The 56820-nt window shown below is 68.8% G+C and carries 48 protein-coding genes, 1 tRNA gene and 2 pseudogenes (1 of these 51 only partly in view); 29 read left to right on the top strand and 22 right to left on the bottom strand.

Translation table 11 applies throughout. The features are described from left to right. The 6 genes from D7Y15_RS02940 to D7Y15_RS02915 all read left to right on the top strand — a co-directional run. Positions 1–730: the end of an N-acetylmuramoyl-L-alanine amidase gene (locus D7Y15_RS02940; RefSeq protein ID WP_121751636.1), read on the top strand. It extends 2153 nt beyond the left edge of the window; the window shows 730 of its 2883 coding nt (coding positions 2154–2883); the start codon falls outside the window, past its left edge; the stop codon is at positions 728–730. Between the two features lie 96 nt (positions 731–826). Next, the gene (gene gap / locus D7Y15_RS02935; RefSeq protein ID WP_120577065.1) at positions 827–1840 is read left to right on the top strand and encodes a type I glyceraldehyde-3-phosphate dehydrogenase; all 1014 of its coding nucleotides are present in this window, start codon (positions 827–829) and stop codon (positions 1838–1840) included. Positions 1841–1896: 56 nt separating this feature from the next. Continuing rightward, positions 1897–3090 (top strand): phosphoglycerate kinase, encoded by a 1194-nt coding sequence (gene pgk, locus D7Y15_RS02930; RefSeq protein WP_120577066.1) that lies wholly within the window; start codon positions 1897–1899, stop codon positions 3088–3090. Between the two features lie 36 nt (positions 3091–3126). Next, positions 3127–3888 (top strand): triose-phosphate isomerase, encoded by a 762-nt coding sequence (gene tpiA / locus D7Y15_RS02925; RefSeq protein ID WP_120568041.1) that lies wholly within the window; start codon positions 3127–3129, stop codon positions 3886–3888. Between the two features lie 84 nt (positions 3889–3972). Beyond that, a complete protein-coding gene (secG, locus tag D7Y15_RS02920; protein ID WP_120577068.1) occupies positions 3973–4371 on the top strand; it encodes a preprotein translocase subunit SecG in 399 nt (132 codons plus the stop codon). An 85-nt stretch (positions 4372–4456) separates the two neighbouring features. Beyond that, positions 4457–4538: transfer RNA gene (locus D7Y15_RS02915), tRNA-Leu, on the top strand. A 55-nt stretch (positions 4539–4593) separates the two neighbouring features. Here D7Y15_RS02915 and D7Y15_RS45155 read toward each other — a convergent pair. Next, a pseudogene (locus D7Y15_RS45155) lies at positions 4594–4787 on the bottom strand (tyrosine-type recombinase/integrase); the annotation flags it as partial. Between the two features lie 134 nt (positions 4788–4921). Between D7Y15_RS45155 and D7Y15_RS02905 the strand changes: the two are divergent. The 15 genes from D7Y15_RS02905 to D7Y15_RS02835 all read left to right on the top strand — a co-directional run bounded on the left by D7Y15_RS02905 (position 4922) and on the right by D7Y15_RS02835 (position 23988). Next, complete coding sequence (locus tag D7Y15_RS02905) at positions 4922–5170, top strand: hypothetical protein (RefSeq protein WP_121751635.1); 249 nt, start codon at positions 4922–4924, stop codon at positions 5168–5170. Between the two features lie 142 nt (positions 5171–5312). Then, a complete protein-coding gene (locus D7Y15_RS02900; RefSeq protein ID WP_121751634.1) occupies positions 5313–6629 on the top strand; it encodes a hypothetical protein in 1317 nt (438 codons plus the stop codon). Then, the gene (locus D7Y15_RS02895) at positions 6626–7006 is read left to right on the top strand and encodes a hypothetical protein (protein ID WP_121751633.1); all 381 of its coding nucleotides are present in this window, start codon (positions 6626–6628) and stop codon (positions 7004–7006) included. The genes D7Y15_RS02900 and D7Y15_RS02895 overlap by 4 nt, the downstream gene beginning before the upstream one ends. A 17-nt stretch (positions 7007–7023) precedes the next feature. Further along, positions 7024–9090, top strand: coding sequence for an N-6 DNA methylase (locus D7Y15_RS02890; RefSeq protein ID WP_121751632.1), 2067 nt, complete (start codon positions 7024–7026; stop codon positions 9088–9090). Between the two features lie 2 nt (positions 9091–9092). Continuing rightward, positions 9093–10595, top strand: a complete 1503-nt coding sequence (locus tag D7Y15_RS02885) for a hypothetical protein (protein ID WP_121751631.1) — start codon at positions 9093–9095, stop codon at positions 10593–10595. Next, on the top strand, positions 10592–11773 hold the full coding sequence (locus D7Y15_RS02880; protein ID WP_121751630.1) for a hypothetical protein: 1182 nt from the start codon (positions 10592–10594) through the stop codon (positions 11771–11773). Before D7Y15_RS02885 ends, D7Y15_RS02880 begins: the two co-directional genes overlap by 4 nt. Further along, positions 11770–12810: a hypothetical protein gene (locus D7Y15_RS02875; protein ID WP_121751629.1), complete on the top strand. Its 1041-nt coding sequence runs from the start codon at positions 11770–11772 to the stop codon at positions 12808–12810. The genes D7Y15_RS02880 and D7Y15_RS02875 overlap by 4 nt, the downstream gene beginning before the upstream one ends. Beyond that, the gene (locus D7Y15_RS02870; protein ID WP_121751628.1) at positions 12807–17051 is read left to right on the top strand and encodes a hypothetical protein; all 4245 of its coding nucleotides are present in this window, start codon (positions 12807–12809) and stop codon (positions 17049–17051) included. Before D7Y15_RS02875 ends, D7Y15_RS02870 begins: the two co-directional genes overlap by 4 nt. Next, positions 17048–17866 (top strand): hypothetical protein, encoded by an 819-nt coding sequence (locus D7Y15_RS02865; RefSeq protein WP_121751627.1) that lies wholly within the window; start codon positions 17048–17050, stop codon positions 17864–17866. The genes D7Y15_RS02870 and D7Y15_RS02865 overlap by 4 nt, the downstream gene beginning before the upstream one ends. Continuing rightward, entirely contained in the window at positions 17863–19008 is a 1146-nt protein-coding gene (locus D7Y15_RS02860; protein ID WP_121751626.1) for a hypothetical protein, read from the top strand. The genes D7Y15_RS02865 and D7Y15_RS02860 overlap by 4 nt, the downstream gene beginning before the upstream one ends. 13 nt (positions 19009–19021) lie before the next feature. Continuing rightward, positions 19022–20707, top strand: a complete 1686-nt coding sequence (locus D7Y15_RS02855; protein ID WP_121751625.1) for an ATP-binding protein — start codon at positions 19022–19024, stop codon at positions 20705–20707. Then, positions 20700–21278 carry a hypothetical protein gene (locus D7Y15_RS02850; protein WP_199745873.1) on the top strand — a complete coding sequence of 193 codons (579 nt, stop codon included), beginning with the start codon at positions 20700–20702 and terminating at the stop codon, positions 21276–21278. The genes D7Y15_RS02855 and D7Y15_RS02850 overlap by 8 nt, the downstream gene beginning before the upstream one ends. After that, the gene (locus D7Y15_RS02845) at positions 21275–22735 is read left to right on the top strand and encodes a protein kinase (RefSeq protein ID WP_121751623.1); all 1461 of its coding nucleotides are present in this window, start codon (positions 21275–21277) and stop codon (positions 22733–22735) included. The genes D7Y15_RS02850 and D7Y15_RS02845 overlap by 4 nt, the downstream gene beginning before the upstream one ends. 185 nt (positions 22736–22920) lie before the next feature. Next, positions 22921–23262 carry a Tox-REase-5 domain-containing protein gene (locus D7Y15_RS45530; protein WP_233604810.1) on the top strand — a complete coding sequence of 114 codons (342 nt, stop codon included), beginning with the start codon at positions 22921–22923 and terminating at the stop codon, positions 23260–23262. A 12-nt stretch (positions 23263–23274) separates the two neighbouring features. After that, entirely contained in the window at positions 23275–23988 is a 714-nt protein-coding gene (locus D7Y15_RS02835) for an immunity 52 family protein (RefSeq protein ID WP_121751621.1), read from the top strand. 112 nt (positions 23989–24100) lie between these two features. Here D7Y15_RS02835 and D7Y15_RS02830 read toward each other — a convergent pair whose 3' ends face one another. After that, positions 24101–28027 carry a Dyp-type peroxidase gene (locus D7Y15_RS02830; RefSeq protein WP_121751620.1) on the bottom strand — a complete coding sequence of 1309 codons (3927 nt, stop codon included), beginning with the start codon at positions 28025–28027 and terminating at the stop codon, positions 24101–24103. Positions 28028–28598: 571 nt separating this feature from the next. Between D7Y15_RS02830 and D7Y15_RS02825 the strand changes: the two genes are divergently transcribed. Next, positions 28599–29141, top strand: coding sequence for a DUF2378 family protein (locus tag D7Y15_RS02825; RefSeq protein WP_121751619.1), 543 nt, complete (start codon positions 28599–28601; stop codon positions 29139–29141). Positions 29142–29270: 129 nt separating this feature from the next. On the opposite strand, the gene D7Y15_RS02820 is transcribed toward D7Y15_RS02825, so the two are convergent. Both D7Y15_RS02820 and D7Y15_RS02815 read right to left on the bottom strand, forming a co-directional pair. Next, positions 29271–29966, bottom strand: coding sequence for a pirin family protein (locus D7Y15_RS02820; RefSeq protein ID WP_120594603.1), 696 nt, complete (start codon positions 29964–29966; stop codon positions 29271–29273). Positions 29967–30074: 108 nt separating this feature from the next. Beyond that, the gene (locus D7Y15_RS02815; RefSeq protein WP_121751618.1) at positions 30075–30980 is read right to left on the bottom strand and encodes a LysR family transcriptional regulator; all 906 of its coding nucleotides are present in this window, start codon (positions 30978–30980) and stop codon (positions 30075–30077) included. A 151-nt stretch (positions 30981–31131) separates the two neighbouring features. Here D7Y15_RS02815 and D7Y15_RS02810 point away from each other — a divergent pair, with 151 nt between their 5' ends. Then, entirely contained in the window at positions 31132–31677 is a 546-nt protein-coding gene (locus D7Y15_RS02810) for a YceI family protein (protein WP_121751617.1), read from the top strand. Positions 31678–31689: 12 nt separating this feature from the next. On the opposite strand, the gene D7Y15_RS02805 is transcribed toward D7Y15_RS02810, so the two are convergent. The 6 genes from D7Y15_RS02805 to D7Y15_RS02780 form a co-directional block, all read right to left on the bottom strand. Further along, entirely contained in the window at positions 31690–32619 is a 930-nt protein-coding gene (locus D7Y15_RS02805) for a DUF4382 domain-containing protein (protein WP_121751616.1), read from the bottom strand. A 75-nt stretch (positions 32620–32694) separates the two neighbouring features. Next, complete coding sequence (locus tag D7Y15_RS02800; RefSeq protein WP_121751662.1) at positions 32695–33186, bottom strand: hypothetical protein; 492 nt, start codon at positions 33184–33186, stop codon at positions 32695–32697. Between the two features lie 198 nt (positions 33187–33384). Next, positions 33385–34053, bottom strand: a complete 669-nt coding sequence (locus D7Y15_RS02795; RefSeq protein WP_121751615.1) for a carboxypeptidase-like regulatory domain-containing protein — start codon at positions 34051–34053, stop codon at positions 33385–33387. Further along, a complete protein-coding gene (locus tag D7Y15_RS02790) occupies positions 34053–35699 on the bottom strand; it encodes a caspase family protein (protein ID WP_121751614.1) in 1647 nt (548 codons plus the stop codon). Before D7Y15_RS02790 ends, D7Y15_RS02795 begins: the two co-directional genes overlap by 1 nt. Continuing rightward, the gene (locus D7Y15_RS02785) at positions 35696–36481 is read right to left on the bottom strand and encodes a hypothetical protein (RefSeq protein WP_121751613.1); all 786 of its coding nucleotides are present in this window, start codon (positions 36479–36481) and stop codon (positions 35696–35698) included. The genes D7Y15_RS02790 and D7Y15_RS02785 overlap by 4 nt, the downstream gene beginning before the upstream one ends. 4 nt (positions 36482–36485) lie before the next feature. Beyond that, the gene (locus D7Y15_RS02780) at positions 36486–37061 is read right to left on the bottom strand and encodes an RNA polymerase sigma factor (protein WP_120577089.1); all 576 of its coding nucleotides are present in this window, start codon (positions 37059–37061) and stop codon (positions 36486–36488) included. A gap of 106 nt (positions 37062–37167) precedes the next feature. On the opposite strand from D7Y15_RS02780, the gene D7Y15_RS02775 reads away from it, so the two are divergent. Beyond that, the gene (locus tag D7Y15_RS02775; protein WP_121751661.1) at positions 37168–37413 is read left to right on the top strand and encodes a hypothetical protein; all 246 of its coding nucleotides are present in this window, start codon (positions 37168–37170) and stop codon (positions 37411–37413) included. A gap of 17 nt (positions 37414–37430) precedes the next feature. On the opposite strand, the gene D7Y15_RS02770 is transcribed toward D7Y15_RS02775, so the two are convergent. Both D7Y15_RS02770 and D7Y15_RS02765 read right to left on the bottom strand, forming a co-directional pair. After that, positions 37431–37856 (bottom strand): OsmC family peroxiredoxin, encoded by a 426-nt coding sequence (locus D7Y15_RS02770; protein WP_014397999.1) that lies wholly within the window; start codon positions 37854–37856, stop codon positions 37431–37433. A 180-nt stretch (positions 37857–38036) separates the two neighbouring features. Next, positions 38037–38720: a class I SAM-dependent methyltransferase gene (locus D7Y15_RS02765; protein ID WP_120577092.1), complete on the bottom strand. Its 684-nt coding sequence runs from the start codon at positions 38718–38720 to the stop codon at positions 38037–38039. 127 nt (positions 38721–38847) lie between these two features. Between D7Y15_RS02765 and D7Y15_RS02760 the strand changes: the two genes are divergently transcribed. Next, a complete protein-coding gene (locus tag D7Y15_RS02760; protein ID WP_126934810.1) occupies positions 38848–39183 on the top strand; it encodes a hypothetical protein in 336 nt (111 codons plus the stop codon). A 10-nt stretch (positions 39184–39193) separates the two neighbouring features. On the opposite strand, the gene D7Y15_RS02755 is transcribed toward D7Y15_RS02760, so the two are convergent. Continuing rightward, positions 39194–40495 (bottom strand): sorbosone dehydrogenase family protein, encoded by a 1302-nt coding sequence (locus D7Y15_RS02755; protein WP_121751612.1) that lies wholly within the window; start codon positions 40493–40495, stop codon positions 39194–39196. A 147-nt stretch (positions 40496–40642) separates the two neighbouring features. Between D7Y15_RS02755 and D7Y15_RS46705 the strand changes: the two are divergent. Then, a pseudogene (locus tag D7Y15_RS46705) lies at positions 40643–41364 on the top strand (IS5 family transposase); the annotation flags it as partial. Between the two features lie 97 nt (positions 41365–41461). Here the strand turns inward: D7Y15_RS46705 and D7Y15_RS02740 are convergent. The 9 genes from D7Y15_RS02740 to D7Y15_RS02705 form a co-directional block, all read right to left on the bottom strand. Beyond that, positions 41462–42250 carry an SRPBCC family protein gene (locus D7Y15_RS02740; RefSeq protein WP_120580057.1) on the bottom strand — a complete coding sequence of 263 codons (789 nt, stop codon included), beginning with the start codon at positions 42248–42250 and terminating at the stop codon, positions 41462–41464. 131 nt (positions 42251–42381) lie between these two features. Next, complete coding sequence (locus D7Y15_RS02735) at positions 42382–43620, bottom strand: FAD-dependent oxidoreductase (RefSeq protein ID WP_120580058.1); 1239 nt, start codon at positions 43618–43620, stop codon at positions 42382–42384. Between the two features lie 98 nt (positions 43621–43718). Continuing rightward, the gene (locus tag D7Y15_RS02730) at positions 43719–44474 is read right to left on the bottom strand and encodes a DUF5953 family protein (protein WP_121751609.1); all 756 of its coding nucleotides are present in this window, start codon (positions 44472–44474) and stop codon (positions 43719–43721) included. Next, positions 44471–45388, bottom strand: coding sequence for a DUF6310 domain-containing protein (locus D7Y15_RS02725; protein ID WP_121751660.1), 918 nt, complete (start codon positions 45386–45388; stop codon positions 44471–44473). The genes D7Y15_RS02730 and D7Y15_RS02725 overlap by 4 nt, the downstream gene beginning before the upstream one ends. Positions 45389–45396: 8 nt before the next feature. Next, positions 45397–46035, bottom strand: coding sequence for a hemolysin III family protein (locus tag D7Y15_RS02720; protein ID WP_120580060.1), 639 nt, complete (start codon positions 46033–46035; stop codon positions 45397–45399). A gap of 109 nt (positions 46036–46144) precedes the next feature. Continuing rightward, positions 46145–46303 (bottom strand): hypothetical protein, encoded by a 159-nt coding sequence (locus tag D7Y15_RS44600; protein ID WP_158624533.1) that lies wholly within the window; start codon positions 46301–46303, stop codon positions 46145–46147. Positions 46304–46312: 9 nt separating this feature from the next. Next, positions 46313–46531: a hypothetical protein gene (locus D7Y15_RS02715; RefSeq protein WP_120580061.1), complete on the bottom strand. Its 219-nt coding sequence runs from the start codon at positions 46529–46531 to the stop codon at positions 46313–46315. Between the two features lie 32 nt (positions 46532–46563). After that, positions 46564–48741, bottom strand: a complete 2178-nt coding sequence (locus D7Y15_RS02710) for a methyl-accepting chemotaxis protein (protein ID WP_121751608.1) — start codon at positions 48739–48741, stop codon at positions 46564–46566. A 347-nt stretch (positions 48742–49088) separates the two neighbouring features. Continuing rightward, entirely contained in the window at positions 49089–50636 is a 1548-nt protein-coding gene (locus D7Y15_RS02705; protein ID WP_121751607.1) for an FAD-dependent monooxygenase, read from the bottom strand. A 183-nt stretch (positions 50637–50819) separates the two neighbouring features. Between D7Y15_RS02705 and mprF the strand changes: the two genes are divergently transcribed. The 3 genes from mprF (at position 50820) to D7Y15_RS02690 (ending at position 56624) form a co-directional block, all read left to right on the top strand. Further along, positions 50820–53381: a bifunctional lysylphosphatidylglycerol flippase/synthetase MprF gene (gene mprF / locus D7Y15_RS02700; protein ID WP_233604809.1), complete on the top strand. Its 2562-nt coding sequence runs from the start codon at positions 50820–50822 to the stop codon at positions 53379–53381. Further along, a complete protein-coding gene (locus D7Y15_RS02695; protein WP_121751606.1) occupies positions 53378–54922 on the top strand; it encodes a virulence factor family protein in 1545 nt (514 codons plus the stop codon). The genes mprF and D7Y15_RS02695 overlap by 4 nt, the downstream gene beginning before the upstream one ends. Before the next feature lie 136 nt (positions 54923–55058). Further along, positions 55059–56624, top strand: a complete 1566-nt coding sequence (locus D7Y15_RS02690; protein ID WP_120580064.1) for a carboxylesterase/lipase family protein — start codon at positions 55059–55061, stop codon at positions 56622–56624. Positions 56625–56820 lie beyond the last annotated feature (196 nt).

Below are 56820 nucleotides of genomic sequence, written 5' to 3'. Positions count from 1 at the left end.
CCTTCGCGCGTTCGTCACCGGCGGCGGGCACCTGCTGCTGTCGGGCAGCCGCACGGTGTTCGCGCTCTCGCAGGGCAGCGCGGACGACAAGCTGTTCCTCACGGACATCCTCCGGGCGTCCATCGCGGCGGGGGCGCCGGTGGCCCGGGTGCAGGGCTCGGCGGGCGGGCTCCTCGCGGACCTGGCGGCCACGCCGCTGGCGGATGGGACGCTCGGCGCCTATCCGGTGGGGGTGACGGACGTGCTGGCCCCTACGGGCGGCGGCGCGGACGTGCTGCGCTATACCGGCACGTCGCTGGGCGCGGGCGTGCTCTCCGCGGGCACGGCGCCCGCGGGCCAGGTGCTGGTGCTGGGCTTCCCGTTCGAGGGCCTTGCGTCCAATCGTGAGCGGTCGCGGCTGGTGGGCGCGTTCCTGGTGCGTTCAGGACTCGTCACCCAGGCTCCGGCCCTGCCTGACGCGGACGTGACGCCCGCGGTCAGCCCCCGGCCGCTGTCGTCCTGCGTGGCGGTGCGGGAGGTGGATCCGCATCCGCCGGTGGACCCGGGCCCGGGGGACCCGGACCCGCAACCCACGGTCGTTCCGGCGCTCCCCAATGACTATTCCCCCAAGGGGGACAGCGGCTGCGGATGCGGGGCCGGCGCGGGAACGGCCTCCGGGCTCTGGCTGTTGGTCGGGGTGATTGTTCAGCTCCGGCGTGCACGCGCGAAAGCGGCCCACGCGAAGCGTTGACTCGGCGGGGGCGCCTGCCTACGGTCGCCCGCCTTCTTTACGAGATTCATGACGGTGGGCCGCGAAGGCCCACTCCTGCAAGGAGACGGAAACACCATGGCCATCAAGCTCGCCATCAACGGCTTCGGTCGTATCGGTCGCTGCATCCTGCGCGCCGCGCTCAGCCGCAAGGAAGACCTCGAGATCGTCGCCATCAACGACCTCGACAAGCCGTCGGCGCTGGCCCACCTGTTCAAGTACGACTCCGTGCACCGCACGTGGCCGGGCGAGGTGTCCCACACGGACAAGGGCATCGTGGTGAACGGCAAGGAGATCGCCGTCACCGCGGAGAAGGACCCCTCCGCGCTGCCCTGGAAGAACATGAACGTGGACGTGGTGATGGAGTGCACCGGCCGCTTCACGGCCCGTGACGCCGCCGCCAAGCACCTGGCCGCGGGCGCCAAGAAGGTCATCATCTCCGCGCCGGCCAAGGGCCCGGACCTGACCATCGCGTACGGCATCAACCAGAACGAGTACGACCCGGCGAAGCACCACATCGTGTCCAACGCCTCGTGCACCACCAACTGCCTGGCGCCCATCGCCAAGGTGCTGGTGGACAACTTCGGCATCGAGAAGGGCCTGATGACGACGGTGCACAGCTACACCAACGACCAGCGCATCCTGGACCTCACCCACGAGGACATGCGCCGCGCCCGCGCCGCCGCGCTCTCCATGATCCCCACCAGCACCGGCGCCGCGAAGGCCATCGGTGAGGTCATCCCGTCCCTCAAGGGCAAGATGCACGGCATCTCCGTCCGCGTCCCCACCCCGAACGTGTCCCTGGTGGACCTGACGGTGAACACCACCAAGAAGGTCACCGCGGAAGAGGTCATCGCCGCGATGAAGGCCGCCGCCAACGGCGCGCTCAAGGGCGTGCTGGAGTTCAGCGACGCGCAGACGGTGTCGGTGGACTACAACGGCAACCCGCACTCGGCCATCTTCGACGCGACCAACTGCTTCGTGATGGGCGACAACATGGTCAAGGTCATGGCCTGGTACGACAACGAGTGGGGCTTCTCCAACCGCATGGTCGACACGGCGAAGTTCCTCGTGTCCAAGGGCGTGGCGTAAAGCCTCCCCGCACCGGCACCCCAGGCTGACCGAGACAGGCACAAGGGACACCCAAGATGATCCGCTACATCGATGACCTGCAGTTGACCGGCAAGCGCGTCTTCATCCGCGTGGACTTCAACGTCCCGCTGGAGGGGCGCCGCATCACCGACGACACCCGCATCCGTGAAGCGCTCCCCACCATCCGGCGCGCGCTGGAGATGGGCGGCAAGGTCATCCTGGCGTCCCACCTCGGTCGGCCCAAGGGCGCGGACCCCAAGCTGTCCACGGTGCTCGTCGCGGAGAAGCTGGCGGAGCTGCTGGGCGGCAAGCACGAGGTCATCCACGCGGACGACTGCGTGGGTGACAACGTGAAGAAGCAGGTGAATGACCTGAAGGCGGGGCAGGTGCTCCTGCTGGAGAACCTGCGCTTCCACAAGGAGGAGGAGGCGAACGACGAGGCCTTCTCGCGCGAGCTGGCGGCGCTGGCGGACGTCTACGTCAACGACGCGTTCGGCACGGCGCACCGCGCGCACGCGTCCACGGCCGGCATGGTGCCCTTCGTGAAGGAGAAGGCCGCCGGCCTCCTGATGCGCAAGGAGATCGAGTACCTGGGCGACAAGGTCCTGCGCAATCCGCAGAAGCCCTTCGTGGCCATCCTGGGCGGCTCCAAGGTGAGCGACAAGATCAAGGTCATCGAGAGCCTGCTGCCCAAGGTGGATGCGCTGCTCGTGGGTGGCGCCATGGCGTACACCTTCCTGAAGGCGCAGGGCATCGAGGTGGGCAAGAGCCGGGTGGAGGAGGGCGACAAGCTGGCGCTGGCGGCGAAGCTGCTGGACACGGCCAAGCGCCTGAAGACGCCGCTGGTGCTGCCCATCGACCACATCGTCTGCGCGGACATCGACGGCAAGGGCCCGGTGAAGGAGACGCCGGATCAGGTGGTGCCGGCGGACATGATCGGCCTGGACATCGGTCCCAAGACGCGCGCGATGTACACGCAGCGCATCCGCGACGCGAAGACGGTGATCTGGAACGGGCCCATGGGCCGCTTCGAGGTCGACAAGTTCGCGGAGGGCACGCGCTCGGTGGCCGCGGCGATGTCCATCAACAAGGACGCCGTCACGGTGATTGGCGGCGGCGACAGCGCGGCGGCGGTGGAGCAGATGGGCTACGCGGACAAGATGAGCCACGTGTCCACGGGTGGTGGCGCGTCGCTGGAGTTCCTGGAGGGCCAGCCGCTGCCTGGCATCAAGGCGCTGGAGACGAAGTAGGGCACCCACGCGGTACGCACCGGGGGAGACACCTCGATGGCTCGTCGGAAGATCGTCGCTGGCAACTGGAAGATGAACAAGACGGTGCCGGAAGCGCTCGCGCTGGTGCGGGAGCTTCGCGGCGCGGTGGCGGCAATGGGCGACAAGGTAGAGGTGGCCATCGCGCCCCCGTTCGTCGCGTTGCAGCCCCTGCACGTCGCGCTGGAGGGGGCACCCCTGCAGCTGGCGGCGCAGAACTGCCACTGGGAGTCCTCGGGCGCCTTCACGGGCGAAATCAGCGCGCCGATGCTGGCGGAGCTGGGGTGCGCCTACGTCATCGTGGGGCACTCGGAGCGCCGGCAGTTCTTCGGTGAGACGGACGCCACGGTGAACAAGCGGGCGAAGGCGGTGAAGGCCGCCGGGATGACGCCCATCGTCTGCGTGGGAGAGACGCTGGCCGAGCGCGAGTCGAACCAGACGCTCACGGTGGTGGAGCGCCAGGTGCGGGGCGCGCTGGAGGGCTTCTCCGGGGCGGACGTGGCGACGTTCGTGATGGCGTACGAGCCGGTGTGGGCGATTGGGACGGGCCGGACGGCGACGACGGCGCAGGCGCAGGAGGTCCACGCGGCCATCCGGGGCCTGCTGACCCGGATGTACGACGAGGGGACGGCCGAGCGGGTCCGCATCCAGTACGGCGGCAGCGTGAAGCCGGACAACGCGGCGGAATTGCTGGGTCAGCCGGACGTGGACGGGGCGCTCGTGGGGGGAGCGAGCCTCAAGGCGGCGGACTTCGTGGCCATCGTGAAGGCGGCTGGCTGAAGCCGTTATCCCCGTTAGAAGTTGTCACCCGTTGACCACTTTGTGTAGGTTGCGCCCTCTTTTCACGGAGCGTTTGGAACACCCATGCTGACCTTCTTCACGATCGTGCACGTCCTGCTCTGCGTGTTCATGATCTTCGTCATCTTGTTGCAGCCGGGGAAGGACGCCGGCATGGGTTCCGCCCTCGGTGGCGGCGCCGCGACGAGCGCCTTCGGTGGGCGCGGCGCGGTGACCTTCTTGAGCAAGCTGACGGGCGTCTGCGCCGGCTTGTTCTTCCTGACCTCGCTGGGCCTGTCCTTCGTGGGCCTGCGCGGTTCGGTGGCCGCGGGTTCGGTGGCGACGCCGCCGGCGAAGACGGCCCCGGCGACCCCGGGAGCCACGACGCCGGCTCCTGCTGCTCCGGGAGCGGTGGAGCAGGAGCGTTCCGCGACGCCGCCGGCGGAGGGCCAGCAGGCTCCCGCGCCGACGACGCCCGCGCCGTAGTCGTCAGGAAGCATCGGATTCACGCGACCGTTGAATTGGTTGTTGCGTGAATCCACGGGGTCCGGTAGATGGACCCCGCCGAAACGCCCAGGTGGTGGAACTGGTAGACACACCATCTTGAGGGGGTGGCGCCGAAAGGTGTGCGGGTTCGAATCCCGCCCTGGGCACTCCGAACAAGAGCCTCCGAGTCGAAAGACTCGGGGGCTTTTGTCGTTTCAGGCACTAGCCTCTTGTTGATGCGCTCCCAATGCGCTCTTCGAGCGCGAGCGCATGTAGATAGCCAGCCCAAACCGCGTCAGCCTTCACGTTCGGGCTTAGGTGGGCGTATAGCGCATCGTCATCTTGATGGTGGCGTGCCCCATCAGCTGCTGCACAGCCTTAAGTGGCACTCCGTGCATGATGAGGTGGCTGGCGAAGATTGTGGCGCAGCGTGTGCCTCCGATGGGCCGGATGCCGCCCGCGTGGCGTTGCGGAGGATGGCCTCCGCGCAGGTGTGCTGTGGGTTGCGGATGAATCCCTCGTCCCTCTGCGGGAACACCCACGCGAGTCGATGCGCCGCGGGTACTCCGTACAAGGGGCCATTGACCAGGGCCTCATCGCCGACCGCGCCGCCGTCGCTCGCGAGCTCGGGCTTACGCGCGCCCGGGTGACGCAGCTACTCGATCTTCTTCTGCCCGCGCCCGACCTGCATACGCAGCTGATCGAGCTCAAGGCCGTCGATAACGCCGAGCAGTTGGCCGAGCGAACCCCCCGGGCCGCAGCCCACGCGAGGACGTGGGCCGAGCAGCGAGCAGTGTGAGCGAGACATGAAGCGTACGTGCGGACTCACATTTGCGTTGTAAGTATCGAAAAAGGTGGCTATTCTTTTGGTTGTGAGGTCGCACGTATCAGCCAATTTCATTGCGCCGTCCCTTCTGGGAGCCGCTCCCGGCTGGCTGCCGTTGTACTTCGTCGGCGCGACCGCGATCGCGCTGCGAGCGGGAGTCGCCTGCCAGACGATCGATGCGTTGGGGGGACAAGTCCTCGATGGCTGGCGGGTGAGCGAGACGCCGACGACGCTCGACTACGATCCCCGGGGGGCCTCCACCCCGGTCTATCGCCAAGCCAACATAAAGCCGCTGCGGCTACAGCTCGGCGCCCAGCACTGGGCCTCGCCCCAGATCGAAGGGCGCTGGTGCGTGCGGCCCGGCGATGTGGTGCTGAACAAGCTCGCGCCGGTGCGCGCAGCCTTCGTCTCGCCGGCAGCCAAGCGCCACCCAGTCGACGGCAACGCGCTCATCGTCCGCTACCTATCGCGCGCGGAGGCAGCGTGGGTTGCGCTGTGTCTCAACAATGCGGGCTACGAGCGGCTTCTGTTCCTCGACTCGGGGGTGCTCGATCGCGTGGGGCTCAAGGCGCTCGCCGCGCTGCGCGTGCCGCCGGTCCCGCCGGAGATGGACGGCCTCTCGGCCCGCTTGCGCGACGCGCTGGACGAGCAGACGCTGACGAGCGAGGCGATGCACCATGTCCGCACCGAGGCCAACGAGCTGACGAGCGCTGCCCCGACGACGACGCGCCCGCTGCGCAGCGGCGCGTTCTTCGCGCGCGACGCCGTGACCCACGAGAGTTGGCTGCCCTCGGCCACCGCGCTGCGCGCCGAGCAGACCAGCCTCGCCGAGGAGCTGGGGTGGGTCGCGATCGCTGAGCTGGCATCCTGGGACGACCGCGCCCGCCTCACGCACGCTCCCGAGGGCGCGCGAACGCTGCGTCTCCGCGACGTCGGCGAGGACCTCTTCGTCGCCCCGACCGACGACGCGAGGGAGAGTTTTGTCCCCAGCCGCACGCTGGCGAGACCCCTCGTCCCCGGCGAGGTGCTGCTCTCGACGCTCGGTAGCAGCTTCCGCACCGCATACGTCGACGACGACGTCCCGCAGAACACTTTCCCGACCGACGGCTGGGTGCGCGTACGCTTCCGCGAGACGCCGGCCGCGTGGGCGCTCTTGCTCTCGACCGACGCGCTCCGCTCGCAGGCCGCGCGGCTCGTGGTGGGATCGGTGCAGCAGTTCGTGCCGCCCGAGGCGCTCCGCTCGCTGCGGGTGCCGGCGCCGCCGCGCGAGGTGCGTGACCGCTGGCAGCGCGCCGTCGAGCGCCATCACGCACAGCGCCGCGCGCAGGACCGCCAGTGGACCGCGCTCGTGAGCGAGATGACCGCCCTGTTCGAGGCCGCTCACCGGCCTTTCGCCCAGACGCACCCGCGTGCGAAGGAGTCGGTCCAATGACGCCGCGCCAGGCAGAAGAGCTGCTCTCTCACTTGAAGCTGAAGGCGCTCGGCCTCGACGAACTGCACGAGCGCGTGCGCCTCTCGGGCAGTGCGTGGACGCGCGACCAGATCGAGCTCTTCCTGCTCTGCGCGCGCGGCGTCACGCGCGACGACACGGGCGGGTTCCACTCCATTGCTGCCAGCGCAGAGGACGACCTCGGAGCTGCCATCGTCGAGGCCGTGCGCTCGTTCGCTGGCAGGCCCATGCCGGCCGCGCAGGTGCGCGCGCGCCTGCCTCAACACTTCGTGACGACCGACGAGCAGGTGCTCGCCGTCGCCCGACGCACCGCTGGGCTTGAGGTGTTCGGCCCGAAGCTCATCCGCATCGCCCGGTAAGCGATCAGGAGACACGCATGGCCGCCAAGAAGAAGCGAGAGAACGCAGAGCACGCGACGACGGTCGCCTCCGAGGAGAGCAACCTCCTCAAGTCGGTGGTCCGCCGGCTCTCGGGCGCGGGCTTTGATCAGTCGCTCGACCTTAAGGCCAGCGAGCTCGGCATGTCGGCCGCCGTCGTCTGGGGCCGCCATGAGGGCGTCGAGACGCCGCGCATCCTGGTGCTCGTGCTGCCCGCTGGTGCGTGGGGCCGCGCCAACGCCGACGAGGTGCAGGTGCTCTCCTACTCGCTGCCGCCGCCCGAGACGCAGGCAGACCAGTACCCGCAGTTCGCGGTCGTGAAGGACGCCGAGGGCAAGCTCGAGGCCTTCTTCGACCTCGCGTACCCGCCGCACCAGATCGACAAGCTGCCGAGCCTCTCGGAGATCAACGACTACAAGCGGATCAAGGCCGACCCGACCTACCGCTGGTCGATGCGCATGTACGACCGGCTGATGAAGGGCTTCAACGCCCTGCACGAGCGCATCTACCAGACCCACAAGGACCGGGTGAACGGCAAGAACGACATCATCGAGGAGGTGGCGAAGCTCCTCTTCCTCGAGTCGTTCCGCCTGCACCACGACCACGGAGGGGGTGCGCTCACCTTCGAGCATGAGGGCAAGAAGCTGAGCCTGAAGGACGTCTTCACCGCCGCCCACGTGAAGGCGAACGGCGCCAAGGCGGTCGCCGAGATCCAGTCGGCGTTCGAGCACTTCAAGCTGCACCCTGACTACGTCGTCACCGACGACGCTGGCGAGAAGCACGCCATCTTCGACAAGAACGCCCACCTGCGACTGGCGCAGTCGGGCAACTACGAGGCGGTGCTCTCGCTCATCCAGGACCTCGGCCCGGTCACCGACAACCAGGGCAACGTGGTGAAGAAGCAGGGCTCGCTCGCCGACATCGCCGCCGACGTGCTCGGCCGCGCCTTCGACGTCTTCCTGCGCGCGAACTTCGAGTCGAAGGGCGGCCTCGGCATCTACCTCACGCCCGCCCCCGTGAAGCAGGCGATGCTGGCGCTCGCCTTCCACGACATCAAGGAGAGCACCGAGGACGCCGCGCGCCTCGTGGCTCGCGACGGAAAGGGGCGCCCCGCCTTCCGCTTCTGCGACCCGGCGTGTGGCAGCGGCGGCTTCCTCTCGGTGGCGCTGAGCCACCTCCGGCGGACGCTCGACGAACTCGGCGGCAAGGCCACTGCGACCGACGAGGCGAAGAAGAAGCTCTTCGCCGAGATGTGTGAGCACAGCTTCGTGGGCGCGGATTCCTCGCCCCAGATGGTGATGCTCGCCCGCGTGAACATGGCGCTGCTCGGCGCGCCCAAGGCCCGTATCTTCTACACGCAGAACTCGCTCATCAGCCCGCAGCTCGAGCCCGGCACCTTCGACCTCATCTGCACCAACCCGCCTTTCGGCACGCCGAAATTCAACAAAGGACAGGAAGAGGCGAAGAAGGCGCACGAGGAGGCGATGCAGAAGATCCTCGCGACCTTTCGCTCGGACTTTGCGGAGCGGACCGGGCGCGGCGGTGGCTTCGACTACTCGCCCACGGTCACCGGCCTGGCGATGGGCGGCACGCCGAACAGCAAGGGCGTCTGGAAGGAGGCGTCCACCAACACCGATCCGGCAGTGCTCTTCATCGACCGCTGCCTGCAACTGCTCAAGCCCGGCGGGCGCCTGCTGATCGTCTTGCCAGACGGCGTGCTCTGCAACTCCGGCGACCGATACGTGCGCGAGTACATCATGGGCACGAAGGACGAGGCGACCGGCGAGTTCCACGGCGGCAAGGCCATCGTGAAGGGCGTCATCAGCCTGCCCGCCGACGCCTTCAAGCTCTCGGGCACGGGCGCCAAGACCAGTGTGCTCTATGTGCAGAAGCGTCACGAGCGCAAGGACGACCCCGAGAAGTTCCAGGACGAGCCGCAGACCGACGTGTTCATGGCCGTCGCCGAGACCCTCGGTTACGTCGTAAAGAATAACGTCGAGGACTACAGCGCGGGCGTCCCCAACGACTTGGCCGCCATCGTCGGCGCGTACGTGCGGGGGGAGTGAGCGTGACCTCGTCCCAAGTCATGATCACCAGGGTTCCGCACAGCATCCTGCGCTCCCGCATCGACTCCGGGTTCTACGCGCCCGAGCATCTCGAACGGGAGCGACGTCTGCGACAACTCGGCGTTGTACGTCCCGCCATCGGCGAGACGGCCTCGCTGGTTACGGATGGCACCCATAAGACGCCGAACTACGTCGAGAATGGCGTGCCGTTTCTCAGCGCGACGAACATCTCGGACAGTGCACTCACGTTCGCTGACCACAGGTTCGTTTCCCGTGCGGAGTTTCTCCAACTTCGCGCGTGGAACTGTGCGCCCCTGCCGAATGATGTCGTGGTCGCGAAAAGCGGGTCTATCGGCAACGCCGCAGTCGTTCCGTCGCATGCGCCCGAGTTCGCGGTGTTTGAAAGCGTGGCGATCGTTCGGTGCGATCGATTCGACCCGTATTACCTCGCGACGTTCCTCAACAGCCGCATCGGCCAACAAGAGATCAAGCGCCAGACCAAGGGCGCAGTCATCCGGCACTTGCACCTCGAAGACCTGCGCGAAGTTGAAGTTCCCGAGTTTTCCAAGGAGGCGCAGTGCTACATTGGCGACAAGGTCCGGCAGGCCGAGCGGCTGAGCGAGCGCGCGCGCCGGCTCGAAGCCGAGTTCCGCAGCGCCGCGACTGTCGCCATCCCGTCGTCATCTTTGATGGCAGGCAAGACGAGCCGCGTGGTTACCGGCGAACTGGGACGCAACCTGAATCCCGGCGCGTACACCCCGAACCGTCGCGCCGTCCGCGCAGCAATTCGAGGTGCAGGTGGCCGAACGCTCGACACGCTGGCCGATGTCGAGAGCCCCACGACAGATAACTATCCCGCCACCGCGCCGTACCTGGGGCTCGACGCCATCGACTCGGCAACCTGCGGATTGAAACCCTCGACGGCTGGAGCCGAAGCGGTCGCAGGAACCGCGCGCCTCCTGCGCGAAGGTCCGGCACTCTCGCGCCTGCGCCCGTACCTCAACAAGGTCACATATATCCCGCCCACGCTCGCAGGTGGCATCGGTTCGACCGAGTTGCTCCTCGTTCGCCCGAAGGCTGGCGTCGATGGCTGGTTCCTCTACGGTGTGTTGAAGCTCAAATCGAGCGTCCGCCAGCTCAACCCCGTGGCGACGGGCTCGACGCATCCGCGCGTTGATCGCGAGGACGTTCTCGATCTCCTCGTGCCCTGGCGCGATGAGCACGAAGCTCTTGGCGCAAAGCTACGGGCCGCGCAGGCCTGCTACCTCGCGAGCGCCGCGCTAACTGCGACCGCGACGACCCTGGTCGAGCACATAATCGACGTTCGCATGACCGAGGCAGAGCTGGTCGCCGCGCAGAAGGCGATCGAGGCCGGCGACCGCAGCGCGGACCGCGAGATCCTGAAGGCGCTCGTGCAGGGCGACATTCCGGACGCCAAGCCGGTCATCCCCAACGTCGATGCGCTCTACGCGCTCCTCGATGGGCCGGAGGGGCCGGACGCATGACGCTCTCGGCGCTCCAGGGGCGGACGCTCACGCGCCTTGTCGAAGACGTGCGCACGCTGCTCGCGCAGGGCGAGGCGCCGTCTTCGTCCTTGCGCGCCCTGGAGGCCGTGCGAACGACCAGGCTCTGGAGCGAGCGTGGTGAGGTCGCCGTCGCGAGCCCCGCCATCGTCGCCCTCATCGACCGGCTGCCGAACTCAGGCGAGGCGCTGCCTGCCGTGCTGTCGCTTGTACCCGAGGCGCGCGAGGCGTGGCTGCGCGTCGTGCGCGCGCGCCTCGCGGAGATGGGCGAGCGCGGCGACGTCGCGGCGCTAACCGAGGCCATCACCAATGCTGGCGCGCTGGCGAGTGAGCTTGTGAGAGTGCAGGGGCCATCGCTGGCGGCGACCGCGTTCGGCGAGCTGGAACGCGCGGTGCTGGCGACGCCCGCGCACGAGGCCGCCGCGTTCCCAGTGCTGCTCCGCGCGCTGGCCGCGACTGCCGCGCTCCCGACCGTCCCCACCGCGGCGGCGCTGCCGGCTGGGCTGCCCGAGATGGCGTTCGACGATCCACAGGCAACGTGGCGACCCGGTCGCCTCTTGCGTCTGCCCGCGCCGACCGAGGCCACAACGACGACGGTGGTCTTGAGCGGCGCGCTTGACGGCAAGAGTGGCGACGCCGACGCCATGCACTGGGCGCTGCACCACCCGTGGGCGTTCTTGCTGGCGCAGATGACCTTTACGAAGGAGGCGTGGGAGGCGGAGCGCGTGTCGGGCGGTATCGCCTTCGAGCTGGAGCCCGCGCACGCCTCGCTGTTTCAGAGCCCGCCGCGCGTCGAGGTTGTGGTGACCCTGCCGAGCGGCGAGGAGATCCGTTGCGGCTCGCTTGGCGAGCTCTGCCAGCGCACCCTCGCCCAGCTCGGCGTGACGTTGCTCGGCCACCGCGTCACCGCGAGCACCCTCGACGACAAGCTCGCCCTCGTCATCGAGGCCGTGCAGCGCCGTGATGTGTGGCGCTTCGAGCATGGCTCGGGCGCGCGACGTCCAGTCTACACCATTCACCCGTCGTTCTCCGACGCCTGCTACCGGGCGCTCGGCAGCCGCGCGTTCTACCGGCTCGGCTCGCCGGTGACGGCCGCCATCCGCCGCGCCTCCGAGAGCTGGGCCAGGGAGCGCATCGCGCGATCCGGAGGCAACGCATGACGCGCACACTCCACGTCGATCGTCCGGCGTTCTGGACCGAGGCCAGCGATCCGGAGGGGTGGTTCCGCGCGCTCGACGTGCTCGCATCGAAACCGCCCCAGGTGGGTTCGCCCCGCGCCGTGGCCGACCGCGCGCTCGTGGGCGTCATCTCGCGGCGCGCCGCCATGGGCCTCTTCGGCCTCATCGAGGATCTTCTTCCCGGCGTCGGGCTCGTCACGCGCGACACCGAGGGGCGGTGGACCGTGAGCGATGAAGCGCAGGTACTGCTGCGCCGCTGGAAGCAAGCCCCGGCACGCGGGACTGAGCTGCTCGCCGCGTACCTCGTGCGCGAGAGCGTGTGGCTGCGCCTCTTGCTCCTGCGCCTCGAGCGTCGCGACTGGGAGCTTCACGGCTGGTCCGAGGTGCGCAGTAGCCGCGCGGGCCTCAATGCGGGCACGTCGCTCCTGCTCCACGGGCACGCCGAGCCCGCGCGGTGGTTAGAGGGGCTCGAACGGCAGGCGGCGGCGCGTTGGCTCGCGCGCAGGCACTGCGACGCGCTCGCCTATGCGCCCGACGTGCTTTCGCGCAAGCCCAGCAAGGATAACCTCTCGCTCACGCCGCTCACGGCGCCGCTGTTGTTGCTCGAGTCGGTGGGCTGGCTGTCGCGCACCGGCGCTCTGACGCTGCCCAACCAGCTCCTGGCCGACCTCACCGGCACCGCGACTCCAGCGCAGGCGCTCACCGAACTCACCAGCGGCCACTCCGACGTCCGCGGCTTCGTCGCCGCCGAGCCGGTGCTGCGCGAGCTGCTCGCCACGTTTGGCGTGAGCCCCAGCGACGAAGCCTTTGCGCGCTGGATGGACGCGCTCGTCGATGAGGCCTCCAGGCGCGGGGCGCTGGAATTGCTGGCCGTCGAGCCTGGGCAGGCCCGACACGGACGCGGCCTCTTCGCCGACCCGACGAAGAAGCTCGTGCGGTGGGTGGTGCACAGCGAGTTCAACGAAACCTTCCAGAACGCTTGGCGCGCGCTCGAGACACGACGGGAGCTGACACGATGACGACGACCAACAAAGCGAAGCACCAGTGGGCGGCGACCGGCGTCTCTTCGTACCCGCTCACGCACCCCATCGTAGGCCAGGGCCGCTTCTTCGAGGCGTTCAAGCACTTCATCCACCTCGTCGACGACGAGGCCGAGAAGTTCGCGCACGTGTTCGCAGTGATCGCGCGGTGGGGCGTCGGTAAGTCGCGCCTCGGCTACGAGTTGGTGGCGCAGATCAACGACACCTCGCGCGGCTGGTGGGTGCGCGGCGACGACGGCGGCCTCGGGAAGGCGAGGCTCTTTCACGACGACAAGGACCGCGACCAGTACCTTGGTCTCTATATCCGCTACAGCCAGGTCGCGAACGACTACAACAACGTCGACAACTGGTTCGCCTACGGCCTCTACAAGGCGCTCCTGCCGCTGGCACGCGGCACCTTCGACGGCTCGATCCAGGGGCAGATCGCCAAGGAGGCGAGCGACCGGCTGACGGTCGCGGGCTTCGACCCGATAAAGCTCGCCGAGGCGCTGGAGGCGTCGAAGAACCACTCCGACGAGACGCTTTACGAAGATCCCGAGCTGGCGACGCGCCTGTGCCAGGCGGCCTACGCGTACCTCCAGTCGTTCAGCATCAAGTACGTGCTGGTGGTGCTCGACGAGCTCGAGACCGCCGCCGAGGCGGCGACCTACGGCCTCGACGCGACGGACATCAAGCACCTCGACGGCCGCGCCATCAAGCTGATGGGCAAGGCCATCAAGGAGGAAGACCCGCGCCGCAAGCTCCCGTGGCTGCGTTACGTCGCGCTCTGCTCGCCGGCCATCGGCGACGAGCTGCGCGAGATCCAGTCGACCGCGCGCCGTTTCGAGCTGGCTGAACTCTCGTCGAATGCGTTCTCCGACGTGAGCGACTTCGTGCAGACGCTGTCGACCGACGGGCGGCTCGCGGAGTCCTACCCCCAGGGTCTGGTCGAGGCGGCGTACGCCATGAGCGCGGGCAACTTCGGCTGGTTCAACGTCGTCATGGCCAGCATCGACGAGCGGCTGCGTGACAAGCGCGCACGCGGCGAGAAGGACGCGCCGACGGTGGGCGCGCTCTTCGACGAGCTGGTGCGCGTGTCGGGACGCGTGCGGCAGCACGTGCTCGACCATCACGCGCTCGAGATGTTGAAGATCGACAAGGCGCAGCTCCCGGCGGCGCGAGACCTGCTTTACGGCCAGCTCCCGGTCGCGCTCGACAGCTACGCGCCCGCGACCCGCGCCGCGGTGCTCTCGGCGAAGAACGAGTACGACGAGCCCATCGCCACGCTGTTCCGCCGCGTCGAGTGGGACGAGTTGGAGGCGGCCGAGGCGCTGCGCGCGTCGAAGTTCACGCGCGACAAGGGCGCGTGGCGGCTGGGCGGCGTCGATCAGCCGCTCGATCTGCGCCAGCTCCTGTCGAACCTCGGCACCTACGCCATCCACGAGACCAAGGGGCAGCGCCGTACCGACGGCAAGCACACGCTCGTGGTGCCGCTGCGCCAGAGCGACTTCGTCCACCTCGTGTCGCTCCTGTATCCGCACGCCGCCGCCGAGGACGCCGCCCGCGCGCTGTGGCGTCGCTTCCTGGGCGCCGACGACCTGTCGGCCGACACCGCGACCCACGTGGGCCCCAGCGTTGAGATGATCGCGCGCCTCGACCTACGCCACAGAAAGCAAGGGCAGACCTCGCTCATCTTCCGCGACCCGGACCAGAACAGCGCGCACGAGAAGTCGCTCTCGGCCCTGCGTACGCAGACCGAGCGGCAGCGTGCCGAGCAGGTGCTGGTCGGCGCGATGCGCGTCATCGACCAACACTGGGCCTACGACGCGGCCCCCTCGGGTATCCGCGACGACTCGCTGCCCGTCATAGCCACATCGCCGGTCGCCAAGGGCAAGCAGCCAGGGGGGCTCGTGACCTTCGACGGCCTCAAGCTGCACCCAAAGGGTCGCGTGCTCTTCGCGTGGGTGAAGAACGACGAGGAGCTGGAGCGCCTGTGCAAGATGGCGAGCGCGCAGTTTGGCGAGGAGGGCCGCACGCCCGTCGTCGCGTGTACGTCCTCGCGCGCGCTGGTCGACCGCATGGCGAACCCGTCGAGCGACACGCTCAAGGGGGCCAAGAGCTACCTCTTGCTCTACCAGCTCACCTCGACCGAAGAGCACATCCTCCATCAGATCGGAGTGCCGACGCAGGCGAGCGTGGGCTTCCTGCTCGACGGCCACGGCTTCACCACGGCCTTCAACAACCGGCTGCAGAGCCTCGTTCGCCCGTTCTCCGAGGAGGTCGGGCGCTTCCGCCACCAGCTCAACGAGCTCGGTCGCATCGCGTGGCCGCTCCGATCGTCGGGAAAGCTGAAGGAGACCGAGCAGGAGCTGCTCATTCAAGCCTGGCGCACTCTCGTCATCGACAAGCCCGCGCCGGCTACGCTCGCGAACCTCGACGACAAGTCGGGCGTCGACGTGGAGGCCCTCAAGACGCTGCTCGCCAAGCTCGGCGTCACGCCGAAGGCTCGCGCGGCGGGCTACGTCGGCAGCGAGCGCGCGGGCCTGTTCTCGCGGGTCGATGACGCGGCCGAGGCCCAGTTTCCGCCCTTCCTTGTCGAGGCCATCTCGCGCCTGCTGAGCGGCGACTGGACCTTCGCCCGCGCCGAGCGCGAGTGGTTCTGGGGCTACACATGGGAGGGCATCAAGTCGAAGGACACCTACTTCGAGTGGATGTCGATCTTGCGCGAGCTGGGCTTTGCCAAGCCGCAGCCGGGCGCCAAGAGCGCCGACGTCTACACCGCGACTACGCGCGCCGAGCTGCGCGGGGCGGTTCAGGAGGCCGACAACTGGCTCAAGAAGGACTACGCGGCGCTGGTCGCGGAGATGGAGGCGGTGTTCGGCGTTGGCCGCGTCAAGGAACTGTTCGCGCCCGAAGCGGGCGCGCCGGGAACCAAGACGCTCACGGCACGCAAGAAGCTCACCGACAGCACCACCGACCTCGATGCGCTCGACAAGTCCGAGACGCAGGCGGCGACCGCCGCGAGCTTCCGTGCAGCCGCGCAGCGCCGACGCCGCGTCATCGCGAACATCGACTGGGTCTACCACCGCGAAGAATTCAACTCGATCCAGCAGGACCAGAACGTCAAGACGCTCGACTTCGAGTCCGACACCGTGCCGCTCTGGCAGCGCATCCGCCGCGCGTCGCTGTTTGTGGACTTCGTGCGCAAGGCAGAGCGCCGCATTCGCGCTCGCACCGTCTCGCTCGCGGAGGAGATGCGCCTCGATGTGGTCTCGCTGCACGGTTTCCCGATCGCGCTCTTCACCCTCTCGCTCGAGAAGATCGCCCACATTCTCGACGGCGCGCTCGCGCCCTCCGCGACTCCAGGCCAGACCGAGGTGGTCCAAGCGAACGAACCGGGCACGCTACGGCAGAACCTGCGCGACCTGAAGGTCGCCGACGCCACCGTGCAGCTCGAGAACCTCGCGCGAGAGGTCGGCATCGACCTGACGACGTGGATCGAGCAGGCGCTCGCACAGTGCGAGGGCCAGATCGTCAGCGCGTTCCGCGAGCTCAAGTCGGTGTACGAGAAGCTGCGAAGCGACCTGCTTGGTGCGGCCGGGCGCATCTCGACGCTTCAGACGGTGCTGAAGGCGTCGCCCGCCGACTTCCACTACCCCAAAAGCGCCCTCGCGCTCGACAAGCTCCAGGGGCGGCCCGCGCTCATTGAGAACACGTTGGAGGACGCTCGCGGCGAGGAAGTGGACCGGCTGCGCTCGGAGTTCGATGGCCCGGCCCGGCTCGGCAATTTCCAGCCTTTGATGTCGCGCGCGCGTGACCTGCTCGACGAGCCGCGCGGCGCGCTCACGCAGCTGCTCGGCCACGTCATCTCCGTGGAGAACGCGATCGCCGAGTACCGAAAGAAGCTCATCGAGAACGCGGAGTTGCAGAAGGCGCATCGTGGTCTCGAAGCGCTGGTGCGAGCGACGGGAGCATCGGCCCCACGGGCCCTCACGCTCAAGGCGGTCGAAGACGTCGGAGCGCTCTCTGATGCGCAGAAGCTGGTCAGTACTCGTGTGCAGGAGCACACCATTGCGGGCGGCAAGTTGCTCGCCGAAACCGGCATCACCTTCGACCGGTGGTGCGTCATCGTGGCCGCGATCGACGCAGGGCGCGACCCGACGCTCGAGCCTCAAGAGGCCGATGCGCTCGTGAGGCGGAACCTCGTGCAGCGCACGTACCGCCTCGGGGTGAAGTCGTGACCGTCCCGGTGCTTCTTCACGGCGCGCTCGCCGCGCACCGGCGCGGGAGGATCCTGCGCGAGGCGCTTTCCGCCGAGGCGACGAAGACACTGCCCGCGAGCGGCGCCGTGATCATGTCCTTCGCCGATGCGTTTCAAGGGGCCGACGAAGGCGAGCAGGCGCGTCTCGTCGAGTGGACGCGCGCAGCCGGGCACGTGCTATTGCTCGTGCCGCCGTTCGCGGCGGGGGCTTGTGAGCGCCCGGTACCGTGGCGAGCCGAGCGGATGGAGGGCGGAGCGCGAGGTGGCGAGGGGCTCGCCAAGATGCTCGCCGGTGAGGTCACGCACCGCATCGAGGGTAAGCTGCAGACCCCTCCGCTGCCGGGCGCGACGTGGAGCGACCTCAGCGTATGCGTGGGAACGTACCGCCTGCACCCCGCCGCCGGGCTGTTCGCCGTCACGTGCCTGCCGCTCTGGTCGCTGGCAGTGCTTGATGCTCCCGAGGAGACGCAGAGCTGGCTCGTGAGCCTCGTTGCGCTCGCCGGTGAAGCCAAGTCAGTCGCCGCGCCCGCGCAGACGCCGCTCTCGCCCGACCACTATGGGCTCCTGGTGTTTCTGCTCAGCAAGAGCTTCGAAGATGACGAGCAGGCCATCGCGGCGCTGCTCGCATCGTCGATCTTCCGCATCGCCCCCGAGCGCGCGCGAGCGCTCTTGAACGAGCTGCGCGCTCGATGCCTGGTTATGGGCGCCGTGCCGACGACCGAAGCCACCGAGCTCGTGATGCAGAGCCCCTACGCGCCGTACGTGAGAGCACTCCGCGAGGCGACCACTCCATGACCACCAATCGAACCCTGGCCCAGACGCTCGCGGTGCAGTCGCAGGTCCACCTACCGGGCACCGTCGGTCGGCTTCTCAAGCAGATCCGCGACCTCGAGCGCGTCGCGCCGCTCTTCGTGAAGGCGGGACTCGTGCGCGCGGTCGAGCGCCCAAACCCGATCGACACGCGGGCCTCGGGCATCGCCACGCACTCCTCGACGACGAAGACCATCGGCGGCTTCCTCTACGGAGCGGCGGCGGCGCGCTGCGACCTGCTCGTCGAGCACAACGCCGTCTCGACGGCAGGTCAGGACAGCGTCTGCCAGATAGACGACATCAACTACGAGAATCAGTCGATGCGCCTTGCGCTCGCCGCAACCAGGCAGGCGTACGAGCTGGCCGATCGTGCCGTCGTCGAAGAGCGCTCGCGGCTCATCTTCCTCGACACGGCGCTGGTGATGGACCGGAGCATGGTGCCGCCTGCCAGCCGCGCTGGAGAACCGGGCTATCCAGCAGCCTACGCCGCCACGCGCGAGACCATCGAGTCATTCTGGGCGCGCCACCGCGAGCGGCTCTTTCCGTGGAACCCGAGCGGGCCGGTCATCGTCGGCCTCGCTTCGCAGCGCTTCGGCGCGATCATCCAGTCGGCGCAGCAAGACCTGCGCCTTCAGGAGGGGCGCAGCCAGATTTTGCCGACCGAGACGGTCAACCGCGAGGCGCTCGCAGCCCTCGACGGCGTGCGCGACGCGATCCTCGGCGTCGGCGAGCGGCGCTTCGTGCACGGCATCCTCGGCAGCTTCACGAGGACCGCCGCCTTCCGCATGAACGTCCACGCGCCGCGCATGGAGCCCGGCAACGTCGTCGAACTCGGCGTCATCGGCCTGCACTTCCGCGCCGGCCAGACGACAGAGCCGCGTCTGATGCAGCTCGTGGGTGACGCGCCGGCGTGGACCACCGAGACCATCGACGAGATCGTCGGGCTGACGATGGCCCTGACGGCCGTGGGCGGTGTCGCGGCGACTCCGCTGCCAGTGCAGCTCGCCGAGCGCGAGCTGACCGCGCTCGGACCTTTTCTCGAAAACTACAGCCGAAGCGTCGCTGGTGAGCTGAAGCGGCGCGAGATCGAGAGCATCTGGCTCTCGGACTTCGACCTGGCGACGTAAAGGAGAACGATCGATGCCCTATCATGTCCTTGGCCGACTCGTCGGCAACACCGGCGACCCGACGAACCTTTCGATGGTTCTCAACTCGTCGTTCGCTGGCAGGCGCGGCGAGTTCGTGCGCGTACGGCACCGCGAGCAAGAGGGCGCAGCGCAGACCGACGTGCTTGCGCGCATCGTCAGCATCAGCCGCAGCAACGTCCTCTACAACTCTGGCCTGGGGCAGGCGGTGACCGAGCTCGAGCTGCTGCCCGGTGCGCACGTTACCGGCGAGCAGATCCTCGGCAAGCTCGAGGCCATTGGATACCGCGACCCCGAAGGTGGCGGCATCAAGATGCCGCGCCGGGCGCTCGATCCGGGCTCACCGGTTGAGCCGGTCGACTTCCAATTCTTAAGCGCGTTCTATGAATTTCAGGAGCACTCAAGCCTGCACATCGGCAACCTCGTTGGCTACGAGCGTGGCGCGTCGGCCGTTCCGGTGTACGTGGACGTGAACCGCCTCGTGACCGAGCACCTCGCGGTCCTCGCGATGACCGGCTCAGGCAAGTCGTACACGGTCGGCCGCATCATCGAGCGGCTCGTCGCCATTAATAACGGCACCGTCGTCGTCTTCGACCCGCATGGCGAGTACGGGCGCGCGCTGTCGGGTGGGCAGATGCGCTTCAACGATCGGCCCGATGAGCTGGACGACCAGCGCGATCGCGCGGCCCTTCCGGCCATCCGAGACGCTTTCACGAGGCTCCGCGAGGCGGGCGCTGGCATCACCGTGTACAGCCCGCAGAACCCGTCGTTCCGGCAGAAGTACGCCGGCGCGAACCAGGAGCTGGCGTTGCAGTTTGACCACTTCGAGATGGACGACCTGAGCGAGATCCTCCCAGGCCTCACCGAGCCGCAGCAGCGCGTGCTGGACGTCGCCATTCGCTATTGGATCGCCCACGAGCGCGCGACGCCGCGAGACATCAACCGGCTGCGCCACTACCTCGGCGACGGCATCGACGACGTGCGGCAGTGGGACGAGCTGAGCCAGGCCGAGGCGACGGCACTGAACGGTCGAAGCGCGGCGGTCGCGTCGATGAAACTCTCTCGCGTGCTTCAGGAGGCGCAGAGCTTCTATCACTCGGGCCTGCCTGCAGCGACCGACGTCTACGAGATGGTCGGTAGGCCGACCGATCGCCGTGGCCGTCTCGTCGTCGTCGACCTGCAGGGCCTCAGCGACACCGCGAAGCAAGTCATCACCGCGCTTATCTCGAGCGAGATTCTCCGCGCGGCATCGAGCAAGACCGACCGTATCCGCCCGTGCTTCCTCGTCTACGAGGAGGCGCACAACTTCGCCCCCGCGGGCGAGCCGGCCGTGAGCCACCGCATCATCAAGAAGATCGCCGGTGAGGGCCGCAAGTTCGGCGTGGGCTTCGCGGTCGTGAGCCAGCGTCCGTCGAAGCTCGACCCCGACGTGACCTCGCAGTGCAACACGCTGATCGCGATGCGCCTCAAGAACCCGGACGACCAGCGCTTCATCGCGAAGACCTCCGACATGGTGAGCGCGGCCGACCTCGACCAGCTGCCCGGGCTCTCGACCGGCGAGGCGCTCATCTGCGGGCGGTCGATCCCCGCGCCGCTCTTGGTGCGCGTCGGCACGAAGGCGCTGGTCCACGGCGGCGAGTCGCCCGAGGTACTCAACGTCTGGGGGAGATTCGGTGGCTGAGCGTATGGACATCGGGAGCCGACTCACGCTCGAAGTCGCGTCGTCCCATCTGCCGTTGTGGACCGAATGGGGCGTGCGCGACGTCGGCCACCTGATCCACAGCCTCGGCTGCACGCTCTTGACGGCTACCGGGCGTGACCTCGGCTTCGCGACGGTGTCCGAGGTGCCCGCGCCACGCCAAGGCGTCCTGGGGAACGTCGACCAGGATGTACGGTCTGACTCGGTGTGGTTTGATCGCTCGGCGCGCCATGTGGCACTCCTCGCTGAGTTCGAGCGCTACTCGGGCAAGCAGAAGGACCTCAGCCCGAAGGTCGAGACGCTCCTCCTCGCGCAGCACCGCTGGGAGTGCCCGAGCGCGACGCTGCTCTTGGCCTACTGGAGCGTGGGGCTGGTCACGCTGCCGGATCACGACGGGCTACGCAGCATCGTGCGAGGGGGCTTTCAGGCGACGGGAGGCGTGCGCGTCCCCGGCAATCCGAGCGCGCGGCTTCTCTTCTACCAGTTCGTTGTGCGTGCTGGGCAGGATGGCCTGCTCCGCCTCGAGAACATCCTTCGGCGAGGGGAATCATGACGACCAAGTTCTTCGTGCCACGAGCAGACCGGCGTCTCGGCGAGCGCTACGAGCTGGTCGAGTGCCTCGGCGACGGCTCGTACGGTTGGGTATGGCGCGCGCAACGCCTCTCCGACGGCGCCATCGTCGCTGTGAAGATTCCTAAGGCCCAGAGCAAGCGCAACGAGGAACTCGCCGAGGGCTCGCCGCTGGTTGGGCAGACTCCGCACCCATGCGTGATCGACGTCTACTGGATGGGCCGCGTCCAGCCGGAACGCGAATGGTACGCGATCGAGATGGAATACTTCCCCTCCATCACGCTAGCCCAACTGCTCGACAAGGGTGAAGAGGGCTTCGTCGCCAGCTACGACAAACTGCTCGGCGTCTTCGAGCAGGTGCTCGAAGGCTGCGCGCACCTGCACCGGGTGGGCATGTCGCACGGTGACATCAAGCCGCAGAACATCCTCGTCTCCGCCGACCGCGTGAAGTTGACCGACTTTGGCTCGAGCGTGCTGCCTGAGGACATGTATGCGCGAACCCGGGAGAACGGCGGCACCATCGTCTACTCCGCACCCGAGATCGTCGGGGCGACGATGTCGACGCGCGACAACAATGCCCGTTTCCTGAGCGACATCTACAGCCTCGGCGTGCTGCTCTACCACCTCGTGACGGCGCGGCTCCCGCACGACACCTTGAGCCAGGTCGCCCGGCATGTGCCGTTCCCCCGCGCCCGCGAGGTCAACTCGTCGGTCTCGCAGCCGCTCGACGAGTTCATCGACCGCTGCCTGAAGCTCGCGCCGGAAGAGCGATGGCCGAGCGTCGAGGCCATGCTCGACGCGTTTCGCGCCGTGCGACGTGCCCAGCTCCAGTTCACGCCCACCCGCACGTTAGCGGTGCCGCGCGCGCCACACGAGGACTGGTCGTCGCAGGCGGTGCGCCTCGTCGAGGCGGGCGACTACCGCGACGCGGAGCTGGTCGCACGCGCCGAGTTCGAGTCGACCCGCGACGCGCAGGCGTTCCTCCTCATGGTGCAAGCGTCGTATCGAGAGGGGCGCTACTTTGACTGCATCCGCGACCTTGAGGCCCGGCCGGATGTCGTCGACGCACCGACGCCTACCGGCGCCGAGCTTCGACGCCTCGCACTCTCGGCCTACCTCGAGGTACGCCAAGTGGATCGCGCCCGCGCGTTCGTGGAGCGGTGCTTGGCCGAGACACCCGACGCGCCCGATCTCCTCCTGAAGCACGCGTCGATCCTCGCGCTCGACGCCAAGTACGAGGCCTCTGCTGAGCAGTTGATGGCGCTCAACCGAAGACTGCCTGGAAAGCCGGCGATCCTCCGACGTCTCGTCGCCGTGTTCGAGCAGATGCGCGACACCGGCAAGGCGGCGGCCTTCTTGCGTGCGTACCAGAAAGCGATGCCCGACGACCCGTGGGCATCCTCGAAGGCCGAGCAGTTTCGGGCGCTTGGACTGGCATGAGCCAGCGGCCAATGGAGGGTGCGCTGGTATTCGAGCGCGTCACGGTGCCGGTGGGGCGCGCGGCGTCGGTGTTGAGTGGAGGGCCCGGGGCGGCCATCGTCCTTCAGCGGACCGGCGCGGCTTCGGGTCAGCCCTCGTCCCCAGGGGAGCAAGGCCCGGGGAGGTGGGAGAATGCCAGCGAAAGCATGAGCGAGGCATCGCGCAAGTACCAGGCCCAGGTCACCGAGGCGCCGGCAGGGAAGGTCTACAAGGTCCAAGAGGTAAAATTCGACGGCTTCAAGATGGGGGTGCTCCTTGAAACAAAGGGGCCGGGCTATGCCAGGTTTCTCAAGGATGGGAGTTTCAGAACCTGGTTCCGAGGCGCTGACGGAATGCTTGAGCAAGCAAAGAGACAATTCAAGGCGGCCAAGGGCACGCCGATCCATTGGCATTTCGCGGAGCGCGAAGTTGCTGACGCCGTGAGAGACTTGTTCAGGAATGAAGGGCTTGGCACAATCAAGGTCGTATTCACCCCGCCGTCTCCGTAGGCATCAGGTCAGATGAACGAGAAATATTACCTGGGGGCGTACTGGCCGGGTCGAGTTGAGCCAGTCGAGTCATACGCTCGACGCGCCGAAATCTTCTTCCGCCTCCTCGCGCCTGACGAACCTACGTTCAACCGATGGTTCGAGAAAGCCGGGTCTCGTGCTGATGCGCTCAGGCACCCATTCGTGCCGAATGAGGAGTCGCTTCTCAAGCTCTTCAAGAAGAAGTACCGGCACGACGAGGTTGGGGTTTCTTTCTCTGCATGGAATGGAGAGCCCGATGGTGCAAGCACTGGCGTCAGGCTTGCATGTGGCTCCACCTCGGAACTCTTGGGCGATCTTTGCGTGATGGACCTTCCGACAAGAGGTGAAGCCAGAGAGCGTGTCCTGACCGCTCCCGTCCTTTCACAGGCGCTTCGCGCAGCGGTTTTGGCTTGGGACCCTGAATGGGGTATCGCCACGTCTACGGCTCATCGAGACCGGGTGTCGGAGTTCGCGGTGCCGGGCACGTTCGTGGGCTGGGTCACGTACCTGTCTCGCCGTTTGGGTACAGTGCCTCCGCTGCCCTCTCCGGTGCATATCGAGTGGGTCGAGGACAAGGGGACGCTCATCGTCATGTGTCCTGCGCGATTCACGGTAAGCAACCCGGAGCACATCGCGCTCGCCGAGCAGGTGCAAGAGCAGTTGAACCGGGCGGGCCTGTTGAAGCCGATCCAGCCCCAAGGGTAGACGCAGGCGGGCCGAGTAGCGGCCGACTCGGCCCTCACCCCACGGCTTCGAGTTGTTTCAGGCCTGGTGCGAAGGAGGCGCCGCCGGACGGCGGCGCCCCACGGTCCGTAAGTCAGCGCTCCACGTCAGGCGTGCTGATCGGCCGGCGCTGGTGCTGTTCCTGGTGGCCCGGGAACATGGAGACGAAGAACTCCGACCAGCCGCCCATGCGCACCCGGAGCACGTCGTACTTCTCCGGGTCCTTCGACGCGTGCTCGAAGGTCTCCGGGTTGGCGCAGGTGACGGTCAGGATGTTCGAGCCCTGTCCCTGGGCGAACGCGTGCAGCACCCGCTCCAGTGCGCCCACCGGGAAGTCCTCGCGGATGTTGAAGTCCGTGGGTGCTCCGCTCGTGAAGCCCTCCGCTCCCGCGCCGGTGTAGCCGGACAGCGCTCGCACGAAGCCCTCCTCCTGATGATCCACCGGCTGATCCGCGATGCTCGGCGACGGGCTCAGGTCCGAGGCCAGCGTCTCCCCGAGCCGCCGTCCATCCGCGGAGGCGCCGCAGGTCGCGCCGAACTCCAAGTAGTTCTCGAAGGTGCCCGCGCCCGGTTGGATCTGGAACCCGCCGAACGGCTTCTCCGGCGTCCCGAACTTCTTCGCCAGGTCCACCATCTTCTGGGCGGTGGGCTCGGCGGGCTCCGTGAAGACGCGCACCACCGTCTCCGCCACGCGCTGGATGAAGGCGTTGGCGAAGCGATCCACCTCTTCGTCTCCGCGGCCGTAGCGGGGCTGGGCGAGCGCCACCTGGCGCAGGTCCCGGAAGCGCTGCGCCTTCGCCTCGATGCGCGCGGGGCCCGCGAAGGTGCTGATGACGGGCTCGTCCATCTTGTAGCCCCAGTCGCACAGCAGCGCCTCCACCAGCTCCGGCAGGGACGTCACCGCAGTGTCCTGCTCGAACACCATCTTCCGGATGGCGTACAGCGAGTTGATGACCGTGGAGAGGGCCGTGATGCACGGGGCCACCATGTTGTAGCGGGCACCACCCCCGTAGAGGTCCAACCCCTTGTCGATGCAGTCGTCCACGAACACCGACAGCAGCGGCGACGGGCACACGGCGCTCATGGATCCGAAGACGCCCACCATGCCGTCCGCCTGCTTCGCGTACATCCAGCTCAGGTGCTGGAAGAACAGGTCCTGGAGCTGCTCGAACGATTGGATGGCCGAGGGTGGAGGCGACGTGAAGGACACGCGCTGGCCCCGGAAGTACATGGGGCCCGCCGTGCTCCAGCTCTTGCCCTGGTTGAGCGCGGCCTCCAGCGGCGACAGGGCCGTCATGCCTCCCAGCGTGAACCAGTTCTGTCCCACGATCTGCGGCTCGTAGCAGCCGTCGCAGGCGTAGTCGCGCGCCGCCCGGAGCACCACCTCGCTGCTCCACGCGCTGCCGGCCTTCTGGGCCACCGGTGTGGCCGCGGTGGGCTGCGTGCCCTGGCCCACGCCGTCACCACTGTGCAGCATCCCGGGGATGATCTTCTCGTCGCTGAGGAGGATGGGGTGCGCGCCGCCGCTGAGGATCGCCAGCGCCGCCTCGTGCAGGTACTCGGGCGGGATGTCCTTGCGCACGCGCAATGACAGGCACGGCGCGTTGAGCGGCAGCCGCCGGGCCGCGCGCAGGCAGAGCAGGGTGACGCGGTTGTACGCGGGCCGCCCCTCTCCCGGCGTCTCGTCCGCGACCGTCCCGCCCACTGTCACCTGCTGGATCCACTGGTTGTTCGCGGCGCCCTGCGGGTAGTTGCCGCTCATCCCGCCCATGGCGAGGTTCCCGAAGGGCTGGTGGTCCTCCACGAACTGGCGGTTGAGCAGCACCTTCTCCCCCAGCTTCACCCAGAAGCAGTCGATGATCTCCTGCGCCTGTGCGTCGTCCAGCGCGCCCGCCGCCACGTCGCGCTCGTAGAAGGGGAAGAGCATCTGATCCAACCGGCCCACCGCCGTGGGCTCGCCAATCAGGTGCAGGCCCGCGTGCAGCGTGAAGAGCAGCTGGGCGGCCTCGAGCATCGTCTGGGGCCGCTCCGTGGCCAGCCGCTGCATCCGCTCCTGGATCTTCAGCAGGTTGTCGCGCTCGGCGTGCTGCCCCAGGGGCAGCTCCGCGGCCATCTTTCCCGCGAGCGCCGCGTAGGCCAGGCAGCTGTCGCGCACGCCCTCCAGGGACAGCACCACGCCCCGGTAGAACTGGCGCTTGCCTTCATCCTGGGTCGCGTCGTGCCGCGCCTGGACGTCCGCCATCAGCCCGCCCAGGCCCCGGTCCAGGGCGCGCTGGAAGCCCGGCACCAGGTGGCCCACGCCCGACGCGGAGCTCAGCCCCGCGAAGAAGTTACCCAGCTCCTCGTCCTTGCGCGCGTAATCAATGACATACCGCCCCTGACCGAGCCCCAGGTTGGGCAGGGCCCCGACGATGAGCTCCACCGGGTGGATTCGGTAGGTGTCCGCGCCGTTGTACCAGTTGCCCTGCGAGTCCTGACGGCGGCCCCGGAAGCCGTAGGCGTCGCTGGCGAAGACCTGTCCCAGGCTGACCTTGATGGCCCAGCCCATGCGCTCCACGACGGAAAGTCCCATCACTTCCCGAGCCTTCGCGGGGCCGTACTGGCGCGCCACGTAGGCGCACAGGTGCTCCAGCTCCTGCTGTGACCGGTTGACGTACCAGTTGTCCTGCCAGCGGGAGAAGGCGTCCGACAGCAATTGCAGCACCCGGTTGGACGGCGGCTGGTGCGTCCGGCGCTTGTCCCCGGACATCGTCGCCATCTGGAACAGGTAGTTCTTGTGGTTGTAATGCATGTACCCGTTCGACGAGGCCACGTCGAAGTGCCGGTCCAGCCGGCTCCAGTCCACGCCGGGGAAGCGCTTCCAGTCCTGCTGCTCCGCGCTCTGGAGCTTCACCGGCTCCAGCCCCAGGTCCGCCTGGCTGGGGATGTAATAGAAGCCTCCCAGGTTGGAGCGGACCTCGGAGAGCAGCCGATCCCGCATGAAGCCGCGCTGGTCGCCAATCTGCTGGTTCATGACGGTTTCGAGCGCGCGGACGCTCCGGGCGTAGCCCGCGAAGTAGATGCCCGCCTCGTCCCGGAGGCTGGCCCCCTTGGCGCGCAACTCCGTGTTGTGCACCGTGTTCGCCTGCCCGAAGGGCAATCCCAGCCGTAGCACCTGCAACGTGTTGCCCTGGGCGTCCTGCACGCGGGCGCTCTTGATGTGGCTGCGCTGGTCCTGGCTGGGGATGAGGATGTCCTCGGTGGTGCGCCCCACCAGGTCCTCCACCTGCTGGGGGCTCATGTCCAGCAGGTGCTCCCAGTTGATCTCGAAGCGCTGCGCGACCACGAAAGAGGCGCCCAGGTGCGCGGGATCCTCGAACCCGACCAGGGTCTGCTCCTGGATGGAGACCGGGTCGGACGGGTTGTTGAGGTTCTCCGAGAAGCGGCAGCCCAGCACCTTGCCGCCGCGCTTGTCGGGGCGCGTGGACTTGGTGGCCGCCTTCTGGTGGTCATGGGGCGCGGAGCGCACGCAGCGCGCCTGGTCCTGCAGCCGCGCGTGGATGAACTCGAAGACCGCGTCGCAGTGGGATTCCTCGTCGGACTTGATGTGGAACCACAGGTCACCCTGCGAGTCGACGAACGTCCCGTTCGAGCGGGAGAACACGTTGGAGCGCCAGGCCGGCGAGGACTCCTCCGGGAAGGCCAGCTTCATGCCTTCGGGAAGGTCGGTCCCGTCCTCGGCGCACCACTCCTGCCAGAGCCGGAAGCCCACTCCGACGATGGCCGTGGTGTTGGCGCTCCCGTAGTGGGTGTGGATCTCCTCGCGCACGTCCCGCATCAGCTTCTGGAGGAGCGCCCGGGTCAGCGGCTCGCCGGTCCCGTCTGGCGTGCGCCAGAACGTCGCGAACACAGCGTAGGGCGAAGGGTAGACCAGGCCTCGCTGGACCAGCGACCAGAGCTCATGGCTGAGCTGGTTTCCCTGCTGCGTGGACAACGACTTGGCGGAATGGTGCTCGGCTGCAAGGACTGACGGCGTGCGCATTCGGCGTCTCCAAGGCTGGGCGAATAGAAGGCCTGTCTGGCCATGGCCCCCGGGCGGGAGGGTCTATCAAACGCCGTCAATTCCTGTCACGGCCCGGCGGGTCGAAATTCGATGTCAGGGGAACCCGCTAGTCCTTTCGGGCCAAGGCGGTTCCCATTGACCCTGGGTGTGTCCACGAACACCAGGGGCCTCGCGGTCTCAGGTCCTCCCACGGAGCGCTGTCGGCGGCGACGTCAATCCATGGTGGTGCCTGATTGAATGCAGATGCCTGGGTGGTTTATGTGTGTCATTGTTGCCGGGCATGTTTGTTTTGTGTGTGTTGTTGGCGAGAACCATGAGCCGTACGGTTTCAGGGATGCTCAGGTGCCCCGGAGTGCGGAGGTCACCCGGACCCGCCGAGTCATTGAGGTCGAGCAATACACGATTAAGCATCAGAACCGGCGGTGAAACATCGGTGGGACGTCTCAGACCCGGGTCGTAGCCCCAGGGGGCTTCGGATTTGTCGGGGGGATGGGGTACGCTTCTTTGCGACACGGCGGAATGGGACCGCCGGGCTGGGCCGGGGTGTTTCGTGGAAGAAGAGATCGTCTATCGCCACACGGTGGAGGGGGTGTTCCGCTCCATCGGTGACCGGCTCACTCCGGAGCTCCGGACGAAGCTGAAGGACGTGGGCCTGGACCTGGACGCTCAGTCTCCGCACCACACCTCCCGGAAGATCTTCGCGGAGGCCATTCGCGTCACCGTCGAGCACCTGTATCCGCAGCTCGATGTGGGCGAGGGCTACCGGCGCCTGGGCGTCGGCATCATCCAGGGCATGGAGCAGACCGTGCTCGGCAAGTCGCTCGTGTCCATGTGGCCCATCTTCGGACCCGAGCGCGTCGTGGTGCGCATCCAGGAGAGCTTCTCCACCGTCAACAACTACATGAAGTCGGAGCTGCTCACCCAGGGCCCCGGGCACCACATCATCCGCGTCAACGAGTGCAACGGGAACCCGGGCTACCTGCGCGGTCTCATCGAAGCGGGATTGGCCAAGGCCGGCGCGAAGCACCTTCGCGTGGAGCCCTTCGACTTCGACGGCCACGCCTGCTCCTACCGCATCCGGTGGGGCGGCTGAGTCGATAACCCAGGGCGTCTCCTGGCGCCGGGCAATCCCAGAACAGCTACGCAGTTCCGGTGTTTGGGAAAGACAGGAAGGCCCCCGGATCCACTCAGGGATCCGGGGGCCTTCTTCGTGGCCGGCGCATCAGGCCAGGTCGAACAGCAGGGCCTCCAGCGGCTCGGAGGCGGTGAGCACGAGGCTCGACTCGTCGGACACGGCGACTCCGTCACCGGCCTTCAGGGCCACTCCGTTGAGCGTGCCCGTGCCCCTGGCGATCTGCACCCAGGCGTGACGCCCCTTGGGCAGCGTGTACTCCGCCTTCTCTCCCGGGCTCAGCAGCGTGCTGTTGAGCACCACGTCCTGGTGCACCGTGAGGCTGCCGTCTCGGGCGTCCGGGCTGGCCACCACGCGCCAGCGTCCCTGCCGGTCCTTCTCCGGGAAGAACTTCTGCTCATACTCCGGCTTCAGGCCCTTCTTCTCCGGGATGATCCAGATCTGCAGGAAGTGGACGTCCTCGTTGGAGCCGTTCATCTCGCTGTGCATCACGCCCGTGCCGGCCGTCATGCGCTGCACCTCTCCGGCGCGCAGGAGCCCCTGGCCTCCCGTGCTGTCACGGTGCGCGATGGCGCCGCTCAGCGGGTAGGTGATGATCTCCATGTCCCGGTGCGGGTGCGTGTCGAAGCCCTCGCCAGACTGCACGCGGTCCTCGTTGATGACGCGCAGGGAGCGGAAGCCCATGTTCTCGGGGTCGAAGTAGCTCGCGAACGAGAAGGTGTGATGCGAATCCAGCCAGCCGTGGTTGGCGTGACCGCGTGCTTCGGAAGGGCGAACGTTCATCATGGTGTGTGCTTCCTTTCGAGACACAACATGCGCTTCCGAAAGCCACCTGGCCAGACACGAACCTCGGGACACATCGTTCCATCCGCGGAACGAAACGCCGGCACTGTCTCAGCGCTTCGCCCGCTTGAAGGCTTCCTGGTTGTGGGGCCAGTGCTCGCGCAGCACCTCCACGAAGGCCATCACCTTGGGCACGTGGTGGCGCGTGGGCGGGTAGACGGCGTGCACCGGCGCGCCCGTGGAGCTCCAGTCCGGCAGCACGCGCTGGAGCCGCCCGGACGCCAGGTCCTCGATGCATTGCTGACCCGGGATGAGCGCCACCCCGGCGCCCAATGACGTCACCGCGCGCAGCATGTCCGGCTCGTTCACCACCAGCCGCCCGGAGACCTTCACTTCGACGGAGCGCCCGCCCGCGTGCAGCGTCCAGACGTTTCCCTGCACTGACTTGCCGAAGAAGAGGCAGTCGTGCTTCGCCAGGTCCGCTGGCGCCTTCGGTGCGCCCCGCGCCTGGAGATAGCCGGGCGAAGCCACCACGAGCCACTCGATGTCCCCCAGCCGCCGTGCCATCAACGACGAGTCCGGCAGCCGACCGGCGCGCACCGCCAGGTCGAAGCCCTCCTCCAACAGGTCCACCGCCCGGTCCGTGCAGAGCAGCTCCACCTGCACGTCCGGGTACTTCTCCATGAAGCGCGCCACCAGTGGCGCGAGGAAATGGACGGACAGGGGTGTTGTCACGCGCAGCAGGCCGTACGGCCCCGCTTGCAGGCGAGTCACCGCCAGCTCCGCGGCCTCCGCTTCCGCGACGATGCGCTCGCAGTGCGCGTAGTACGCGCGGCCTACCTCCGTCAGGTGCAGCGTGCGCGTGGTGCGCTGAAGCAGCTGCGCGCCCACTCGCTCCTCCAGCTCGGACACCTTGCGGCTCACGGTGGACTTGGGCATGCGCAGCGCCTTCGCCGCCGCCGTGAAGCTGCCCGCCTGGACCACCCGGGCGAAGATGAGGAGTTCGTTGAGGTCCATGGCCCATCCCTCGTGCAGGCGCAGGACTGTTCCAGCCGTGGAACAGTGCATCCTGTCCGTCCCGTCTAATCGGGAACGTGGGGGGCCGCTACCTTAGGCCTCGTTGAAACACACCGCCGCTGCCGCGGCGCTCACGACAAGGAAGACGACCATGGCCACCACGACCTGGAACATCGACACCACGCACACGGGCATCCACTTCAGCGTCCGCCACATGGTCGTCGCGAAGGTGCGCGGCAGCTTCACGAAGTTCGGCGGCACCCTCACCCTGGATGACGCGAACCCGGCGGCCTCGGCGGTCTCCGTCTCCATCGAGTCGGCGAGCATCAGCACCGGCGTCGACCAGCGCGACAACCACCTGCGCTCGCCGGACTTCTTCGACGTGGAGAAGTTCCCGGCCATCACCTTCCAGAGCACGAAGGTGGAGCCCTCCGGCAAGCACCTGAAGGTGACGGGTCAGCTCTCCATCCGCGGCATCAGCCGCGAGGTCGTCCTGGAGGCCGAGCAGCTGGGCATCGCCAAGGACCCGTGGGGCAACACCAAGGCCGCGTTCGAGGCGAAGACGACCATCAACCGCAGCGACTTCGGCCTGACGTGGAACCAGGCCCTGGAGGCGGGCGGCGTGCTGGTGGGCGAGAAGATTGAAATCGCCCTCGAGGTCCAGGCCGCCCAGGCGCAGGGCGAGAAGGCGGCCTGAACCCCGAAGTGACTACTCGACGTCGAAGGACGTCAGGACGAAGTGCACGTCGGACTCCGCGCCCGAGCTGACCGTCGCGGTCGCCGGGCGCGTGATGTCCGTGGTGAAGGACACGCCCGCGGGCGCCACCAGGTCCACCTGGTAGGTGCCGGGCAGCAGGTACTTGAAGTTCGCCACGTAGCGGGTGGCCGTGCTGGCGCTGAAGGACAGCGTCTCGCGGCTGCCGTCGGCGTTGATGAGCACCGCGGAGAAGCTGGCCAGCTGCGTGGGGCCTAGGGGCAGGGACACGCTGCCCGCCTCCAGCGTCACCTCCACGTTGCCGGAGAACTCCATGTCCGCGCCCTTGATGACGGGCCGCATGACCCACTTGCCGGAGTTGCCGGCCTCCTTGCCGAAGCTCTGCGCCACGTCGAAGTCCACCAGGATGACCTTCTGATCGTCATCGCTGGTGATGGTGACGTCCGCGTCCTTGTCGAACTTCACCTTGAGGCCGGAGCTGCTGGCGCTCGGCATGTGCAGGTCGCCGTCCACCTGGGCCCCTTCGGGCAGGCCCTCGTAGTTGGCGGAGGTGGCGAAGATGCGGCTGGTGCCGTCCTGCTTCACCTGGATGTAGCCGCCGGTGATGACGAAGCGCAGCTCCTTGTACGTGCCCGCCGGCACCTCCGCGTCCTTCACCAGGTCCGCGGTGTCATTGGCCAGCGTGAGCAGGTCGGTGGTGACGGGCTCGCTCAGGAGCACCACGTCTCCCTTGCCGTCTTCTCCTTCCACGCTGCCCTTCAAGTAGACCTTCGAGATGGTCACCACGGCCTTCTCGATGCCGTCGCCCGGGGCGTCGGTCAGCTTCAGGGTGACGTGGGCCTTGCCGCTGTCGCCGCAGGCAGCGAGGAACAGGAGCCCCGTGGTCATCAGCAGGGTGGAGGTCAGGTGTCGCAGGGTCTTCATTTGTAAGCCTTTGTTGGAGTCAGGGATGAATGCGGGAGGAGACCCTCCCGCGTCCGGACCGGCCACGGCGCTTGCTCAGCCGATGACGGGCCAGCATCCGCCTTCCTGGCACGACAGCGAATTGCAGCAGGTCTCGTCGCCCTCGGTGGAGCACTCGCCGCCTTCGGGGATGCACTGGGGACCGGCGTCGATGCCGCCACCCGAGCCGCCGTCCGTCGTGCCCGCGTCGGGCTCGCTGGTGCCACCGTCCGTGGGCGGTTCGTCGTCGCAGGCGCCCACCGTGTCGCCATGGCGCAGGTGCGCGGCCACCGCGGGCACGCCCACCGTGATGCTGTGCGCGTTGGCGGGGTTGCCGGGCGGAATGTGGCAGATGGTGATACCCGTGTTGCCTCCCGGCGCGGTGCCGCCGTCCGCGGCGGGCGCTTCTCCGGCGGCGCCGCCCAGGTTGTCATCGCCCGAGACGAGCGACGGATCCTCCGCCTCCGTGGGGCCTCCGCAGCCCAGGGACAGCATCGTCGCGCACAACACCATCCATGCCGCGGAAGAGCGAGCGGTCGGGATACGCATGGTCATCCTCCTGTGAAACGAGGCGGTGGGGGGCCGCTCGGGGAGCGGAGTGCCTCGTTGTCAGAAAGACCCGGAGAATCGCGGTGTGGCCACAACTCCAGACGGGCGGCGAAGTGCGAGGCACGCACGGTCTGGATATGTGTGGCTTTGCGGAAAGCTTGATTCACAGCGGACGACGCCGCGGCCTGGCGATGTCGTTCAATGGCTTTCGTCGGAGTTTTCGACGTCGCGGCCATCCATCGCGGCATGGCTGTCATCGGCACAGCCCGCGAATGCGCAGCGCTCCTCGCCCGAGGAGCCCTCGGGGATGAGTTCCACGTTCAGCACCGTCTGCTTGCCCTCGTCCACGCAGTCCTGGACGGACGTGGAGGCGAAGCCGGGCGCGGAGGCGCTCACGCCGTAACAACCTTCTGGCAGCGGCCCCAGACGGTGGGGTGACTTGTCGTCGAGCCCGGAGGCTTCGATGGGCGTGCCGTCCACGATGGCCTTCGCGTCCATCAGCTTCCGGTTGCCCCGGACATGGAACTTCACGAAGAAGGTGCCGGCGGTGCGCGGCGAGACGTCCGCAATGTCCACGGACTGGCCTCCCTGCACGGTGAGCGGCACTCGCGCGGCCAGTTCCCCGGTGGCCACGACGAAGAGCTCCGCCGGGCCCGCGGGCACGTCCTCCAGCGTGAAGCGGCCTTGCGTGTCCACGCCGCTGCGCACGCCGGGCGCGCCCACCACGGACACCAGCGCGACGGCGGGGTCGAACTCCGTGAGCCGGCCTCGCACGGTGCCCGCGCGGAAGGGCTCGTTGTCCAGGCTTCCGCACGCGCCCAGGAGGCCGAGCGACGACAGCGTCAGGAACAGGCATTGGCGGCGCATCAGAAGCGGTACCCCACGCCGGCGTTTCCGCCGATGAAGCCCACGGCCTGTCCCTGTCCGTCCACCACCACGTACGTCAGCATCCCGTGGCCCTGGGCGGTGAGCTCCAATCGCTCCCCCAGGCGCCACGCCAGTCCGCCCACCACACCGGGGCTGACGGTGAAGTAGCGCTGGCCTCCCGAATAGGCCTCCACGTCGAAAGACCTGCCCAGGTACAGCGCGGCCACACGTGGACCCGCGAACAGCGTCAATCGCTCCCATCGCCACAGGTACGGCACCGCCGCGCCCAGCGTGAGCGTGGTGTAGCCAAAGGGCACCTCGCTGCCGGGCGCCACCTGGAGCTTCTCGCGCCCGCGTCCCAGACCCATGTCCACCATCAGGCCCAGGTTCTGGAGCGGCAGGTCCTCCAGCCGCAGCACCACGCCCACCTGGGGCGCGGCGGGCAACAGCTCGCGCCGGCTCCTGCCGTCCGCGAAGGACATCATCCCGCCCACGAGCGACAACGCGCGGCGCGGGATGGCGTCCGACAGCAGTCGCTCCAGCGGCAGGCGCTCGCCTCGGGCCACGTCCACTTCGCGCCGCACGAGCACGGCGTCGCCCTTGGTGAGCTCCACCGTGCGCCGGCCCGGGCCTACCGCGGCGCCTCCTGGCAGTTCCAGGCGCGGCTCGCCGTCCACCTTGAGCAGGAAGCCGTCCAGGCGTGGGTTGTAGGAGAAGAGCTCCGGCTGGCCCGTGCGGTCGATGCGGCCGGCGAGGATGACCGGATCCGCGCCCACCTCCATGATTTCGGCGGACGGCCGCTGGCGGCCTTCCGTGAAGGCGAAGGTGCGGCGGCGCGAATAGTCGTGCGCCTCCGTGGCGGTGACTGCGCCGTCCGCGTTGCGGTCCGCTGCTCCGCCCAGGCCCTCGATGAGGAAGTACGTGTAGATGTCGTTGCGCAGGCCTTCGTCCTCGCGCGCTGTCTCGCCCCAGTCGCTGGCGGCGAACACCATCGAGGCCCGGGACGACTCCTCCAGGGGGCGCGCGTAGAAGCCGGACTTGATGCCCGCGAGCTCCACCTCCAACTCGTGGGGCAGCAGCGACTTGCCGCTGCCGCTGTGGCAGGTGGCCAGCACCAACAGCCGCCGCCGGCTGGGCAGCTGTTCGAACTCCGCCTTCAGCGCGTCCATGGAGAGCGCCGTCTGCGGGATGGCTCGGTAGGACGCGTCTCGTGTGACGAGGTATCGCGTGAGCTCGCCACGACCGTCGCGCGCGAGCGTGCCGTGCGCGGACAGGTACACCATCACCACGTCGTCGGGCCGGGTGGCTTCACGCCGCAGCTGGCGCAACGCCGCGAGGATGGCGTCGCGGGTCGTCTCCTCCGGGCGCGTGAGGACGCGCACCTGGTCGAAGTGGCCTCGCGCGGGATCCTTCAGCGCCGCCGCCAGGTCGCTGGCGTCCTTGGAAGAGAAGCGCAGGGCGCGCCACTGCGGATCATCGAAGGACGACACGCCCACGAGCAGCGCGAGCCGCCGGGGTGTGTACGCGCGCGACAGGTCCGCGGCGTCGAGCCGTAGCGGCACGAGCCCGCCCTTGTCTCCGGCCGTGGCGGACGGGCCCGCGCAGGCGCAGAGGAGGACGAGCAGCAGGGAGAACAGGCGCCTCACGGGGCCTGAGTCTGACCGGATTGGACCCGCACGTCGAACCTCACCACGGTTCCCGGGCGTGCATCCGGGCTTCCGTCCGCGGCGAGCGCGGCGAGTGCGTCCTGCTCCGTTGCGGGCTCACCGGGAGCGAAGGCCACCAGCGCCAGCGCCAGCCGGCCCTCGTCCGAATCGAGGCTCACGCCCGCGAGGCCGTCAGGCCCCTCCAGGTCGTGCGTTCCCGCCGCCAGGGGGAAGCGGCCAAGCAGCTCCGGCGCCTGCTGCTCCCGCTGCTGGTAGAGCAGCGCGGTGCCGGACTCCGTGGCGTGGTAGCGCAGGAGCAGCACCTCGTCGGTGGTGACGTCCGCGCCGGAGTCCAGCCGGCGCAGGGCTCCGTCGGTGCTCCGCGCGACCACGGCCAGCTCCAGCGAGATGCGGCCCGGGCCCTTCACACCGGTCCACCCGGTGGCACCTTGCGTGGGTCCCTTCACCAGCGGCACCAGCACCACCATCAGCACGGAGGCCGCGATCGCGCCGGCCATCCAGCCCAGGTACCGGCCTGGCGGCGGGGCGAAGCGGCGGGCGCGGGCCGGCGACCGCAGTGGGATGACTTCCGCTTCGGTCTTCCTCTCGGGCGCGAGCGCGAGGAGCAGCGCGTCCGCTTGCCCGTCGAGCGGATCCGCGTGTGTGGCGAGGAACGTCTCACAGACCTCGCAGGGCGAGGCCAGGTGCTCGCGGAACCAAGCGACGGCGGCGGGGTCGCGCCCGGCGAGTTCGGCCATCGCGGTGGCATCCAGGTGTCTCATCGCTTCATTCCCACCGTCCGGCGAGCACCCGCTGGAGGAGCTCGCGCTTGATGCGCCCGCGAAATCGCTCCAGCCGCATGGTGACCGTGCTCTTGCCCACGCCGAGCTGTTCGGCGATCTCCCGCGCGGAGAGCTGACCCTCGATGTAGAAGAGCTGCACGGTCTTCTTCTCCTCGCCTTCGGGCAGCTCCGCGATGAGCCGCCGCACCACCTCGATGTCCCTCTCCACCTGGAGCGTGGGCGGCAGGGCCGGCACCGTCTCCGGTGTCGGGTCCGCCAGTTCGTCCTCCATCCGCTGGAGCAGGTTGCGGCGCTCCAGCCGCGTGCGCGCCCGGTTGCGCGCGATGGTCAACAACCACGGGGTGAAGGCCCCCGCTGACTTCAGCTGGGGCAACCCCCGGAACGCCCGTACGTAGGACTCCTGTAGGACGTCCTCCGCCTCGTCGGGATCCAATGTGCCGAAACCCGCGACCAGCCGGGCCACCAAGGGGCGGGTGCGACGGTATAGCTCGCTGAAGGCGGACGACTCCCCCCTCGTCGCGCGCCGAACCGCGTCCGTGACATCGTCCGTCTCACCCACCTGCTCGGAAGACCTCCTGGAGGACGAATCGGCCACGGGCCCGGATTCTTCCACCCGCTCTCGCGGCTAGAATAGGGCCTTCACCTTCCCGCGGATGGGGTGGCGCATGCGACGGAAATGGGTGCTGGCGCTGGCCGCGGTGGGAGGGCTCCTGGCGGCCTGTGGCCCCGCGGATGCCCCTCCGGCGGAGGACCCTCCGTTCGAGGCGCAGGACCCGGTCGGCGAGGAGCCCGGCGCGGCGGAGCATGAGCTCACGCCGTGCCTGAGCCAGTGCTACGCGACCTGCGTCGGCAACACGCCCGAGGTCGTCGCGTGCCGGCAGGACTGCCGCGACGCGTGCGCCGGCGGCTGAAGGCCGGCCAGGGTCCGTCAGGTCGCGAGCTTCGCCTTCAGCGTGATGTTCACGCCCCCGAGCGCCTTGGAGACAGGGCAGCCCTTCTTGGTCTCCTCGGCGATCTTCTGGAACTGGGCGTCGTTGGCGCCGGGGATGGTGGCCTCGGTGACGAGGTCGATGGTGGTGATGGCGAAGCCGTCGCCCTGTTTGTCCAGGTGCACGTCCGCGTTCGTCTGGATGCGCGTGGGCTTCAGGCCCGCTTTCTCCAGCCCCACCGACAGGGCCATGGAGAAGCACCCGGAGAGCGCCGCGCCGATGAGCTCCTCCGGGTTGCTGCCCTGCTGTCCCTCGAAGCGGGTGCCGACCGAGAAGAGGACCTCCGCGGCGTGACCGGGCTTCATCGAGCCCTTGCCGTCCTTGAACCCGCCGTTCCACTGCGCACTGCCCTTGCTGATACCCATGGCGTTCTGTCTCCCCATGCGCGGCGCGGCACCGTGCCGCGTCCGTTTGAGTTCGCGCGGCGGAAGGGTAGGGCGCGCATTGGCGTGTGGCGGTCCTGTTGGCGGACAGGGGCCGGGTTCTGCCGGGGAGTGGACGCTCGCGAGCGCGAAGGCCTGGGTTCTGGACGGTTGAGGCCGCCGTCAGGGGCTCACGGCGGGCTGCAGGAAGAGCAGGTAGTGGGCCGGCAGGTCGTCGTACTCGGAGACGATGACGTAGCCCGTGGCCTGCGCGGCGGCGACGAGCGGAGGGCGCATGGCCCTCAGGTGCGTCACCGCGATGCGGCCCTGGGGTGTGAGCGCGGGACGCAGCCGGGTGAGGTAGTCCACCCGGTCCCCGAAGAAGTGATCCACCTCCGAGAGGAGGATCAGGTCGTACGCGCCCGCTTCGAGCCCCGGCGCCTCCGGGGCCACCTTCCGCACCTCGATGTTCTTGCGTCCGAGCACCCGCGCACGGAGCCGCTGGATGGCTTCGTCGTTGATGTCGGTGGCGACCACCTGGCCCGTGGGGCCCACCGCCTCCGCGAGCCGCTGCGTGAAGTACCCCAGCCCCGCCCCGACGTCCGCGACCCGCTGTCCCGGAGCGAGCCCCAGGGCGGCCACGAACCGTGCGGGCTGCCGGGAGCGGTCATACGCGGCATCCTCGCCTTCGACGCCGCCCACGCCATGCAGCTCCGTGGGCGGCTCCGGCGCGGCGGCCACCACGGGCGCGGGCGGAGCTTCCGCCTTGCTCTCGGAGCGGCAGGCACCGGCCGTCGTGACCAGGGCGAGACACAGACTCCACAGCGTCAGGAAAGGGAACACCGTCAGCGGACGAAAGAGAGCCATTGCGAGCACCGGGGCAGGAAAGGAACAGCGGGGTCAAAGTCAAATGTGTCGGTTGCGCAGGATATCGCTTTCTGCCGGACTTCGGGGACGCGAGGCATATCTGCCTCCGTCACCTGGAGTCTCCTGCATGCGAAACATGATCCGTGATTTGGTTTTGGCGACCTTCTCCGTGGGCCTCCTCTCCGCCTGTGGCCCGGCAGCGGAGCAGGATGCGTCGCCGTCCGCCGGTGAGGCGGCGCAGGTGGAGCAGGGCATTGGCAAGACGCCCAGCTGTGCCATCGGCGAGTATGTGGCGGATCAGGTCATCTGGTCTTCGACCTGCGCCGCGTGTCGCGAGGTGGGCGGCGACGGCTCCTGGCCGCAGGGCTCCTACGGCCGGAGCGGTACGCTCTACCAGACGTGCTGCGGTGACAACGGCTGCGGCAACTGGCAGAACATCCGGCCGGTCTGCATGGGCTGCTAGGCATTGCCCTTCAGCGCTTCGCGGTCACCTTCCACAGCGTGTTGCTGGCGTCATCCGCGACCAGCAACGCGCCGTCCGGCAGCACCGTGACGCCCACCGGCCGGCCGTGCACCCGGGCCTGGGCCGCGTCGGCGATGAAGCCCGTGAGGAAGTCCTCCGGCGGACCGGAGGGCTTCCCGTCCTTGAACGGCACGAACACGACCTTGTAGCCAGACAGCTCCGCGCGGTTCCACGAGCCGTGCTGCCCGATGAACGCGCCGCCCCGGTACTTCTCCGGGAACGCCTGGGCCTCGTAGAACGCCAGGCCCAGCGACGCGGTGTGGGAGCCCAGTTGCACGTCCGGCACCAGCGTCTTCGCCACCAGGTCCGGCCGCTGTCCCGCCATGCGTGGATCCTCGTTCGCTCCGAAGTACGCGTAGGGCCAGCCGTAGAACCCGCCGTCCTCCACGTGCGTGAGGTAGTCCGGCACCAGGTCCTCGCCCAGGTCGTCGCGCTCGTTCACCGCCGTCCACAGCGTGCGCGTGCCCGGGGCCCAGCCCATGCCCACGGGGTTGCGCAGGCCGCTCGCGTAGATGCGCTCGCCGGTGCCGTCCGGGTTGATCTCCAGGATGTTGGCGCGGCGCTCCTCCTCCTTCAGGCCGTGCTCGGCCACGTTGCTCGCGGAGCCCACGGACACGTAGAGCTTCGAACCGTCCGCGTTGGCCAGCAGGTTGCGCGTCCAGTGGTTGTTGTAGCCGCCCGCCGGCAGCTCCAGGAGCTTCTCACCGGGGGCCTTCAGCGACGTCTCCCCGGCCGTGTATGGGTAGCGCCAGACGGCGTCCGTGCCGGCCACGTAGAAGCGGTCGCCCAGCAGCAGCATTCCCAGCGGCTGCTTCACGCCTTCCAGGAACACCTCGCGGACCTCGGGCGTGCCGTCGTGGTCCGCGTCGCGCAGCAGCGTGATGCGGTTGGCGCTGTGGCCCAGGTTCTGCGAGCGCACCTTGCCGGACTCGATGGACTCCTCTTTGTCCTGCTCGCTCTTGAACTCGGAGCTGGCCTCGGCCACCAGCACGTCGCCGTTGGGCAGCACGTAGGTCCAGCGCGGGTTGCGCAGGCCGTCCGCGTAGCGCATCACCTCGAAGCCTTCCGGGGCCGTGGGGCGCTTGTCTTCCGGCCAGCCGACGACCGTGCTGTACCGCTCCACCTTGAAGCTGGGGTCGGGCGCGGGCAGCGCGGGCGCCTTCGTGGAGGTGTCGGGAGTGGAGCGGTGCGCGCAGTTCGTCAGGAACAGCGCGGCGCCCACGCAGAAGGGGGCTCGGAGGAAGACGGTCATGCCCTTCCTCTAGGGGGTGTCCCTAATTATCTGAAGAAAGGTGCTGGAGGCCGAGCGGCCGCCAGCCCCGTGGGCAGGGTTGAGCTTGCAGGGAAAGGAAGAGCTGAGCACCCCTGGTGAGTGCACCGACATGAGCTGACGGACGAGCAGTGGAAGCAGCTTGAGCCACTCATCCCTGCCCGACGAGGGCCGCGCACCAAGAAAGGTGACCGGCAGTTCGTCAATGCAGTGCTCTGGCGGGTGAAGACGGGCGCACCCTGGCGTGACTTGCCAGAGCGTTACGGGCCCTGGAAGACGGTCTACAACCGCTTCGGGCGCTGGGCGACCCGAGGAGTATGGGAGGGGCTCTTCAAGTCGCTGCAGTTGCAAGTGGATGATGTCGGCTCGCTGCTGGACGCCACCATCATCCGGGCGCATCAGGACGCCTCAGGCGCAAAAGGGGGGGCCGATGCAATGCTCTGGGCCGTTCTCGAGGAGGCTTTTCTTCCAAGGTCCACGCCCTGTGCACCACCCAGGGCCAACCGCTCGAAGTGACGCTGACGCCTGGGCAGCGCGGCGACGTCACTGAAGCCGAGCACCTCATTCAGTATGCGCACGGCAAGGCGCTCATCGCCGACGCCGGCTATGACGCCGACCACCTCGTGCAGGCCGTCCGGGAGCGCGGAATGAGGCCCGTCATCGCGATGAATCCAACGCGCAAGCACCACCGGCGCCGCAACAGTCGCGCCCTCTACCGGCTGCGCATCCAGGTGGAGTGCATGTTCCACCGCCTCAAGCGCTTCCGCGCCGTGGCCACCCGCTACGAGAAGACCGCCACCAACTACCTGGCGGTCCTCCACCTGGCCTGCATGATGCTTTGGCTTAATTAGGGACACCCCCTAGGGGCCTCCTCGCTGTCCGGCGATGACGGACGGATCCGCCCCTCGCACGGGTGTTGAGTTGTGGGAAGGGCAGGACGCCCGCGGCTCAAGAAGTGAACACGTTCCGCACGTAGCCATCCACCTTCTGCTTGAAGAACCCGTAGCCCTTCGGCGCGTCCTCCGTGGGAATCTCCCCGGTCTCCGCCAGGCTCTTGAAGCTGCGCAACACCTTCCTCACCTGCATGGCGGGGACGCCACGCATCCGCTTCGCCAGCGCCTCGCCCAGCGCTCCGCCCGGGGGCGAGAAGGCCTGGTGCAATGTCACTTCCGTGCCCCCGTTCGGAGCGGGCTGGAAGCGCACCCACCCTCGCGTCTTCACGGGGCTGTCCTCCGTGGACTCCCAGCTGTGGAACTCCGGCGCGCGTTCCTCCACGAGGCGCGAGTCCCAGCTCACCTCGCGCCCCAGCGGCCCGTGGATCCGGAAGTGCCGGCCGTCACCGGCCGTGGGCGTGACCTCCGCGAAGTGCTCCATCAGGCGGCTCAGCGTGGAGGGTTCACGCCACAGGCGGTAGAGCTCCTCCACCGGACGTCCCACCGTGAGCGTGTGCTCCACTTCGATGAGCTGTCCATGCCTCGCTTCCTTGCCTGTCAATGCGCGGCGGGCCTTCCGAGCGACCGAGGCGAGAGCACGCCGCTGGGATTGCAGGCCCCCATAGAGCACGGCGCCGCCGGCCAGGGCCACCACCGTGCCCCCGAGCGAGCGGCGTTTCATCCCCACGGACATCATCGTCCCCGCGACCACCACCGCGGCGGTCAGCTTCCATTGGCCCGAGCGGAGTTCCTCGGTGGCCTGGGAGCGGACTTCCCGCAGGGCTGTCGTTCGTGAGCTCGTCATGGTTCCTCCAGGCCTGACGCGCAGGAGGGTGATGCACGGGCGTCAGGCACTTCCCGCGAAGTTTTGGGGTGGGATGCGCCAGGACAACCGTGCCTGGAACCGGGGCGGGGGAACCAGCGCTCCGGCGGTCCTCAGTGAAGGGGTGAAGCGGCCGGCGTGTGGATGTGCTCGGGGCGGACGCCCAGGCCTATCAGGCGCGCGGGGATGCGGCGCAGCGCGGGGATGCGCTTCACCAGCTGGAGGCTCAGGGGCAGCCGACCGTTGCTGAAGGCGCGCTTCCGGAGCGCCGGGTCCACCACGCGGTTCTGGATGAGCACCTGCGCCCGCTGGGTGAGACGGGTGGGGAACTCGCGGCGCTGCTGGACGCGGCGCAGGTCCTCGGTCGTGACACGGCGGGCGAGCAGGGGGCCCGCGAGCAGGTTGGCGGTGGCCACGGCATCCTGCACCGCCAGGTTGATGCCCACGCCGCCCACGGGCGACATCGCGTGCGCCGCGTCGCCAATGCACAGCAGGCCGGGCTGATACCAGGTGCGCAGCCGATCCACTCGCACGGTCAGCAGCTTCACGTCGTCCCAGCTTCGGATTTCACCAGCTCGGTCGGCGAGGAACGGCGCCTGTTTCACGAGTTCGGCCCGGAAGGCCTCCAGGCCGCGCGCCTGGACGGACGCGATGCCGCCCTTGGGGATGACCCGGCCGCACTGCCACTGGTCGCCCCGGTTGATGAGCAGGAAGAGCGCTCCGCGCTCGAAGTGGCCCAGGGGTGGGCTGGGATCGTCAGGTCTGCGCGACACGCGGAACCAGAGCACGTCCATGGGGGCGCCCAGGTTCTGGACCTCCAGGCCGGACTGCTGACGCAGCGTGGACTTCCGGCCGTCCGCCGCCACCACCAGCGACGCGCGCACCTCCAGCGGGCCTTCCGGCGTCCGTGCGCGGACTCCGACGACCTGGCCATGGTCGCGCACGAGGTCCGTTGCCTCCGTGCGGCGGAGGAGCTGGAAGGTCGGGTACATGGCGGCTTTGCGCGCGATGAAGTCGAGCAGGTCCCACTGCGGCATGAAGGCCAGATAGCGCGCGTGCGTGGGGAGGTGGCGGAAGTCACCCACGGTGACCTCGTGTTCGCCGACCTGGAAGCGCAGGTCCAACATCTTCGAGTGGGGGAGGGCGAGCAGCTCGTCCAGCCAGCCCAACTCGTGCATCAGCTCCAGCGTGGACGGGTGGAGCGTGTCGCCCCGGAAGTCGCGGAGGAAGTCCGCATGCTTCTCCAGCACCGTTACCTCCACTCCGGCCCGGGCCAGCAGCAGCCCCAGCATCATTCCCGCCGGCCCTCCGCCCGCGATGCAGCACTGTGTGGTGATCGCCGGGTCGGCCATGGTGGTGCCTCCTCGAGGAAGGGTTCATCCCGCCATGGGGCGTGGCACCTGGAGTGGCGGCCGATGCGGCGTGCAGCGTCCCACACTCATCACGCAGTTCACGGCACCCCGCGCCCGCCGATTTCGGGGAAGCGCTCGTAGGCCCGCTTGAGCGCTGCCAGATGGGCGGGGTCGTCCAGGTCGAGGGGCGCTTCGGTGAGCTGCACGATCCACCCGCCCGTCGCCGTGCGCCGCGACCGTGAGAGTAAGTCGGTGTCGCGAGCAGGATCCGGGAACCCGATGGCTCGTGCGGAAGCGGCCGACCAGTAGTTCAGCCACCCGAGGTAATAGGGAATCTCGGGCGAGCGGATGTGCTCGAAGAGCTTCAGGGCGGGCAACCCCCGGCGTGGGGACGGTGGTCCTTCCAGCGTGGGGGCGGTCTGATACGCGATGTCCACCGCAGCTCCGTCTGGCGTTGCTTGTCCCCAGAATGCGTTTGCACTCTCCGCCAAGGCTTCAAGCACATTCGCCGCTGCCGAGAGGACGGCCGCGTCCAGGGGCAGCTTCGCATGGAGCTGGAATTGCGGCTCGCCGCGAGGGCTTGCAGACACGGAACGGTTATGCCCGGAAATCATCACGGGATAACGCTCGTCACCGTTACAGATAAAAGGGAACTCGCCACGCGCTGCCTCCTGGGTCAACCACGCATCGCGCTGTGGCACGACAGCAAGCTGTCGCTTCTCCGTCACTCTCCAGTCCAGGCGCAATCCGGGCAACGCGCGTTCCAGTCCGTGGACAGTCGCGAGCGTGCGGTTGTCGCCCCCCACAAGCGCAGGCGCGTAGATATTGAGAAGGAGGGGGCCTTGAGCGGTCATCTTTTACACCCCGTGACAACGACCTTGAAGGTGGAGTCTTGCCTGAGCAGTGCGAGCTTGTGCGCTTCAGTGCTCACGCCAACGAAGAACTCATATCCACAGGCCCGTGCGATGTCGCGCTCCTTGGTCAATTGTTTGATTTCGTCTTCGATTTCGCGGTCCTGAATGAAGATGTTGTATGAATCAAACTGGTGGGTCTTGATTTCCCAGAGCACCCACGCGCCGACTTGTAGCGCATCGAAGCGCACCCCGCCCACGCTCACGTCCATTCCGGGATAACGGTTCGGTGGGAACCTGTCGGCGCACTCGTTGTGTGGCCCATCCTTGGATGCGCGCGGCACTGGAACCGGCTCGCAGCTGGCGCGCCGCGTCCGGTCCACGGGCACAGGTGGCACCGGGGGCTGTCTGCCTTGGCCAGCTGGCTCCGGTTCCAACTTGGGCTCCGGCTTCGCTACAGCATCTCGGGACGCGACCCTCGTTCCTCGTGAGGCCCCTGCTTCCTCGGGATAGAGGTGGCGTAGCTCATACGCATCAAACTCCTCCTTGATGGCGACGCCGACCACCACCACGCCCAGGACGATCACGGCTCCCACGGCAATCTCAGGAGCCGCCAGCACACAGACCCCGAGTCCCAGGGTCGCGGCGTCAGCGGAGGCGACCGTGCATCTTCCCGTGGTGTCGTGGAACTCGACCCGGCCCTGGTCGAGCGCCGGATAGCACCGCTCCACCAGCACGGGCCAAGGCTGGGACGCTTCGCGAACGACGCACCGCCCACCGTCCCTCCAGGGCAGCGCCGCCGCTCGCTGGAGGTTGGCACTCCGTCGGCCGCGGGCCGCGGGCTCCTTCGTGATGGGCTCCGTCGCGGCACAGCCCGAAATGAACAGCAGAATTGCGATGCACGCGCGCAAACGCATGGCCACGGTCAACGCCCCACGAAGTCCAGCAGCACAGCGTAGTGCGTGGCGGCCGCGGCGACGACCATGACGTGGAACACTTCGTGGTAGCCGAAGACGTGGGGGATGGGATCCGGCCAACGGCGCGCGTACACCACCGCGCCCACGGCGTAGAGCATGGCCCCGAAGAAGAGCCATCCCACGCGGCCCTGGCCCATCACCCCGGGCAGGTTCCAGAACACCGGGGCCGCCACGCAGCCCAGCGCCACGTAGAGCCCCGAGCGCAGGCCTCGCGACGCGGAGATTCCCGCGAGCGTCAGCGTGGCTCCCGTCAGCGCCGCGCCCCACATCACCCAGAGCAGCCGCTGGCTCAGGCCCCCCATGGGGTCCAACGTCGCCAGCGGCGTGAAGCTCCCCGCGATGAGGATGAAGATGGCCGCGTGGTCGAACCGGCGGATCCGCTGGTACGTCGCCGCGCTCCAGGTGGGCCAGTGGTAGCCCCCACTCACTCCGAACATCAGCACCATGCTGCCGCCAAACACCAGGTTCGCCGCGTACTGCACGCCGTGCACCGGCAGCTGCGTCATCCTCACGCAGCCCACCAGCGCCGCCACGAACGCGATGACGTGGGACAGGCCGCGCAACCGGGGCTTCAGGCTCTCTTCCATGGCGGTGCTCGTACTTCCCGCACGTCATGGCTTCGTCAGCGCCCGCGCGCCTTTTCGCCCAGGGCGTCGCGTTCTCCACGCATCGCCCCGGACGAGTGTCGCCAGGACGTCAGCGCGCGGCCCTGGACGGAGCCCGGCACGCGGCGTGGCCCAGGATGACGTCCCCGTCGACGGTGCTCGTCGGCGTGGGCGTCCAGCCGGCGCGCAGCCTCGCGTCCAGCAACTCATCGGCGGTAGGGCAGCGGTCCCACACGGAGACCGAGGTCACTCCGCCCAGTCAGGTGGTGTCGAAGACGAGGTAGCGCTCCTCTTCCCAGGGCAGCACCACGTCGTGGGTGAACTCGTCCTGGACCACCACCGCCGCCACGTCGCGCGGCGGGTGGCTCGCGAAGCCCCAGCGGACCACGTCCTGGAGCAGCGTGAGCGGCGCGAGCTGCCGCTCCAGGGCGGCGCGCCGCTCGGGGGACAGCCCGGAGTGGTCGGTCAGGGGCACCATGGCCCGGAGTGTAGCCGGGCCGGGCCCGGGCTTCACGCCGCCGCGGGCTTTTGCTGGTCGTCCAACGTGCCGGAGCGGAGCGCCTTGCTCGCGGCCCCCGACATGACCTCCGCCAGCGTCTGCACGGAGTGTGTGACGGTGCGCGTCTCCTCCACGGCCTGGAGCGTGCGCTGCATCTGGCCGGACAGCTCCTGGATGGCCTGGGCAATCTGATGCGTGCCCGAGTCTTGCTGCGCCACGGCCTGGGTGATCTGCCTCACGCTGCCGGTGGTGTCGCCGATGATGCTCGTCAGCTTCTGCAGCTGCGCGCCGGAGCCCCGGACCGCGTCCAGGCTCACCTGCACGCGCGCCTCGCCCTGTTCGCTCATCTGCGCGGCCTCGCGCATGCTCATGCTCACGCCGTCGAGCACGTCGCGGATGCGCTCGGTGGCGCGGATGGACTGGTCCGCCAGCCTGCGCATCTCCTTGGCCACCACGCCAAAGCCCTTGCCGCTGTCGCCGTTGCGCACCGCCTCGATGGCCGCGTTGATGGCCAGCATGTTGGACTGGTCCGCCAGCGTCTTCACGTCGTCGACGATGCTGGACACCTCGCGGGTGCGCTCGTCGAGCGCGAGGATGCGCGAGGCCATCCCCGACACCTCCGTGCGGATGGCGGCCAGGTCCGTCAGCGTGCGCTCCAGGGCGGCGCCACCCTCGCGCCCCACCGCCTCCGCGCTCTCCGCGGACGCCGCGAGCACCCGCGCCTTGTCCGCCGTCAGGTGCGAGCCCTGGCGGATCTCCTCCACCGTCTGCTCCAGCTCGCGCAGCGCGGCGGCCTGGCGGCTGATGCCCACGGTCTGCTCCTCGCTGGAGGTGTGCAGCTGCTGTACGACGGCGGCGAGCTCGTCCGCGCCGCGGCCCATGCCCTCGGCCAGCAGGCGCACGTCCTTGCGGCGCGCGTCCAACTGGTGCGTGTACTCCGCCAGCGAGCGCACCACCTCCGCGGAGCGCCGCGCCACGATGGCCACGAGCGACAGCGTCAGCGCGAAGAAGCCCCAGTGCACCTGGCTGTCGGTGGCCTCCATCAGGCCCAGCATCGGCAGGGTGCTGAGCAGGAGCACGAAGGTGAGGACCCCCAGGCCCGCGACGAAGATGCGCGCGTCCTTGTTCCCCTTGAGGGCCTCGACCACCGCGACCCCCACGCACACCAGCAGTCCGGGCAGCGAGTAGAGGATGAAGGCGGACAGCAGCCGCCACGCGGAGCCCAGGTCCATCACCACGATGATCGCCTGGAGGATGGCCGGCACGGTGACGACCGCCGCGCCCCGGCGGAACCAGCGCAGCTTGTCCGTGCCCACCGTATCGGAGATGAACCACGCCAGGGCGGGCAGGATGGCGTACGAGCCCAGCAGCGTGAGGACGCTGCCGGTGGCCGCCTTGCCCCAGAGCGCCGGGAACAGGCCGCTGGAGCCCAGCAGCAGCGCGCCCGAGCCCGCGGAGAACACGGTCAGCGCGGCGAGCATCCGCCCCTGGCGGCGCAGGAGGGCGGCGAACAGCGACACCGCGCCAATGCCCACCAGCAGCGTCCCCATGACGAAGGGCGCCAGTCCCAGGCGCGTCACCTCCGCGAGCAGCTCCTGGCGCGAGCCCACCTTCGCGTCGCGCGTGACTCCGATGGCGGGCCCATGCGCCTGGATGCGCAGGAGCACGCGATGGCCCATGGACGCGGGCGGCACGGGCACCAGGTGCCAGACCATGTTCTCCATGATCTCCTGGCCGTTGGGGGCCAGCGTCCCGCTGGTGTGGACGCGCTGGCCGTCGGCGTAGACCTCGAAGGCGTTGGCCACGTTGCCCAGGAAGAGGGCGGGCTCCAGCCACGGGCCCTGGGGCACGGGGATGCTCAGCCAGAGGAAGGTGTTCGTCCCGCGGCCCGGCGGCTCCTGGAGCGCGGTCATGGCCTGCCAGCCCGCCGCGTCCTCCGGCTCCGTCGCCCACGTGGGGACGCCGTCAGGCCCCAGCGGCGAGTCTCCCCATCGATAGCGCCACCCGTCGAGCGCGGGCTGGGCGGCCGTTGTCCCAGCGGCCTCCGCCCGGGCGGCGGGCGCGAACGCGAGGAGCATCAGCAGCACGGCCCCCACGCCCGCGAGCCGCGAGAAGAGGGCCTTCCGGGAGCCGCGGAAGGGAGTGAGCCGGAGCTGTAAGTCGAGAGCGAAGACACGGGAGCGACGCATTCGAGACACATGCTCCAGCGCGAGGGGGTCAAAAGTAAAATGGGTCCCTCATGCCTCCCCGCCGTGCCTCCGGCCGCTGCGTTTCACTCGCTGTTCACAAAACAGACGGAGCGGACCGGATAGAATCGTAAAACATGAAATTGTTCTCAGGATCGGCGTGACCCCCGGTCCTGTCTCGGAACCCTACCCCGGGGGTCCGCTGCTCCTCTGGGGAGCCCTGGCTTCCGGGCGTGGAGGGCCCGCGTGTCCCGAAGGGGGACGGGCTTGCGAGGGCCCGGCATGGCGCCGCCTGCGACGGTGCGAGGACGGACTCCTGGTCCGCCTGTACCCAGGTCCCATGCGTGGCTTCAGCACAGGGAAGCGTGATGCTCGCGGGGCGTGAACCACCTGGCCGCGGCTCGGGTGAGCTCCTCGGGACTTGGGGTCGTATCGCTCGCCCAGGCCACGAACCCATCCGGACGTACGAGCGCCGCGCTCAGTCCCAGGCGATTCCTGGCGTCGCTGGCCACGTACCGGACCTGGTCGCCCCAGAGGCCATCCAGTGCTTGCAGCGACGCGTGCCGGCCGAAGTCCAACAGCAAGCCGGTTCCATCCCGGAGCCGTGTGCCGAGCCGCTCTCCGTCCTCCCACTCGAAGTCCGGGCAGCTGCGGCCCACCAACGGGTGTTCCCCGCCGAGGTCGTAGCGGAGGGACACGCCCCAGAGGCGTTCAGCGAAGTAGGTCGCGCCGTCGCGCGTGTCGAGCACGTCGCGGAGGATGGCTTCGAGCGCGCGGGAGTGGGGGCTGGGGCGCATCAGCGCGACCTGGGCCCGCGTCCAATCGAGGATGCGCGCCCCCACGGGATGGCGCTCCTGGGTGTAGCTGTCGAGCAGGCCATCGGGGGCGTCGCCGCGGAGGGTCGCCGCGAGCTTCCATCCGAGGTTCATGGCGTCCCCGAGTCCGAGGTTCAGGCCCTGCCCGCCCAGGGGTGAATGAATGTGCGCGGAGTCACCCGCCAGCAGCACCCGTCCCTTGCGGTAGGTCGTGGCCTGCTGTGAGCGGTCGGTCCAGGTCGAGGCGAGGTGCAACGCCTGGAGGGTCACGTCCGTGCAGGACACGCGCCGCAAGACGGCTTGCACGTGCTCGAGGGTGAGCGCTTGGGTGCGATGGGCCGCGCCGCCGTCGAAGTCGGTCATCGCGATCACCCCGGGCTGCCACTGGGTGTACATCCCGGTCGGCGTGTAATGACGGCCCAGGCGGAGCTTCTCCGGATCGGCGACTTCGGCCTGGACCGAATAGCCCGTGAGCTCAGGCCCGGTCCCCACGAACTCGAAGCCCCCTTGCTTGCGGACGGTGCTGCGGCCGCCATCGCACCCCACCAGCCAACGCGCGCGAAAGCGTTGCCCACCGGCATGGACCATCACTTCCTCGTCCGAAGCCTCGAAGCCTTCGACACCCTGGCCGCGCCGGAGCTCCACGCCCAGGGCGTGTGCGTGAGCGGAGAGGACGCGCTCGAGATGCTCCGTTTCGCTTCCCAGTTGCATATCGGCCGGGCCGGGGAGCCGGTACGTCCAGCGCGTCGAATCGACGTTGCTGTATTCGAACGGGATGCCCGCGAAGTGGCCGGCTGGCCCGCGGAGCTGTGAGTTGGATGCCATGGAGCCGGGGCTCGGTTGGCCACGGGCACCCGCGCCGGCACGAGGGTTCGACGCGATGGCTTCCAGCAGTCCGCGCCGGTGGAACGCTTCGATGCTGGGGCCCCAGAGTCCTCGCCTTCCAAACGGGAGCCGCTTCAGGGGGGAGTGCGGATCCTCCGCTTGTTCAAGCACCAGCACGGTGCGCTTCGCGAGCCGCAGCTCACAGGCCAGGAACAGGCCGACCGGGCCGGCCCCCGCGATGATCACGTCGTAGACCAAGGTGTCTTCCTGGCTCGGGTGTTGAGTCTTCATCCACGCTAACGCAGCCATTCCGGCACGGTCGCGCCAGGGGCGCGGTGCCTGCCTGGTCCTCCCGGGAAGGTGGGGCGAATTGCCCCAGCTGGGGCTTTTCGGGCGGAGGACTGCCCCCGCGTCTTCTCTTCATGATGCATGGCACGCCGGATGCTGCGTCCTCCTGGCATGTCGAAGGTCCAGAGAGTCCTCACCACCGCACTGCCATTGCTGCTGCTGTGCGTGGCGGCGTACGTGCTGCACCGCGAGCTGTCGCACTACCGCCGCGAGGACGTGAGCGCGGGGCTCGCGGCCGTGACGGCGAGTCGCATCCTCCTGGCCCTGGCCGTGACGGTCGTGAACTACGCGGCGCTCACGCTGTACGACGTGCTGGCGTTGGGGCACGCGGGGCACCGGATTCCCTATTCGCGCGTGGGGTTCACATCCTTCGTGGGCTACGCCTTCGGGCACAACCTGGGCGCGTCGTTCCTGAGCGGCGGCTCGGTGCGCTACCGGCTGTACTCCGCGTGGGGGCTCACCGCGCTGGACGTCGCGCGGGTGTCCGCGTTCAACGCGCTCACGTTCTGGCTGGGCCTGGCCGCCGTCACCGGCGCGTCGTTGCTCCTGGAGGGCGGGGGAGGGGTGCTGTCCCTGTCCACGCCCGTGGCGCACGGAGTGGGGGCCGCGCTGGGTTTGCTGCTCGTGAGCTATTTCGTGGCGTGCGCCACCGTGCGCAAGCCGCTGCGTATTCGCGGCCTGGAGTGGACGTTGCCCACGCCCGCGCGGGCACTGGCCCAACTGGTGGTGTCGTGCGGGGACTGGGCGCTGGCGGCGGCGGTGTTGTGGGTGCTGCTGCCTCCGGACAGCGTGTCGCTGCCGTCGCTCACGGCGCTGTTCGCGCTGGCTCAGTTGGCGGGCATCGCCAGCCAGGTGCCCGCGGGCCTGGGTGTCTTCGAGACGGTGATGCTCTCCGCGCTCACGCCCCGCGTGCCCGCGCCGCAGGTCGTGGGCGTGCTGCTCGTGTACCGGCTCGTCTACTACCTGCTGCCCTTCACGGTGGCGGCGCTGCTGCTCGCGGGGCATGAGTTGCTCCAGCGTCGTCACCACCTCACGCGGCTGGCGAAGGTGGTGCACAGCTCGTTCGCGCCGGTGGTGCCGTGGGCCGCGTCGGCGGTGGCGTTCGTGGCGGGCACGGTGCTGCTCTTCTCCGGCGCGACGCCGCCCGTCGCCGAGCGGCTGGCGCTGCTCCGCCGGCTGGTGCCGCTGCCGCTCCTGGAGGTGTCGCATCTGCTGGGCAGCCTGGTGGGCGTGTCGCTGCTCCTGCTCGCTCGCGGGCTCCAGCGGCGCCTGGACGCGGCCTATGTGCTGACGCAGGTGCTGCTGGTGGCGGGCGCGGTGTTCTCCGTGGTGAAGGGCGTGGACTACGAGGAGGCCACGCTGCTGCTCGTCCTGGCCGCGGCGCTGGCGCCGTTCCATCAGCAGTTCTACCGGCACACGTCTCTGTTCGCGGAGGCCTTCAGCCCCGGGTGGCTCCTGGCCACGGTGGCGGTGGTGGGCGCGTCGGTATGGTTGGGGTTCTTCTCCTACCGGCACGTCGAGTACCGCAACGACCTCTGGTGGCACTTCGCCTTCTCAGGCAACGCGCCGCGCTTCCTGCGCGCCAGCGTGGGCGTGCTGGGGGCGACCATCGTGGCGGGGCTGGCCGCGCTCCTGCGGCCGGCGTCGCCGCGCACGCATCCGCCGACGGTGGAGGAGCTGCAACGGGTGCGCCCCCTGGTGGCGAGCGCCCCGGAGTCCATGGCCTCGCTGGCGCTGGTGGGGGACAAGTCCCTGCTGCTCAACGACGCGGGCACCGCGTTCCTCATGTACGGCGTGTCAGGGCGCGCGTGGGTGTCCATGGGCGATCCGGTGGGGCCTCCGGACGCGGCGACGGAGCTGGCGTGGCGCTTCCTGGAACTGGCGGACCGGCACCACGGCTGGGCGTGCTTCTACCAGGTGGGGCCGGGCGCGCTGCCGCGCTACCTGGACCTGGGGCTCACGCTGCTCAAACTGGGCGAGGAGGCCACCGTGCCGCTCCAGGACTTCAGCCTGGAAGGGCCGGAGCGCCGGGGCCTGCGCCACGGCATGCACCGCATGGAGCGCGAGGGCTGGACCTTCGAGGTGCAACCGCGCGAGGCCGTGCCTGAGCTGCTGCCCCAGCTGCGAGCCATCTCCGACGCGTGGCTCGCGGAGAAGCACACGCGTGAGAAGGGCTTCAGCCTGGGCTGTTTCTCACCGCGCTACCTGGAGCAGGGGCCGGTGGCGCTGGTGCGCCGGAGCGGCGTGCTCATGGGCTTCGCCAACGTGTGGGCTCCGGACACGAAGGAGGAGCTGAGCGTGGACCTCATGCGCTACCAGCCGGGCAGTCCCCATGGGGCCATGGACTTCCTCTTCACGTCGCTGATGCTGTGGGGCCGGGGGCAGGGCTTCCTGCGCTTCAACCTGGGCATGGCGCCCTTCAGCGGCTTCGAGGCACGCGCGCTCGCGCCCATGTGGAACCGGCTGGGCGCGCTCCTGTTCCGGCACGGCGAGCACTTCTACAACTTCCAGGGGCTGCGCCAGTACAAGGAGAAGTTCCGTCCGGACTGGGCGCCGCGCTACCTGGCTTCGCCGGGCGGGCTCGCGCTGCCGGGCGTGCTCGCGGGCGTGGCGTCGCTGGTGTCGCGCGGGCTGGGCGGCGTGGTGGCGAGATGAGGAAGCGCGCGAAGTGGTTCCTGGTGGGGGCCGTGCTCGTGCTGGCGCTGGCGCTCATCCCGTGGTCGCGCACGTGCGCGGCGCCCTCCGTCGCTCCGGCCCCGGTGGCGGTCCCCGCGCCCCAGCCTCCCGTCGCGCCGCGCGTGGAGACGCGGCACATCGGGGGCCGCTTTGGCCATGTCACGGTGGTGACGCCCCCGGGGAGGCCCGGGACGGTGGTGCTCCTGCTGGCGGATGGGCCCGCGGAAAAGGGCAGGGCGCTGGAGCTGTCCACGGCGCTGGCCTCGCACGGCGCGCTGGTGCTCGGGGTGGACGCCGGGGCCTACCTGCGCGCTTTGGAGAAGGGCACCCGGTGCGCGTATCCGGCGGGCGACCTGGAGGTCCTGAGCCAGGGCTACCAGCGGCACGCGGAGCTGCCCGAGTACCTGCACCCCGTCCTCGTGGGGGACGGCACGGGCGCGGCGCTGGCCTACGCGGCGCTGGCCCAGGCTCCTCCGGGCACGTTCCGGGGCGCGGTGAGCGTGGACTTCACGCCGGAGGTGACGACCTCCGTGGCCTTCTGTCCGGGCGCGGAGCTCGTGCGCTCACGCGCGGACAAAGACAGGCGCGAGCGGCTGGCCCCGGCGCGTGCGCTGTATCAACCGTGGGTGCTGCTCGGCGCGGAGCATGATCCGGTCCATCCGGTGAAGGCCGCGCACGACTTCACCCGCTCGCTGACGACGGCCCGCGTGCTGACGGTGCCGGGGCCGGGATTGGCCCGCATGCCGGTGGACGCATGGCAGGGGGCGCTGCTGGCCGCGCATGATGCCGCCGCCGCGCCGCTCCCATCGGAAGCGCTGACGCCGGTCTCCACGCCAGCGGCGCCTCCAGACGCGGGCACCCAGGGGCTCTCCGGGGATACATCGGTGGAGGGCCTGCCGCTGGTGGAGGTCCCCGCGACGTCGGATGTCCCGGGCGACACGCTGGCACTCTTCGTTACCGGCGATGGCGGCTGGGCCAGCCTGGACCAGACGGTCTCCGAGTCGCTCGCCGCGCAGGGCATCCCCGTCGTGGGCTTCAACTCGCTGCGCTACTTCTGGAAGCGCCGCACGCCGGAGCAGACCTCCGCGGACGTGGCCCGAGCGCTGCGCCACTACCTGTCCGCGTGGGGCAAGCAGCGCGTGGTGTTGCTGGGCTACTCGCGCGGCGCGGACGTGGTGCCGGCCATCACCGCGCGCCTGCCGGAGGATTTGCGCGAGCGCGTGCGGATGGCCGTGCTGCTCGCGCCCGGCAAGGAGGCGGAGTTCGAGGTGCACGTCACGGACATCTTCGGCGGCAAGGGCCGGCCCACGGCCGCGGTGCTCCCGGACGTGCAGGCCCTGAAGGGGACGCCCGTGCTCTGCGTCTACGGTGATGAGGAGCTGTCCGACAGCCTCTGCCCCATGCTGTCCGGCGTGCCCGGCGCGCGCGCGGTACTGCTCAAGGGTGGACATCACTTCGACGGGGACTACGCAGCCATCACCCGGGCCGTCCTGCGGGAACTCGGTATGGCATTGCCCTGATGCTCCGGAGTCTGGGGGCTCGTCGGCTGGCGGACGGGTGATTGCCTTTGAGGCCCAATGCATTGACTCGCATGGGCGAAACCTCTACTTCGCACCGGCCCGGCCCTGGCGCCGGGTCTCGTGGGGGGTTCCAAAAATGGTCCAGCAGTCGGCTCCCGTCGTCAGCACGGTCGAAGGACAGCTCCAAGGCGTCGTCGAGGAAGGGGTGTATGCCTTCAAGGGAATTCCCTACGCCCAGCCTCCCGTGGGCGCGCTGCGGTGGCGTCCTCCCGCCCCGGTCGTGCCCTGGAAGAACATCCGGCAGGCGTCCACGTTCGGCAAGTCCTCGCTCCAGTCTCGCGAAGGCTGCATCGCGGGCGGCGGCGGTGACCCGTATCCGATGGGTGAGGATTGTCTTTATCTCAATGTCTGGACGCCTCGCGTGGACCCCCAGGCGAAGCTGCCCGTCATCGTGTGGATCCACGGCGGCGCGTATGTGCTTGGCGCGAGCGGCCTGCCCCCGTACGACGGCGTGCCCATGGCGTCCCGTGACGCCATCCTCGTCACGATCAACTACCGCCTGGGCCACCTGGGCTTCCTGGCCCATCCGGCGCTCCAGAAGGAGCCGGGCGGCGGCGCGGCCAACTTCGGCCTGTTGGATCAGGTCGCCGCGCTCCAGTGGGTGAACCGCAACATCGCGAAGTTCGGCGGGGACGCGGGCAACGTCACCCTCATGGGCCAATCCGCGGGCGCCAAGAGCGTGCTGGCCCTCTTCTGCATGGATGCCGCGAAGCCCCTGTTCCACCGGGGTGTGGCGATGAGCGTGTACGGCCTGGACGAGATGCCGTTGGCGCAGGCGCAGCTCAAGGGCGAGGCGTTGATCCGCGGCATGGGCGTGGCGGACGGGGCCGCGACGCCGGAGCGCATGCGCCAGCTGCCCGCGGAGTCCTTCTGGCAGCAGCCGCCAGAGCACTCGCTGGCGCCGGTGGCCGTGTGCGGCGACACGGTGCTGCCCCAGTCCATCCTGTCCACCTTCAAGGCGCAGCAGCAGGCGCGCGTGCCGCTCATCCTGGGCAGCACCAGCGATGACGTGAGCGTGATGGAGGCCATGGGCCGCGACCCCATGGAGATCCTCCAGGCCCTCCGGGACAACAACGTCCCCATCGGCCTGCTCTACCCGGGCGTGTCACCGGACGAGGAGCTGGCGCGGCAGGTGTGCCGGGACATCGTCTTCACGCTGATTCCGCGGCAGGTCGCGGACCTGCACCTCAAGGTCTCCGACGCGTGGCGCTTCTACTTCGAGTACACGGCCACCGAGCTGCGCCCGGAGTTCCCCGACGGCGTCCCGCACGGCTCGGACGTCCCGTACTTCCTGGACACGGTGGCCCGCTGCCCGCCCACCCAGGACGTGCTCTCGGACGAGGACCGCGCGTACTCGCGCCAGGTGAGCAACTGGATGCTCCAGTTCGCCCGCACCGGAGCGCCCGCGTCCGCGACCGAGTGGCCGAAGCACCAGCCGGGTGAGGACCGCACCCTGCGCATGCAGCAGCCGCCGAAGGTGGAGCACAACTTCATGCAGCTGCGCCTCAACGCCTTCCTGCTCGCGAGCGCCATCATCAACAGCGCGGACAGCCGCTCGGGCGGGAAGCACGACACCCGCGGCAACGTCCGCCACACGGGGGCCTCACCCCAGAAGAAGAACCGGCCCGAAGGCACGACGTAGCCCCTGAAAAGAGAAGGGCCCGGGCGCGAGTGTTCGCGGCCGGGCCCTTGCTGCTTCATCGCTCGGACTTCTAAGCCATCCGGGGTAAATCTTTGCCTACCCAACGAGTGCGGGCAGAGGAGATGAGACGTCGGAAGCCTCCTGGGCGGCCCAACTGCGCCAGGAGGTGGACGGCAGCAGCGTAGAAGTCCTCCCG

The organism is Corallococcus sp. AB030, from assembly GCF_003668965.1.
Taxonomy (GTDB): Bacteria; Myxococcota; Myxococcia; order Myxococcales; family Myxococcaceae; genus Corallococcus; species Corallococcus exiguus.
Note: the sequence above shows the minus strand (reverse complement) of the source record. Positions and strands in the feature narration are given on the sequence as shown.

What these genes read in the sequence shown, in the direction of transcription:
- D7Y15_RS02690 (WP_120580064.1), top strand. Translation starts at nt 55,059, where the DNA reads ATGGTCCAGCAGTCGGCTCCCGTCGTCAGCACGGTCGAAGGACAGCTC.
- mprF (WP_233604809.1), top strand. Translation starts at nt 50,820, where the DNA reads ATGCTGCGTCCTCCTGGCATGTCGAAGGTCCAGAGAGTCCTCACCACC.
- D7Y15_RS02845 (WP_121751623.1), top strand. Translation starts at nt 21,275, where the DNA reads ATGACGACCAAGTTCTTCGTGCCACGAGCAGACCGGCGTCTCGGCGAG.
- D7Y15_RS02815 (WP_121751618.1), bottom strand. Translation starts at nt 30,980, where the DNA reads ATGGACCTCAACGAACTCCTCATCTTCGCCCGGGTGGTCCAGGCGGGC.
- D7Y15_RS02800 (WP_121751662.1), bottom strand. Translation starts at nt 33,186, where the DNA reads ATGCGTATCCCGACCGCTCGCTCTTCCGCGGCATGGATGGTGTTGTGC.
- D7Y15_RS02740 (WP_120580057.1), bottom strand. Translation starts at nt 42,250, where the DNA reads ATGACGAGCTCACGAACGACAGCCCTGCGGGAAGTCCGCTCCCAGGCC.
- D7Y15_RS02895 (WP_121751633.1), top strand. Translation starts at nt 6,626, where the DNA reads ATGACGCCGCGCCAGGCAGAAGAGCTGCTCTCTCACTTGAAGCTGAAG.
- D7Y15_RS02735 (WP_120580058.1), bottom strand. Translation starts at nt 43,620, where the DNA reads ATGGCCGACCCGGCGATCACCACACAGTGCTGCATCGCGGGCGGAGGG.
- D7Y15_RS02855 (WP_121751625.1), top strand. Translation starts at nt 19,022, where the DNA reads ATGCCCTATCATGTCCTTGGCCGACTCGTCGGCAACACCGGCGACCCG.
- D7Y15_RS02835 (WP_121751621.1), top strand. Translation starts at nt 23,275, where the DNA reads ATGAACGAGAAATATTACCTGGGGGCGTACTGGCCGGGTCGAGTTGAG.
- D7Y15_RS02725 (WP_121751660.1), bottom strand. Translation starts at nt 45,388, where the DNA reads ATGCGTTTGCGCGCGTGCATCGCAATTCTGCTGTTCATTTCGGGCTGT.
- D7Y15_RS02810 (WP_121751617.1), top strand. Translation starts at nt 31,132, where the DNA reads ATGGCCACCACGACCTGGAACATCGACACCACGCACACGGGCATCCAC.
- D7Y15_RS02795 (WP_121751615.1), bottom strand. Translation starts at nt 34,053, where the DNA reads ATGCGCCGCCAATGCCTGTTCCTGACGCTGTCGTCGCTCGGCCTCCTG.
- D7Y15_RS02870 (WP_121751628.1), top strand. Translation starts at nt 12,807, where the DNA reads ATGACGACGACCAACAAAGCGAAGCACCAGTGGGCGGCGACCGGCGTC.
- D7Y15_RS02695 (WP_121751606.1), top strand. Translation starts at nt 53,378, where the DNA reads ATGAGGAAGCGCGCGAAGTGGTTCCTGGTGGGGGCCGTGCTCGTGCTG.
- D7Y15_RS02765 (WP_120577092.1), bottom strand. Translation starts at nt 38,720, where the DNA reads ATGGCTCTCTTTCGTCCGCTGACGGTGTTCCCTTTCCTGACGCTGTGG.
- gap (WP_120577065.1), top strand. Translation starts at nt 827, where the DNA reads ATGGCCATCAAGCTCGCCATCAACGGCTTCGGTCGTATCGGTCGCTGC.
- D7Y15_RS45530 (WP_233604810.1), top strand. Translation starts at nt 22,921, where the DNA reads ATGAGCGAGGCATCGCGCAAGTACCAGGCCCAGGTCACCGAGGCGCCG.
- D7Y15_RS02720 (WP_120580060.1), bottom strand. Translation starts at nt 46,035, where the DNA reads ATGGAAGAGAGCCTGAAGCCCCGGTTGCGCGGCCTGTCCCACGTCATC.
- D7Y15_RS02730 (WP_121751609.1), bottom strand. Translation starts at nt 44,474, where the DNA reads ATGACCGCTCAAGGCCCCCTCCTTCTCAATATCTACGCGCCTGCGCTT.
- D7Y15_RS02805 (WP_121751616.1), bottom strand. Translation starts at nt 32,619, where the DNA reads ATGAAGACCCTGCGACACCTGACCTCCACCCTGCTGATGACCACGGGG.
- D7Y15_RS02775 (WP_121751661.1), top strand. Translation starts at nt 37,168, where the DNA reads ATGCGACGGAAATGGGTGCTGGCGCTGGCCGCGGTGGGAGGGCTCCTG.
- D7Y15_RS02860 (WP_121751626.1), top strand. Translation starts at nt 17,863, where the DNA reads ATGACCACCAATCGAACCCTGGCCCAGACGCTCGCGGTGCAGTCGCAG.
- D7Y15_RS02830 (WP_121751620.1), bottom strand. Translation starts at nt 28,027, where the DNA reads ATGCGCACGCCGTCAGTCCTTGCAGCCGAGCACCATTCCGCCAAGTCG.
- D7Y15_RS02755 (WP_121751612.1), bottom strand. Translation starts at nt 40,495, where the DNA reads ATGACCGTCTTCCTCCGAGCCCCCTTCTGCGTGGGCGCCGCGCTGTTC.
- D7Y15_RS02875 (WP_121751629.1), top strand. Translation starts at nt 11,770, where the DNA reads ATGACGCGCACACTCCACGTCGATCGTCCGGCGTTCTGGACCGAGGCC.
- D7Y15_RS02715 (WP_120580061.1), bottom strand. Translation starts at nt 46,531, where the DNA reads ATGGTGCCCCTGACCGACCACTCCGGGCTGTCCCCCGAGCGGCGCGCC.
- tpiA (WP_120568041.1), top strand. Translation starts at nt 3,127, where the DNA reads ATGGCTCGTCGGAAGATCGTCGCTGGCAACTGGAAGATGAACAAGACG.
- D7Y15_RS02785 (WP_121751613.1), bottom strand. Translation starts at nt 36,481, where the DNA reads ATGAGACACCTGGATGCCACCGCGATGGCCGAACTCGCCGGGCGCGAC.
- D7Y15_RS02760 (WP_126934810.1), top strand. Translation starts at nt 38,848, where the DNA reads ATGCGAAACATGATCCGTGATTTGGTTTTGGCGACCTTCTCCGTGGGC.
- D7Y15_RS02710 (WP_121751608.1), bottom strand. Translation starts at nt 48,741, where the DNA reads ATGCGTCGCTCCCGTGTCTTCGCTCTCGACTTACAGCTCCGGCTCACT.
- pgk (WP_120577066.1), top strand. Translation starts at nt 1,897, where the DNA reads ATGATCCGCTACATCGATGACCTGCAGTTGACCGGCAAGCGCGTCTTC.
- D7Y15_RS02880 (WP_121751630.1), top strand. Translation starts at nt 10,592, where the DNA reads ATGACGCTCTCGGCGCTCCAGGGGCGGACGCTCACGCGCCTTGTCGAA.
- D7Y15_RS02820 (WP_120594603.1), bottom strand. Translation starts at nt 29,966, where the DNA reads ATGATGAACGTTCGCCCTTCCGAAGCACGCGGTCACGCCAACCACGGC.
- D7Y15_RS02905 (WP_121751635.1), top strand. Translation starts at nt 4,922, where the DNA reads ATGCGCCGCGGGTACTCCGTACAAGGGGCCATTGACCAGGGCCTCATC.
- secG (WP_120577068.1), top strand. Translation starts at nt 3,973, where the DNA reads ATGCTGACCTTCTTCACGATCGTGCACGTCCTGCTCTGCGTGTTCATG.
- D7Y15_RS02770 (WP_014397999.1), bottom strand. Translation starts at nt 37,856, where the DNA reads ATGGGTATCAGCAAGGGCAGTGCGCAGTGGAACGGCGGGTTCAAGGAC.
- D7Y15_RS02890 (WP_121751632.1), top strand. Translation starts at nt 7,024, where the DNA reads ATGGCCGCCAAGAAGAAGCGAGAGAACGCAGAGCACGCGACGACGGTC.